Here is a 55,773-nt window from a genome sequence, read left to right on the forward strand (position 1 = left end):
CCCCGAGGTAGCGGCGGACCTGCCGGACGGCGGCGCGCCCGGCGCGGTTCGCGCCCACGGTGCTCGCGCTGGGCCCGTACCCCACGAGCTGCACCCGCGGGTCCGCGACCACGCGGGTGCCGTCCATGACGATCCCGCCGCCCGAGCCGCGCAGCCCGAGGGGCCGCAGGTGGTCGAGCGCCGCGCGGAACCCGGTCGCCCACAGCACGGCGTCGGCCTCGACGTGCGCGGGCCCGGCGACCCAGCCGTCGGCGAGCGGGCCGCGGGCGGCGGCCTCCTCCCACTCCGCGCCGTCCGGCACCAGCCGGGCGAACACCGGCCGCGCCACCAGCACGCCGCGCGCGATGCCGTCGCGGTACGCGTCGGTCAGCGGCAGCCCCGTGGCGGCGACGATGCTCTGCGGCGGCAGGCCCGCCCGCGTGCGTGCGTCGACCCGGGCCACCGCCTCGCGACCGAGCTCGGGGTTGAACTCCGCGTCACGCCAGTCCGGCGGCCGCCGGGTCACCCAGGTCGTCGTCGCCGCGACCGGGTGGATCGCGAGCAGGTGCTGCACGGCGGAGATCCCACCGCCGACCACCAGCACGCGCCGGCCCGCGAACTCCTCCGGCGACCGGTAGTCGTGGGTGTGCCGCTGCAGTCCGGCGAACGACGCCGCGCCCGGGTACGCGGGCCAGAACGGCCGGGTCCAGGTGCCCGTCGCGTTCACCAGCGCGCGGGCGTGCCACGTGCGGGTCACGCGACGCCGCCCGGACGCGGCCTCCGCGCGGCACGCGCCCGCGCCCCCGCCCAGCCCGTCGTCCGGGTCGGGCGCCGGGACCGGCACGGCCTCCGTCTCCTCGGTCTCGACGGCGAGCAGGCCGCGGCGTCCGCTCGCGTCCCGCACCCGCCGGACCTCCACGGGCCGGCGCACGGCGAGGCCGAGGTCCCGCTCGTAGGCGCCGAAGTACCGGGTCAGGGCGCGGCTGGCGGGCTCGTCGGCGTCGAAGGTCGGCAGCGGCCGGCCGGGCAGCTCGTAGACGCCGTTGACGGTGCGCATCGTCAGGCCGGGCCAGCGCTCGCGCCAGGCGCCGCCGGGGCCGGCCGCGGCGTCGAGGACCACGTACGTCGGGCTCCCGCCGGCGGCGCGGCGCCCGCGCGCTGCCGAGGCCGGCACGAACCCGGACCGGGCCAGGTGCGCCGCCACGGCGAGACCGGCCTGCCCGGCACCCACGACCACGACGTCCGCGGAGGCGGCGGCGGGGGGCGGGGTCACGTCGGGCACTCCACGTCCAACGCGGCGCCCCCGCGGGACGTTCCCCGGACCGGGCGGCGCGCGGGGTCGCCTGCGCGCGAGGTCGCCTGCGCGCGAGGTCGTCGGTTGCGCGCGAGGTCGCCGGTTGCGCACGGGGCCCCGGCGCGGAACCGACGACCTCGGCCGCGCGCGGCGTGGTGGGATGGGACCGTGCCCGACCTGACGACCCCGGACCCGACCCCCCGGACCGTGACCGGACCGCTGCCCGCGGCCACCGCCGCCGCGGTCCGCGACCTCGCCACCGCCGCGGCCGCCCACGACGGCGTCCCGCCGCTGTCCGAGCAGCCGCTGCTCTGGCTCACCGGCGGCGGCCCGGACGTCGTGCACCTCCTGGTCTCCGACCCCGGCGCCGGGGCGCTCGCCGGCTACGCGCAGGTCGACCTCCGCGACCCGGCGCGCGCGACCGCCGAGGTGGTCGTGGCCCCCGCCGCGCGTCGCCGCGGCACCGGCACCGCCCTGCTCGCCGCGGCGCTCGGGGCGGCCCGCGACCGGGGCGGCGACGCCGTGGACGTGTGGGCGCACGGGGACGTGGCGCCGGCCCGCGCCCTCGCGGCGGCCCGCGGGCTGCCCGTCGTGCGGGAGCTCTGGCAGATGGCGCTCGACCCGCTGACGGCCCCGGACCCCGGAGCCGCCCCGCTGCCCGACGGCGTGACGGTGCGCGCCTTCGAGCCGGGCCGGGACGAGGACGCGTGGGTCGCGGTCAACGCGCGGGCGTTCGCGCAGCACCCCGAGCAGGGCCGGCTGACCCGTGCGGACCTGGAGGCCCGCAAGGCGGAGCCGTGGTTCGACCCGGCGGGCTTCCTGCTCGCCGAGGAGGCCGGCGCGCTGCTCGGCTTCGGCTGGACCAAGGTCGCCGAGCCGGGCGAGGGAGAGATCTACGCGCTCGGCGTCGACCCCGCGGCGCAGGGCCGACGGCTCGGCCCGGCGCTCACGGCGCGCATGCTGGCGCACCTGGCCGCGCGCGGCGTCCCGCGCGTCGTCCTCTACACCGAGGGCGACAACGCCCCGGCGGTCCGCGTCTACCGGGCCGCGGGCTTCGACCGCTCGGCGCTGGACATGGTCTACCGGCTGTCCTGACCCGCGGGGGTGCACGAGACACCCCACCGGTGCCCGCAGTGCGGGCACCCTCGGCGTGTCCCGTGCACCCTCGCGGCGGCCCGCGTCGGCCTTCGGTCACCCGCCGGACACCTCCTGGTGCCACCATGTGGGGATGACCGACGCCACCCCCTCCGACGGCACGCCCCGGAAGCCGCGCCGCGGCCCGTCCGCCGCGACCTCGGCCTCCGGCCGCACGAGCACCGCCCGCGCGCCGCGGTCCACGAGCGGCCGGTCGACCGGCAGGAGCACCGGGTCCCGGTCCCGCGCCGCGGCGCCCGCCGCCCCGGACGCCGGCACCCCCGCCACCACCGACGACGGCCAGCCCACCACCGCGCCGACTCCCGTCACCACCGCGGCGGCGCCCCGTCCCCGGCCGCTCGCGCCCGAGCTCGCGGCGCACATCGCCGAGCACATCGAGATGCCGGCCGACCGCCGCACGCCGCCGGTGGAGCGGCCGGTCGAGGCCGCCGCCCCGGCGCTGCCGGCCGACCGGTTCCTCGACCGGGAGGTCAGCTGGCTCGCGTTCAACGAGCGGGTGCTGCAGCTCGCCGAGGACGAGACCCAGCCGCTGCTCGAGCGGGTCCGGTACCTGGCGATCTTCGCGTCCAACCTGGACGAGTTCTTCATGGTCCGCGTCGCCGGCCTCAAGCGGCGCATCGCGACCGGCCTCGCCGTGACCGCCGCGTCGGGCCTGAGCCCGCGCCAGGTGCTGGAGGCGATCGGGGTCCGCGCCCACGAGCTCGCCGCCCGGCACGCGCAGGTGTTCGCCGAGCAGGTGCAGCCCGAGCTCGCGGCGCAGGGCATCACGCTCGTGCGCTGGGAGCAGCTGGGCGAGGCCGAGCAGGACCGGCTCCGCAAGTACTTCCGCAAGCAGATCTTCCCGGTGCTGACCCCGCTGGCGGTCGACCCCGCGCACCCGTTCCCGTACATCTCGGGCCTGTCGCTCAACCTCGCCGTCGTCGTCGTGAACCCGTCGACCGGCAAGGAGCACTTCGCCCGGGTCAAGGTGCCGCCGCTGCTCCCCCGGTACATCGCGGTGGACTGGCGGGGCCGGCCCACCGACGCGTCCGGCCCGGCCTCGGACCGCGGCCCGATGTCGTTCGTGCCCGTCGAGGACGTCATCGCCCAGCACCTCGACCAGCTGTTCCCCGGCATGGAGGTCAGCGAGCACCACACGTTCCGCGTCACCCGCAACGAGGACGTGGAGGTCGAGGAGGACGACGCCGAGAACCTCCTGCAGGCGATGGAGAAGGAGCTGCTGCGCCGGAAGTTCGGCCCGCCGGTCCGGCTCGAGATCGCCGACTCGATCAGCCCGCGCATCCGGTCGCTGCTCGTCCGGGAGCTCGGCGTCGCCGAGGATGAGGTGTACGAGCTGCCCGCGCCGCTGGACCACACCGGCCTCAACCTCATCGCCGACCTGGACCGCGCGGACCTGCAGTACCCGCGGTTCGTGCCGACGACGCACCGGTTCCTGGCCGAGGTGGAGAGCGCCAACCCGACCGACGTGTTCGCCGCGATCCGCGCGCGGGACATCCTGCTGCACCACCCGTACGACTCGTTCTCGACGTCGGTGCAGACGTTCCTGGAGCAGGCGGCCGCGGACCCGAAGGTCCTGGCGATCAAGCAGACCCTGTACCGGACGTCCGGGGACTCCCCGATCGTCGACGCGCTCATCGACGCGGCCGAGGCGGGCAAGCAGGTGCTCGCGCTGGTCGAGATCAAGGCGCGGTTCGACGAGCAGGCGAACATCGAGTGGGCCCGCAAGCTCGAGCAGGCCGGCGTGCACGTCGTCTACGGCATCGTCGGCCTCAAGACGCACGCGAAGCTGTCGCTGGTCGTCCGCCAGGAGTCGGACGGCCTGCGCCGGTACTGCCACGTCGGCACCGGCAACTACAACCCGAAGACCGCCCGGATCTACACCGACCTGGGCCTGCTGACCTGCGACCCGGACGTCGGCCAGGACCTCACCCGGCTGTTCAACCAGCTGTCCGGCTACGCGCCGAAGTCGCGGTTCCACCGGCTGCTGGTCGCGCCCCGCTCGGTGCGCTCGGGGCTGATCGAGCGGATCGACCGCGAGGCGCAGGCCGCCCGCGACGGCCGCCCGGCGTGGATCAAGATCAAGGTCAACTCGATGGTCGACGAGGAGACGATCGACGCCCTGTACCGCGCGTCGCAGGCGGGCGTGCCCGTCGACCTGTGCGTGCGGGGCATCTGCGCGATGCGCCCCGGCGTGCCGGGGCTGTCCGAGACGGTCCGCGTCCGGTCCATCCTCGGCCGGTTCCTCGAGCACGCGCGGGTGTTCGCGTTCGCCGCGGACGCGGGCGTGACCCCGGAGGTCGCGGACGTCGGCCGCGAGGGCGGCGAGCGGCTCCCCGGTCCCGAGGTGTACATCGGGTCGGCCGACCTGATGCACCGCAACCTCGACCGCCGCGTCGAGGCCCTGGTCCGGCTGTCCGACCCGGACCAGGTGGCCGAGCTGGTGAACCTGATGGACGAGTCGATGGCCGACACCACGTCGTCCTGGCACCTCGGCGCCGACGGCGTGTGGACCCGGCACGCGCAGGGCGACGACGGGCCGCTGCGCGACCTGCAGTCGACGCTGATCTACCGCCAGCGCCGCCGCCTGGGCTCCGGCCGGTGAGCGCCGGCCCCTCCGCGCTCGTCCGGGCGGCGGGTGCCCTGGTCTGGCGCGTCCGCCAGGGGCGGCTGCAGGTCGTCCTGGTGCACCGCCCGCGGTACAAGGACTGGTCCTGGCCGAAGGGCAAGCTCGAGCCCGGCGAGCACCCGGCGACGGCCGCGGTCCGCGAGGTCGAGGAGGAGACCGGCCTCGACGTCGTGCTGGGCCGGCCGCTGCCCGGGCTGGAGTACGACCTGGCGGACGGACGGCGCAAGCGCGTGCACTACTGGGCCGCGCAGGTCGCCGGGCGCCCGGACCGCCCCGCCGTGCACGCCCGGCCGCCCGCGCAGCACGCGTCGAAGGACGAGATCGACGCGGTGCGCTGGGCCGACGCGGACGTCGCGCGCAAGCGGCTCACCCGCGCGGACGACCGCACCCCCCTGGACGCCCTGGTCGAGGCGTACGAGAAGGGCCGGCTGGACACCCGCGCCGTGCTGGTCGTGCGGCACGGGCGCGCCAAGAGCCGGTCGTCGTGGGGCCGCGAGGAGGGCACCCGCCCGCTCACGGAGGTCGGGCGACGCCAGGCGGCCGCGCTCGTGCCGGTGCTGTCGGCCTACGGCGTCGCGGAGGTCGTGACGAGCCCGTGGCTGCGCTGCGGCGCCACGGTCGAGCCCTACGCCTCCGCCGCCGGCCTGCCGCTCGACCGGCGGGAGCCGCTCACGGAGGCGCAGCACGAGGAGTCGCCCGAGAAGACCGCCGACGTCGTCGCCGGCGTGCTGCGGGCCGGCGCGGACGTCGCCCTGTGCACGCACCGGCCGGTGCTGCCGACGGTGCTGGCGGCGGTCGGCGCGCACGCCCGCGCCGCCGTGCGCGACCGGCTGCCCGCCGAGAACCCGTACCTGCGGCCGGGGCAGGTGCTGGTCTGCCACGTCGCGCGCACCGGCGCCGTCCCGGACGAGGTGCGGGTCGAGGACGTCGAGGTGCACACGCCGCTCGGCAGCTGAGCCGGCCCCGACGCGACGACGGCCGCGGCGCCCGGGAGGGTGCCGTGGCCGTCGTGCGGCGCGTCCGGGTGCCGGGTCAGCCGAGGAACGGGCTCAGCACCAGGTACACCAGCGCGGCGACGCCGGCCGCGGCCGGGATGGTGAGCACCCACGCGATGCCGATGTTCTTGGCGACGCCCCAGCGGACCGCCGACAGCCGCTTGGTCGCGCCGACGCCCATGATCGCCGAGGTGATCGTGTGCGTGGTCGACACCGGCGCGTGCAGCGCGAACGCGTTGACGTACAGCACGACGGCGGACACCGACTCGGCGACGAACCCGCGGGCGGGGTCCAGCTCGATGATCTTGCGGCCCAGCGTGCGCATGATGCGCCAGCCGCCCGAGTACGTGCCGAGCGAGATCGCGGCCGCGGCCGACAGCTTGACCCACAGCGGGATGCCGGCGTCGGGGTCGGCCCAGCCGACCGTCAGCAGCGCCATGAAGATCACGCCCATGGTCTTCTGCGCGTCCTGCAGGCCGTGGCCCAGCGCCATCGCGGCCGCCGAGACGGTCTGCGCGAGCCGGAACCGGCGGGTGGTCCGCGACGGCGACGCGTTCCGGACGAGCCACAGCAGGCCGACCATGACGAAGAACGCCAGGAAGAACCCGACCAGCGGGGAGAAGATCATCGGCAGGACGACCTTGTCGACGATCGCGGAGCCGTAGATCGCGAGGCCGCCCGCGAGGCCGGCGCCCACCAGGCCGCCGATCAGCGCGTGCGTCGAGGAGGACGGCAGGCCGAACCACCACGTGATGAGGTTCCACACGATCGCGCCGACCAGCGCGCACAGCACGACGACCAGCGCCTGGTGCGGCGACGCGTCGCCGAGGTCGACGATCGAGGTCGCGATGGTCTCCGCGACCTCCGTGCCCAGCAGCGCGCCGGTGAAGTTCATGACCGCGGCCATGAGCAGTGCGGCCCGCGGCGTCAGCGCGCGCGTCGACACCGAGGTGGCGATGGCGTTGGCCGCGTCGTGGAAGCCGTTGGTGTAGTCGAAGCCGAGCGCCAGGGCGACGACGACCACGACGAGCGCGAGTTCCACCGGGGCTCAGGACTCCTTGAGCGCGATGGTCTCGACCATGTTCGCGACCTTCTCGAACGCGTCGGCGGCGTCCTCGAGCTTCTCGACGACCTCCTTGAGCTTCATGAGGAGGATCGGGTCGGTGATCTCGTCGAACATCTGCGCGAGCAGCTTGCGGTGCGACTTGTCGGCCTGGTTCTCGAGCCGGTTCACCTCGACCCAGTACTCCGCGAGGTTCTCCATCGAGCGCAGCCGCGGCATCGCCTCGGCGGTCAGCTCGGCCGAGCGCTGCAGGACCTGCACCTGGTCGGCGACCCGCGCGGGCAGCTCGTCGATCTTGTACAGGACGATGAGGTCGGCGGCCTCCTCCATGAAGTCCATGCAGTCGTCCAGCGCGGACGCCAGGCCGTAGATGTCGTCCCGGTCGAACGGGGTCACGAACGTCTGGTTCAGCCGCCGCATGATCTGGTGGGTCGCCTCGTCGGCGAGGTGCTCGGCGTCGCTCATCTGCTTCGCGAGCGCCTTGCGGGTCGGCCGGTCGGCGCCCAGCAGCTCCGCGAGGAGGTTGGCTCCGGTGACCAGGTGCGCCGCCGACGCGGCCAGGAGGTCGAAGAACGAGGTGTCGCGCGGGGTGAGGCGCAGGCGCACGAGAGGCTCCGCAGGAGAGGGGCGTGGTCGAGCACAGGCTAGGGCAGCCGCGGGGTGAACTCACAACCCCGCCGGTGAACCGGGGGTGAACCGCAGGTGTCCCCGGCCTGACGCACGGCCGCCCGGCGCGGGCGTGGGACCGAGGTCACACGCCTGCGGCCGGGCGGAGGAGGTTCGAGGACGCCGGACCGGGAAGCGCCTCTCGGCGCGAGGCCGCTCGGAGCGGCTTGAGATGGAGCCCGGGGCTACCGCGGCCCGGCGTCGGGTTCGAGTTTACGCGCCTGCGCGCGCCACGTCCTGGGCGCGGACGCGTGAGCATGTTCACGGCCCCGGCGGGAACACGGCCCCGCCGGCTACTCCAGGGAGCCGGACCGCCACAGGTGCGCCGCCTGCTCCAGCTCCTCGGCGGTCCGGACCAGCGAGCCCGCGCTGCGCGTGAGCCGCAGCGACGCGTCGTCGCCGGTCAGGTCGAGGTGGTCGGCGTCGAAGGCGGCGCCGGTGGCGAGGACCCGGCAGAACGCCGCGCCGCGCTCCAGCGTCACGGCGAGGTCGCCGGTCCACACGCCCGACAGCACCGCGTCCAGCAGCTCGCGCAGCTCCTCCGGCCCGGGCGGGCTGACCACGCCGACGACGACGTGGTGCACCGGCGCGGCGTCGAGGCCGAGGCGGTACCGGTCGGCGAGCGTCCGCGGGTCCCGACGCACCCACTCGCGCAGCACGTACAGCCGCCACAGGGTGCCCGGCAGCGTCGTCGCCGGGCTGTCCGACCACAGCGCGGCCACCACGTCGAGGCCCTCGGTCTCCACCAGCCGGACCAGCCGCTCGACCAGCGCCGGGTCCTCCTCGCCCTCGGACCGGCCGCGGTGCACGATCGCGGCCGCGGTGGTGTGCGCCACCTGCGAGCGGAGGGCGGGGTCCATGTCGCCGGGCAGCTGGTCGGCGTCGCGGGGGTCCAGCATCGCGGGGCGGCGGAACCGGGGGCGGGAGGGTCCGGAGTCGGTCACCCGACGATTCTGCGCCGGATCGTGACGTGCGTCGCGTGCGCCCGCCTCGGTGCGCGCCGGGCCCGCGGCCGGGGTTAGGCTCCCCGCCGCACCTTCGTGACCCGGTCCTCCGGGTGCGCGAAGTGCCGCGCGGGTGAAAGGTGAGTACGCCTCGACCGGCGCCCGACGACGTGCTCCGGCCCTGGTGTCCCCGCAGGACGAGCGGAACGAGGGAGAGACGTCATGGCCGAGAGCAGTGCCCGACCCGCGACGGGGAAGCACCCGTCGCACAACAAGGCGATCGGGCTGGCCGTCGCCGCCGCGGTCGGCGGCTTCCTGTTCGGGTTCGACTCGTCCGTGATCAACGGCGCCGTCGACGCGATCGAGGGCCAGTTCTCCCTCGCGCCCACGGTGACCGGCCTCGTGGTGGCCGTCGCCCTGCTCGGCTGCGCCGTCGGCGCCTGGGCGGGCGGCAAGCTCGCGGACCGCTGGGGCCGCACCCGGGTCATGGTGCTCGGGTCGGTGCTGTTCTTCGTGTCGTCGATCCTGTCGGCGATCGCGTTCAGCGCGTGGGACCTGGTCATCTGGCGCGTGATGGCCGGCGTCGGCATCGGCATCGCCTCGGTGATCGCCCCGGCGTACATCGCCGAGATCGCCCCCGCCGCCCTGCGCGGCCGCCTCGGCTCGCTGCAGCAGCTCGCCATCACCCTCGGCATCTTCGCCGCCCTGCTCTCCGACCAGCTGCTGGCGGAGGCCGCGGGCGGCGCCGCCGAGGAGCTGTGGCTCGGCTGGGAGGCCTGGCGCTGGATGTTCCTGGTCGCCGTGGTGCCCGCCGCGGTCTACGGCGTCCTCGCCCTGCGGATCCCCGAGTCGCCGCGCTACCTGGTCGCCCAGGGTCGCCGCGACGAGGCCGTCACGGTCCTGCAGGGCGTGCTCGGCGCGGACGAGGACCCGCGCGAGCGCGTCGCCCAGATCGAGAAGACGATCGAGAAGGACAAGGCGCTCGAGGCGCAGGCCACCCTCCGCGGCCCGCGGTTCGGCCTGCTGCCAGTCGTCTGGGTCGGCATCCTGCTGTCCGTCTTCCAGCAGTTCGTCGGCATCAACGTGATCTTCTACTACTCGACGACGCTCTGGCAGGCCGTCGGCTTCGACGAGAGCCAGTCGTTCCTGGTCTCGACCATCACCGCGGTCACCAACGTGGCGGTCACGTTCATCGCCATCGCCCTCATCGACAAGGTCGGCCGCCGCCCGATCCTGCTCACCGGCTCCGCGGGCATGACGATCTCGCTCGCGATCATGGCGATCGCGTTCACGCAGGCGTCCGGCTCGGGCGAGGACGTGTCGCTGCCGTCGCCGTGGGGCCCGGTCGCCCTCGTCGCCGCCAACGCGTTCGTCGTGTTCTTCGGCGCCTCGTGGGGCCCGCTGGTGTGGGTGCTGCTCGGCGAGATGTTCCCGAACCGGATCCGCGCCGCCGCGCTCGGCGTCGCCGCGGCGGCGCAGTGGATCGCGAACTTCGTCATCACCGTGTCGTTCCCGCCGATGCTCGACCAGTTCGGCGCGACCGGCCCGTACCTCATGTACGCGGTGTTCGCGGGCCTGTCGTTCTTCTTCGTCCTCACGAAGGTGCCCGAGACCAAGGGCGTCGAGCTCGAGGACATGGAGGACCTGCCCCCGGCGCGCCGCCGCGAGGCCCGCGCCTGACCCGCGCGTTTGCCACCGGCCGAGCCCCTCGCGGAAACTTCGCGGGGGGCTCGGCCGTTCTCCCGGTCGAGGTCATCGCTCGAAGGGACACGCTGTGGGTACGCCGCACGACCACGCCGACCGGACCGACGCCCGGGAGGTGACCCGGTGAGCGCGCTCGCGGCGCACGACGTCTGGGCCGGCTACGGCGGCGCGGCGGTGCTCCAGGGCGCGAGCCTGTCCGTCGGCCCCGGCGAGCGGGTCGGCGTGATCGGGCGCTCGGGCGCCGGGAAGTCGACGCTGGTGCAGGTCCTGCTCGGCCGGCACAAGCCGACCCAGGGGCGCGCCACCTACGGCGCCCGCCCGGTCACCAAGATGTCCCGCAAGGAGACCAAGGCGTTCCGCTCGGTCGTCCGCGCCGTGCACCAGGAGGGCCTGGTCGGCGTCGACAGCCGCACCTCGGTCGCCAAGGTCCTCGAGTCCACGCTGAACGACTCCCGCAAGGCGGGGCGCGCGACCGGCCTGCAGCCCGAGGACGTGCTGGCCCGCGTCGGCCTGGAGCCCCGGTTCCTCGGCCGGACGCTGCACTCGCTGTCCGGCGGCGAGAAGCAGCGCCTCGCGCTCGCCGACGCCCTGGCGACCCGGCCGGAGGTCCTCGTCCTCGACGAGCCCGCCACCGCCCTCGACCCGGCGCTCCGCGAGGCGGTCGCCGACCAGGTGGCCGAGCTCGCCGCGACCGGCGTGGGCCTGCTGGTGGTGTCGCACGACCTGCGGCTCGTCGACCGGCTCGCGGACACCGTGCACGTCCTCGGAGAGGGCCGCGTCGTGGAGACGGGGACGATGCGCACGCTGCTCACCGACCCGCAGCACGACGAGACCCGCGAGCTCGCGGAGGCGTACCCGGAGGCCGTCGGCGCCTTCCGCTGACGCCGCGGGCCCCGCGCCCGGGCGTACCGCGCGCCGAGTGTCCAGAACCCGGGGGACGAACCAGCTCAGAACGGGCAGGTTCCTGGACACTCGGCGCGGCGTCAGCGGCCGGGAGGCCCCGGGGTCGAGGCGCCCAGGACGACCTCGCCGGCCAGCGGGACCAGCTCCGGCTCGGCGGCGGCCGGCCGCAGCGCCAGCCGGGTCGCCTCCGCGCCGATCCGCGCCAGGGGCAGCCGCACGGTGGTCAGCCCGGGGACGACGTCCTGGAGCGCCTCGATGCCGTCGAACCCGGCGACCCCGAGGTCCTCGCCGACCCGCACGCCCGCGGCCCGCGCGGCGGCGAGCGCGCCCGCGGCCATGACGTCCGTGACCGCGAACACGGCCTCGACCTCGCCGGCGGCGCCCGTCTCGAGCAGCCGGGACATCGCCGCGTGCCCGCCGTCCCGGGTGGGCGCCGCGTCGAGCAGCAGGTCGTCCGGCACGGCGCAGCCCAGCCCGGCCAGGGCGTCCACGAACCCGCCCCGTCGGTCGGCGAGCGCCGTGTGCCCGCCGGCCCCGCCGAGCACCGCGAACCGCCGGTAGCCCAGGCCGCGCAGCGCCCGGGCCAGGTCGGCCGCGCCCTCGCGGTTCGCGAGCACGACGCTGTTCGAGCCCAGCCCGTCCTCCCCCACGACGGACACGGCGCCGCCGACCCCGCGGAACGAGTCGAGCGCCGCGCGCACGGCACCGTCCGACTCGGTGTCACCGGACGCCCCGCCGGCCAGGATCACGGCGCGCGCCCGCTGGCGCTCCAGCTGGGTGACGATCTCGACCTCGCGCCCCGGCCGGCGCCCGGTCGACGCCAGGGTGAGCATGAGGCCGGCCTCGTCGGCGGCCGCGGCGACGCCGGCGGCGATCGCGGCGAAGTACGGGTCGGCGATGTCGTGCACGACCAGGCCGAGCGACGTGGTCCGGCCGCGGGCCATCGCCTGGGCGATGCCGTCCGGCGAGTAGCGGAGCCGCGCGGCCGCGGCGTGCACGCGTCGGCGCAGGTCCTCGCCGACCGTCCGGTTCGCGGAGCCGTTGAGCGCGCGGGACGCCGTGGCGAGGGAGACGCCGGCCTCGCGGGCCACGTCGCTGAGCGTCACCTGTCCGGGCATGCGTTCCACGGTAGGCGCATTCCCCGCGGTCGCCCCGGGGGCCCTGGGTGCAACCACCCAGGTCAGAGGCCTGCGAGCGGGTGAACGCGAGGGCCACCCCCGCAGCCCCGGTCACCCGCTCCAGGCCCCCGCGTGCCGGGTCCACGGCTGGACGCACGAAGGGCCGGGTCGCGCCCCGTGGGGGTGCGACCCGGCCCTGCCGTGGGTCGGTGCGTCAGGCGGGCAGGAGGCCCGTGCCGCCGTCACCGGACGACGCGATCGGCGGCGCCGGCGGGACGTCCGTTCCGGAGCCCGGGGTCCCGGCGGTGCGGGCACCCGCGCCGACCGGCTCCTTCGAGCGCGGCCCCCGGTCCTCGCCGCGGAACACGAACTCGCCGAGCAGGCCCTCGCCGTGGGCGTCCACGACGATCTGCTGGCCGGCGTGCAGCTCCCCGAACAGGATCTTCTCGGACAGCGCGTCCTCGATCTCCCGCTGGATCGCGCGGCGCAGCGGCCGGGCGCCCAGGACCGGGTCGTAGCCCTTCTCCGAGAGCAGCTTCTTGGCCGCCTCGGTGAGCTCGATGCCCATGTCCTTGTCGCGCAGGCGGGCGTCGAGCTTGGCGATCATCAGGTCGACGATCGCGAAGATCTCCGGCTGCGAGAGCTGCGGGAACACGACCACGTCGTCGACGCGGTTGAGGAACTCCGGACGGAAGTGCGTCTTGAGCTCGTCGTTGACCTTGGACTTCATGCGCTCGTACGACGTCGACAGGTCGCCGCCGGCCTGGAAGCCGGTCTGGACGCCCTTCGCGATGTCCCGGGTGCCGAGGTTCGTGGTCATGATGATCACGGTGTTCTTGAAGTCGACCACCCGGCCCTGCGAGTCGGTCAGGCGACCGTCCTCGAGGATCTGCAGCAGCGAGTTGAAGATGTCCGCGTGCGCCTTCTCGACCTCGTCGAACAGGACGACCGAGAACGGCTTCCGGCGCACCTTCTCGGTGAGCTGGCCGCCCTCGTCGTACCCGACGTAGCCGGGGGGCGAGCCGAACAGCCGCGAGACGGTGTGCTTCTCCGAGAACTCGGACATGTCGAGCTGGATCAGCGCGTCCTCGTCCCCGAACAGGAACTCGGCGAGCGCCTTGGCCAGCTCGGTCTTCCCGACGCCCGTGGGGCCGGCGAAGATGAACGAGCCACCCGGGCGCTTCGGGTCCTTGAGCCCGGCGCGCGTGCGGCGGATCGCCTGCGAGAGGGCCTTGATCGCCGACTCCTGGCCGACGACCCGCTTGTGCAGCTCGTCCTCCATGTGGAGCAGGCGGCTCGACTCCTCCTCGGTGAGCTTGAACACCGGGATCCCGGTGGCCAGCGCCAGCACCTCGGCGATGAGCTCCTCGTCGACCTCGGCGACCGCGTCCAGGTCGCCCGACTTCCAGGCCTTCTCCTTCTCCTGGCGCTTGAGGCCGAGCTGCTTCTCGGCGTCGCGCAGGCGCGCGGCCTTCTCGAAGTCCTGCTCGTCGATCGCCGACTCCTTGTCGCGGCGCGTCTCGGCGATCTGCTCGTCGAGCTCGCGCAGCTCCGGCGGGGCCGTCATGCGACGGATCCGCAGGCGGGCGCCGGCCTCGTCGACCAGGTCGATCGCCTTGTCCGGCAGGAACCGGTCGTTGACGTACCGGTCGGCCAGCGTCGCGGCGGCCACGAGGGCGCCGTCGGTGATCGACACGCGGTGGTGCGCCTCGTACCGGTCGCGCAGGCCCTTGAGGATCTCGATGGCGTGCGTGAGGTTCGGCTCCGAGACCTGGATGGGCTGGAAGCGGCGCTCGAGCGCCGGGTCCTTCTCCACGTACTTGCGGTACTCGTCCAGGGTCGTCGCGCCGACCGTCTGCAGCTCGCCGCGGGCCAGCATCGGCTTGAGGATGCTGGCGGCGTCGATCGCGCCCTCGGCGGCACCCGCACCCACCAGGGTGTGGATCTCGTCGATGAACAGGATGATGTCGCCGCGGGTGCGGATCTCCTTGAGGACCTTCTTCAGGCGCTCCTCGAAGTCACCGCGGTAGCGGGAGCCGGCGACCAGGGCACCGAGGTCCAGCGTGTAGAGCTGCTTGTCCTTCAGCGTCTCCGGCACGTCGCCCCGGACGATGTCCTGGGCCAGGCCCTCGACGACGGCGGTCTTGCCGACGCCGGGCTCGCCGATCAGCACCGGGTTGTTCTTGGTGCGGCGGGACAGCACCTGCATGACCCGCTCGATCTCCTTCTCGCGCCCGATGACCGGGTCGAGCTTGCCCTCGCGCGCGGCCTGCGTCAGGTTGCGGCCGAACTGGTCGAGGACGGCGGAGCCCGAGGGCTGGCCCTCCTGCGGGCCGCCGGCGGCCACGGGCTCCTTGCCCTGGTAGCCGGACAGCAGCTGGATGACCTGCTGGCGCACGCGGTTCAGGTCGGCGCCGAGCTTGCCGAGCACCTGGGCCGCGACGCCCTCGCCCTCGCGGATGAGGCCGAGCAGGATGTGCTCGGTCCCGATGTAGTTGTGGCCGAGCTGCAGCGCCTCGCGCAGCGACAGCTCCAGCACCTTCTTCGCACGCGGCGTGAACGGGATGTGCCCGCTCGGGGCCTGCTGGCCCTCGCCGATGATCTCCTGGACCTGGGCGCGCACCGCGTCGAGCGAGATGTTGAGCGACTCGAGCGCCTTGGCCGCGACACCCTCCCCCTCGTGGATGAGACCCAGGAGGATGTGCTCGGTGCCGATGTAGTTGTGGTTGAGCATCCGCGCCTCTTCCTGGGCGAGGACGACCACGCGACGGGCTCGGTCCGTGAATCTCTCGAACATGTGCACTCCTCACGAGCGGCGTGCTCGCCGGCGCGGTCGGGCTCTGCGGCCCGGTCTCCCACGCACGGCGAGGCGGCGTTGTTCGATGCTAACGGCGGGGGGTGGCTGGGGCGTCCCGTGTTCGCCCCTGGCGTGACGGGGCCGCTCCGGCGCCGGGGACGACGACGGGCCGGGCACGCCGCGGTGGCGTGCCCGGCCCGTGGTGGAGCGGGTCGGGCCTACAGGCCGAGGCTGCTCAGGTCGGTGATCTCCTCCGGCGCCGGCGCGACGATCTCGACGGGCTCGCCCCAGCCGCTGAACGTGATGTCCGTGCTGATGCCCAGCGACTCGCTGGTCACGCGGCGGATCAGGTCGTCCGCGTCGATCCAGTAGGTGTAGCTCAGCTCGGCGGGCAGCGACGCCCCGGCGCCGGCCAGCTCCTCCGGCAGGTTCTCGGCGGCGGCCGAGGAGTCGACCACGACGGTGTACGGCTGCGCGAGGACGCCGCCCACCTCCTCGGGCTCGCCGGCCTTCTCGAACTGCAGGACCGCCTCGGGCGACAGGCCCTGGGTCGGGTCGAACTGGCCCTCGAGCTCCGCGACCGACCCCGCCATCGGGTTGCTGGGGTCGTTCGGGTCGATCTCGAGGAACTTGCCCTGGGTCAGCTCGCCCATGGTCATGTAGACGACGCCGTCGACCATGCGCATCTCGACCGTGCCGGCCTCCGGCACCTCGAGCGTCATGCTCATCTCCTGGGCGCCCTCGGCGTAGCTGACCACGCCGCTGGCGGTCTGGCTCATGCCGGAGCCGGACTGGGTCATGTCCATCGTCAGCGTGCCGGCGGCCTGCGTGGCGTCCGTGACGCGCTGGATGAAGTCGTCCTTGGTCAGGTCGAACTCGGAGCTCTCGGCCGCCTCCTCGGCCGGCGCGGACGCCCCGGCCTCGGCGGCGGGCCGGTCCTTCGCCTCGCCGTCCGACGAGCAGGCGGACAGGCCGAGGACGGCGACCACCGTCAGGGACAGGGTGGCGATTCCGCGCGTGACGCGCATGGGGTGTCTCCTCGCTGGCTGGGGGCCGCCCGGCGACCGCGCGGGCAGGGCACCGCCCGACGTCGAGCCCCCCTGCGCGCGCCGGCCGCGCGGCGGCTCGGTGCCCCCCGACCGTATCGCCGGACGGCGGTTCCCGGGCATCCGCTGTGCGCCCTCCGAGCGGGGGGCGTCACCCGGACGGACCACCGCGCGGCGGCTGCGAGACTGGGTCGGTGACCGCGACGACCGCCACCGAGCCCGTGCTCGACCCGCCCGCCCTGCCCGACGTCGCCGACCTCCGCCTGGTCGTGTCGGACATGGACGGGTCGCTGCTGGACGAGCGCGGCCGCGTCCCGGGCACGTTCTGGCCGGTGCTCGACGAGCTGGAGCGGCGCGGCATCGCGTTCGCCCCGGCCAGCGGCCGGCAGTACGCGAACCTGCGCGAGCTGTTCGGCGCCCGCGGGGACGACCTCGTGTTCATCGCCGAGAACGGCTCCTACGTCGCGCAGCACGACGTGACCCTGTCGACCGACCCGCTGCCCGCCGGGGCGGTGCCGGACGTCGTCGCGCGGGTGCGCGAGCTGGCCGCGGCGGGCGCCGACGTCGGCCTGGTGCTGTGCGGGCAGCGCGCGGCGTACATCGAGCGGGTGGGCGACGCGTTCGCCGAGCACGCGGGCCGGCACTACGCGCGGCTCGAGGAGGTCGCGGACGTGACGGCGGTGGACGACGTGGTGCTCAAGGTCGCGGTCTTCGACTTCGGCTCCGTCGAGGAGGCCACGGCCCCGGCGTTCGCGGACCTCGCGGACCGGCTGCGCGTGGTCGTGTCCGGCCAGCACTGGATCGACGTGATGAGCCCCGACGCCGACAAGGGGCACGCGCTGCGCCGGGTGCAGGAGCGCCTCGGCGTCACGCCGGAGCAGACGATGGCGTTCGGCGACTACCTGAACGACGCCGGGCTGCTCGACGCCGCGCGGTGGTCGTGCGCGATGGACAACGCGCACCCGGACGTCCGCGCCCGGGCGCGGTACGTGGTGCCGGCGAACAGCCGGAACGGCGTGACGCGCACGCTCGCGGCGGCGCTCGGGATGACGCTGCCCGCGTGACCTCCGCGCGGCCGGGGCGTCACCAGCCGTGCAGGACCGGCGCCTCGCCCGGGTAGGTCTCGAACACCGCGCGCTCCTCGGGCGTGAACGGCCGCGGCTGGTGCGACCCGCGGTCGAGCTGCACCATCCGCGACCGGGCGCGCAGGTAGACCACCGGCTCGGCCCCACCCGCGCCCGCGACGTCGAGCACCTCGTAGCCGAAGTCGACCGACGACCGCCCGGTGCGCGGCACCCACACGTCGACGGCGATCGGCTCGGACCGGAAGGGCAGCGGCGCCAGGTACTCGATCTCGTGCTTGACGACGACGAGCAGCGAGTCTGTCGGCCGGCCCGCCGCGTCGACACCCATCGACGGGAACAGCGCGAACCGGGCGTCGTCGAGGAAGCGCAGGTAGGCGGCGTTGTTCACGTGCGCGAACAGGTCGACGTCCGACCACCGCACCTGCATCGTCACGCGACCGCGTCGGGCCGGGGCGGGGGTCTCGGTCACGCCCCCAGGGTAGGACGCGCGGCGGCCTCAGCCGTCCGCGGCGGCGCGGAGCCCCGCGACGTCGAGCTTCTGCATGCCGAGCATCGCCTGCATCGCGCGCTGCGCCCGGGCGGGGTCCGGGTCGCCGAGCAGCTCGTCGAGCACCCGCGGCACGATCTGCCACGACAGGCCGTACGGGTCCTTGAGCCAGCCGCACTGCGACGGCGCGCCCCCGCCCGCGATCAGGCCGTCCCACAGCCGGTCGACCTCGTCCTGGGTGTCGACCGAGACGTAGAACGAGAACGCCTCGGTGAACCGGAACTGCGGGCCGGCGTTCAGCGCCTCGACCGGCAGGCCGTCCAGCTCGAACGACACCGACATGACCTTCCCGGCCATGCCGCCGGGCGCGCCCTCGGGGTACGTGCGGGTCGCCGTCACGCGGGAGTTCGGGATCAGCGACGTGTACAGGGCGGCGGCCTGCTCGGCCTCGGAGTCGAACCACAGGAACGGGTGCACGCTGCTCAGCACGGGAGGCCTCCTCGTCTCGGGTGGCCCCAGTCTGCCGACCGGCCTCTCACCCGGTCCAGGGGCGGGCAGCTACGCCGGTTCGGCGAGCGCCGCGAGCGCCCGCGCCGCGAACCGCGCCGTCTCCCGCGCGGCCGCGGTGTCCCGGTCAGCCAGCCAGACGGTCGTCAGGCCCTCGGTCGTCATGACCAGGGCGCGCGCCACCTCGTCGAGCGGCACGGTCCACCGGCTGCGGGCCGCGAGGGCCGCGGTCGCCAGCGTCGCGCGCGCGGACTCCTGGTAGACGGCGTACTGCGCCACGAGCGCCGCGCGGTGCCCCGGGGTGCGCATCGCGTACACGGCGAGCTCGAACAGCACCTGCTCGCGCTCGGGCCGCGCGGCGAGCAGCTCGACGTACCGCTGCAGCCCCTCGCGGATGACGTCCTCGAGCCGCGGCGGCTCGGCGGCGCCGTCCACGGGCGCCGCGGCGACCGGGAGCAGCCCCGCCTCCGCGGCCCGGCGCTCCTGCGCGGTGACCTCGACGATGACGGCCTCGAGCAGGTGCTCCCGGGACGGGAACGCGTAGTGCAGGCTCGCGAGCGACATCCCCGCCTCCGCGACGACCGCGCGCGTGGTGGCCGCCGCGACCCCGTCCCGGGCGATCACCCGGACCGCCGCGTCGACGAGCTCGGCCCGCCTCCGCCCGACCGCCATCCGGGGCACGTCAGGCGACCCCGGTCACGACGGGGACCTGGCGGGCTGGCGCGCTGATGGTGGTGCTCCTCGGGCCGGAAGCGGGTGGGTCGGTCGACCCGGTCGTACTGTCGCAGGCCGCCGGCGCGGACGCCACGGAGCCGCGCGGGAGTTCACCCGACCGCAACACGGGCGGGGTCCTGCGCGACCCGCGCCTCCGGCGCGACGTGCCCCATGTGCTCCTCCACCCAGTCGCGCAGGTGCGCCAGCGGCGCCCCCGCGCTGACGCCGAGCGGGGTCAGCGCGTACTCGACCCTCGGCGGGACCTCGGCGAACACGGTCCGGGTCAGCAGCCCGTGCTCCTCCAGCCGCCGCAGGGTGGCCGTCAGCACCTTGGGGCTGATGCCCTCGAGCCGCGTCCGGAGCTCGCCGAACCGCAGCGGCCCGGCGTCGAGCGCGCCGATCGCGAGGGCGGACCACTTGTTCGCGAGCAGGTCGAGCATCTCGCGGCACGGGCAGGCCGCCGCGTAGACGTCGTTCCGGTCGCACGTCGCGGCGTGCGACCGGCTCGGGACAGGTGCGGGAAGGGTGGGCACGACGCCGACAGTACCCCCGGGGTACCAGGGGCCCTTGACGGTAACCACGCGGCCGGGCGCACAGTGCGGGGCATGACCACGACGCGCACCACCCCCGCCATCGCCTCGCTCCGCCCGCTGCCCGTCGACGACCCGGACGCCTTCGTCGCCGTCGACGCCGCGCTGCCGGAGCTGCGGCCGCACGACCTGCTGGTCGAGGTCGCCGCCGTCTCGGTGAACCCGGTCGACGTCAAGCGCCGCGGCTCGTTCCGCCCGGACGGCGCCCCGCTCGTGCTCGGCTTCGACGCCGTCGGCACCGTCCGCGCGGTCGGCCCCGCGGTCACGCTGTTCGCGCCCGGCGACCGCGTGTTCCACGCGGGCACCATCGACCGGCCCGGGACCAACGCCGCCCTGCACGTCGTCGACGAGCGGATCGTCGGGCACGCGCCCGCGTCGCTGACCGACGCCGACGCCGCCGCGCTCCCGCTGACCTCGATCACGGCGTGGGAGATGCTCCACGACCGGCTCCGCCTGAGCGGCGGGTCGACCGGGACGCTCCTCGTGGTCGGCGCCACCGGGGGTGTCGGGTCGATGGTGCTGCAGCTGGCCGAGGCCCTCCTGCCGGGCATCCGCACGATCGCCACCGCGTCCCGTCCGGAAGGCGTCGACTGGGTCACGGCGCTCGGCGCGGACGCGGTCGTGGACCACCACGGCGACCTGCGCGCCCAGGTCCGCGCAGCGGCGCCGGACGGCCTCGACGCGGTGATCACCGCGCACTCCGCGGGGCAGGTGCCGCTCTACGCCGACCTGCTGCGCCCGTTCGGCTCGGTCGTGGCGATCGACGACCCCGGGACGCTCGACGTCGTCCCGCTCAAGGCCAAGTCGATCGCCTGGCACTGGGAGCTCATGTTCACCCGGCCGGTCCAGCAGACCCCGGACCTGGTGGAGCAGCACCACCTGCTCGACCGGGTGGCGGCGCTGGTGGACGAGGGCCGGCTGCGCACGACCGCGACGACCCGGCTGCACGGCCTCACCCCGGAGACGCTGCGGGAGGCGCACCGGCTCGTCGAGTCGGGCCGGACGATCGGCAAGGTCGTGGTCGAGGCCTGACCGGCAGAGCCGGGACCGGGGGCCCGGGACGACCGGCCGGCGTGCGTCAGCGGCCGGCGCAGCCCACGCAGGTCCGGGCGGTGGGCACCGCGCGCAGCCGGTCGACCGGGATGGGCCGGTGGCACCGCGTGCACGTGCCGTAGGTGCCGCTCTCGACCCGGCGGAGCGCCTCGTCGATCTCGCGGAGCCGGTCCCGCTGGTCGTGGGTGAGGGCGTCGAGGAGGCGGCGCTCGTACGCGATCGTCGACCCCTCGGGGTCGTGCTCGTCGTCGGCGACCGACTCGCGGGACGCGGCGACGACCGCGTCCCGCTCGGCGTCCGTGCCGGCGAGCCGCGCGAGCGCCTCGCGCCGCCGCTCGTGCAGCAGCGCCGTCACCTCCGTCGGGTCCAGCGCCTGTGCCATGAGCCCAGTATCCGCCCGCCGGCGGCGGACGCGAGAGGGCTCCGGTCAGGCGCCGAGCACGCGGGCCTTCGCCGCGGCGTACTCCTGCTCGTCGAGGGCCCCGGCGGCGCGCAGGGCGTGCAGGCGCTCGAGCTCGTCGACGACCGACCGCGGACGGGCCGCCGGCGGTCGAGCCCCCGACCGCTCCCCCGACGGCGCGGCGCGCCCGGCCGCCCGGGGACCGGACCCGCCGGGCAGGTCGTCGTCGGGCAGCGGCAGCAGCACCCGGACCGCCTGCTCCCGGGCGGCGCGCGCCGCGGCCGTGAGCGGGGGCGCCGGCACGACCACGACGAGCCGCTCCGGGTCGTCCGGACGCTCGGGGTCGTAGTACGCCCGGGGCACGTGCTTGAACGCCGACCGCGGCACCGTCGTCCGCACCGCGTGCCGCACGCCCCGGGCGTCGTCGAAGTGCACCGTCGCCCGGCACACCGGCCCGCCGACGTCCTCGTAGTCCCGCACCCTCGCCCACGTCCCCGTGCGCCCGCGCAGCCGCGCCGTCCAGCCGGCGTCCCGCACGGTCCGCCACCCGCCCCACAGCGCGGCGACCAGCCCCAGGACCAGCACGGCCGACGCGAGCAGCATCCACCGGCGCAGCGCGTCCTCCGTGTTCAGCCGCTCCGCGACGGCACCGGACCACCCGCTGAGCAGGGCGCCCGCGCCGAGCGCGACGACCAGCCCGGGCGTCGCCCGGTGCGCGAGCGGCCGCACCGCCGCGGCGGTCGCGACGAGGGCGAGCACGCCGAGCACCGGGGCGGCGCCCGCGAAGTCGTCCGTGGCGCAGGTGCCCGCGAAGCACTCCCACCGCACCAGCGTCGCGTCGTGCGCGCCGAGCCGCAGCAGCCACCACGCCAGCGCGCCGAGCCCGACGGCGAGGAGGACCGCGGCGGCGCGCCGGGAGACGGACGCGGACAGGACGGAGGTGGGGTCGGGCGGGGTGATCACGACGCCCATCCTGCCAACGCCGCAGGTCGGGCGGCCGGGACGTCGCTCCGGCACGGGCCGGGGCTACCCTGCACCCCGTGCCCCGGATCGCCCCCCACGCCCGCGCCGTCCCCGCCTCCGGCATCCGCCGGATCACCGAGCTCGCGTGGTCGCTGCCGGGGGCCGTGGTGCTGAGCGTCGGCGAGCCGGACCTGCCCACGGCGCCGCACGTGCTCCACGCCGCGCGCGAGGCGCTGGACCGCGACGACACGCGGTACACCCCGAACGGCGGCATCGCCCCGCTGCGCGACGCCGTGGCCGCGTGGCTCGACCCGGAGCACGGGCTCCCGGTGCGCCGCGACAACGTCTGGGTCACCGCGGGCGGCGCCCAGGCGCTGCACCTCGCGCTGAGCCTGACGGTCGGGGCGGGCGACGGCGTGCTCGTGCCCGACCCGGGGTACCCGCCGTTCGCCATGGCGACCCGCCTGCTGCAGGCCGAGGCGCAGCCGTACCCGCTGCGCGCCGAGGACGGGTTCCTGCCCGACCCGGCCGCCGTCGAGGCGGCGATCACCGACCGCACCCGGGTGCTGCTGCTCAACTCGCCGTCCAACCCGCTGGGCACGAGCCTGCCCGCCGAGCTGGTCGCGGAGCTGGTGGAGGTGGCCCGGCGGCACGACCTGTGGGTGCTGTCCGACGAGTGCTACGCCGCCTTCACCTACGACGTGCCGCACGTGCCCGCCGCCCGGTTCGACACGGACGGGCGGGTGCTGACGCTGCACACGTTCTCCAAGACGCACGCGATGACCGGGTTCCGCGTCGGCGTGCTCGTGGTGCCGGACCAGATGGCCCCGCTGATGCCGACGCTGCAGGAGTCGATCGTGTCCTGCGTCAACACGCCCGCGCAGTACGCGGCGCTCGCCGCGCTGACCGGGCCGCAGGACGCCGTCGACCACGCCCGGCGCACCTACCGGGAGCACCGGGACCTCGCCACGGTGTTCCTCGACGAGCGCGGCATCCCGTGGCTGCCCGCGAGCGGCGGGATCTACCTGTGGGCGGACGTCTCGCACGCCGCCGGCGGCGACGTCGCGGCCTGGGCGGAGGAGCTCGCGCGCACGGAGGGCGTCGCGGTCGCGCCCGGGTCGGCGTTCGGGGAGCGCGGCGAGGGCTGGATCCGGATCTCGCTGACCGCGAGCGCCGAGGACCTGCGCGCGGGGCTGTCCCGGCTCCCGGCGCGGGCGGACGTCGCGGCGGGCTGACGCCGGCCGCCCCGCGGGCGCTCAGTGCTCCGCGAGCGCGTCCTCGAACGCCGCCAGCACCGCGGGCGAGAACAGCACGAACCGCACCAGGTCGAGCGCGTCGGGGTGCTCGCCGGCCCAGCCGCGCACCGCGCCGACGGCGACGGCGACGGCGGCCACGGTCGCCGCGTCCCAGCCGTAGACCCCGGCGCTCACGGCGGGGACCGCCACCGTCCGCGCGCCCACCTCCGCGGCGACGTCGAGCGACCGCGTGAACGCCGAGCGCAGCAGCGCGGGGTCGGTCTCCCCCACGCGGGCGTTCGGCCCGACCGTGTGCACGACCCAGCGGGCCCGCAGCCGGCCGCCGCCCGTGGCGACCGCGTCGCCGACCGGGAGGCCGTCGGGCAGGGTCGTCCGGCGCAGGTCCCGGCACGCCGCCAGCAGCTCGGGCCCCGCGGCGGCGTGGATCGCGCCGTCGACGCCCCCGCCGCCGAGCAGCGAGGAGTTCGCCGCGTTCACGACGGCGTCGACGTCCTGGTCGGTGATGTCCCCGGGCACGGCCTCGATGCGCACGGCCCCATCGTGGCGCGGACCAGCGCCGTCGTCCTGCGCGCACGACCCGGCCGTCCTACGGTGGCCCCACCTGCGAGCCCCGGGAGGACACCGTGACCGAGCCCATCCCCACCGAGCCGACCCCCGCCGGCCCCGACGGCACCGAGCCCGTCCCGGTCGGCCACGACGGCCGCGAGGACGTGCCGCAGCTCGAGGCCGACGAGACCGTCCCGCCGCGCCCCGAGGAGGACGTGGCGGACGTCGCGCGCGCCGTCCCGGACCCCGCGGGCCACGGCGAGCCCGAGCTCGGCGGCCAGGACGACGCCCGCCTGCACCCCTGAGGTTCACCCCGGGACGCGCCGGGCGCCCCGGGCGACGCACCGCGGACCGTTTGGCATGCTGTCGGACGTGCAGATCAGGCGCGTGCAGGAGGACGACTGGCGGACGGTCCGCGACGTGCGGCTCCGCGCCCTGCGGGAGGACCCCGACGTGTTCGGGTCCTCGCTCGCGCGCGAGGAGCTGTTCGCCGAGCCGCACTGGCGCATGCGGCTGCGCAGCGCCGCCACGTGGGTGGTCGACGAGGACGGCACGGCACGCGGCCTGGTCGGGATGATCCAGGAGCCCGGGTCGCCCACCTCGGACCGGCACGTGGTCCAGCTCTGGGTCGCGCCCGAGGCGCGCCGCCGGGGCATGGCCTGGGCGCTGCTCGACGCGGTGCGGGACGCCGCGCAGGCGGAGGGCGCCGCGACCGTGTCGCTCTGGGTGGTCGACGGGAACCACGCGGCGGGCGACCTGTTCGTGCGCGCAGGGTTCGTCCGCACGGGCGAGCGGCACGCGCAGACCCGGGACGCCTCGCGGGTCGAGGAGCGCCTGGTCCTCCGCCTGACCTGACGCGCGACCGGGCGTCCACGCGCCGACCGTGCACGCGACGCGTCGACGAAGGGCCCGGCGGATGCTCGCTCGACGTGTCGCTTGCACGGTCGGCGGGGCGCGACGCGACGGCGCGGGGACGCGCGCGGGCGTCAGGCGTCCGGGGCCGACTCCAGGAGGAGCGTCACCGGGCCGTCGTTCACCAGCTCGACCGCCATGTCCGCGCCGAACACGCCCGTGGCGACCGTGAGCCCGCGGGCGCGCAGGTCCGCGACCACCGCGTCGACCAGCGGCTCGGCGACGGGGCCGGGAGCCGCGGCGTTCCAGGTGGGCCGCCGGCCCTTGCGCGCGTCGCCGTAGAGCGTGAACTGGCTGACGACCAGCACCGGCGCCCCGGCCTCGGCCGCGGACCGCTCGCCGCGCAGGACCCGCAGGTCGGCGATCTTCCGGGCCAGGTACTCCACCTGCGCGGGGCCGTCGCCGGGCGTCACGCCGACCAGGACCACGAGTCCCTCGCCGTCGAACGCGCCGACGACGGCGCCGTCCACCGTCACCGACGCCCGCGTGGCGCGCTGGACGACCGCCCTCACGCGGACGCCCCGTCGCCGCCCTCGGCCGCCTCGTCGCCGTCGGAGGCGCCCGCCGGCTCCGCCACGAACGCCGGCACCACCGCGCCGACCGGCTCGCCGTGCCCGAGCACCGGCACGTCGCCGAGCGCGTCCAGCGCCTCGAGGTCCACGTCCGGCACGGACGCCGCGCCGGCCACCCGGAGCGCCGCCGCGAGCACCGCGGGCCGCGGCCGGCCGCCGCCGTCGGTCACCTTGAACGCGACCGCCGACCCGTCCGGCAGCGCGGCGGCGTACACGCCGTCGGCGCCGTCCTTCGCGACCAGCCCCGGCACCGCGCGCATCGCGCGGGTGACGTCGCGCTGCGCGCCGCCGACCAGCTCCGGGTGCTCGGCCATCGCGAGGCCGACCCGCGCGAGCGGCGTGCCCGGCTCGGTCGCCGGGGCGGTCGCGATCCGCGCGAACGCCCGCGCGAGCCCGACCAGCGTCGTCGAGAACAGGGGCGCGCCGCAGCCGTCGACGGTGACGTGCCAGGCCTGCTCGCCGGTCAGCTCCTCGACGGCGGCGCGGCAGGCGACCTGCACGGGGTGCTCCGCCTCGCGGTACCGCTCCGGCTCCCAGCCGGGCTCGCCCGCGTGCGCGACGCAGGTCGCGAGCATCGCCGCGTGCTTGCCGGAGCAGTTCTGCGCGACCGGCTCGGGGCCGTGGCCGTCGGTCCGCCAGGCGAACGCCGCCTCGGGGTCGAGCGGCAGGTCCGGGGTGTTGTCGAGCGCCGACTCGTCCAGGCCCGCGCCGAGCAGCGTCTCGCGGACGACGCGCAGGTGCTCGGCGGTGCCGTCGTGGCTGGCGCACGCGAGCGCGAGGTGCGGCCCGTCCAGGTCCAGCCCCGCGCGCAGCATGCCGACCGCCTGCAGCGGCTTGAGCGAGGAGCGGGCGAGCACCGTGACCTCCGGGTCGCCCACCGCGAGGCGGACCGACCCGTCCGGGCCGAGCACGACCAGGTGACCGAGGTGCACCGACTCGACGAGGTCGCCGCGCACGACCCGGGCGAGCGGCTCGGCGGCGGACGCGACGTCGCCGGTCCCCGCCGCGTGCCGCGCGACGACGGCCGCACCGGAGCCGTGCAGGCGCTCGGCGAGCTGGGGGCCGCCCTGGCGGACGCCGGGCACGCTCACCACCCGCCGCGGGTCGGGCCCTGGCCGCCGCCACCGCCGCGGCGACGCGAGTGCGGCGCGACCGCGGGGCGCACGTCGACCAGGTAGACGATCGCGGCGACGGCGCTGAGCAGCGCGAGGAACGTCGGGAACGCCCCGAGCCCGAGCGGCGGCGGCACCGAGAAGAACGCCACCGCGGTCGCGATCCCCAGGATGATCGACCAGATCTGCTTGGTCTGCTTGCCGGCCGCGACGAACGCGGACGCGGGCCGCCGGAGCGCGTCGACGAGCGCCCAGACCGCCAGCACGAGGATGACGAGCGTGAACAGGAGGAACAGCAGCACCTGCACGTTGGCGAAGATCACGGGGCGAGCCTACGGGGCCGCGCCCCGTGGCGACGCGGTCAGATCTCCGGCAGGGCCTCGCGGGCCGCGCGCGCGTCCACGCCCGCGGCCTCGAGCAGGTCCACGACCAGCGACCGCACGAGCAGCAGCAGGCTCTGCGCCTGGAGGTCGTCCGGCGTGAGCGTGAACGGGTCGAGCTCGCCGGCGAGGCGCAGCAGGTCCTCCCGCGCGCGCAGCGGCTCGGCGCCCGACCCCAGCGCGCCCGCGAGCGCGTCGGCGGCCAGCGCCACCCGGTCGACGGCGTCCGCGACGGCCCCGAGGTCGTGCGGGCGGCCCTCGGCCTGGACCGACGCCAGCGCGCGTCGCGCCAGCACGCGGGAGTTCCGCACCGCCCGGTCGACCCGGACCGCGGACTGGCCGACCCAGGCGAGCTCGGTGCGGTGCCGGCGCGCGGCGGGCGACACCCGCGCGAGGTCGCGCGCGGACGACGCGGCGTCCTGCCACTCGTCGAGCGCCGGCTGGGACGCGCGCCCGCGGATGAGCGCGTCCTCGACGTCGGGCGCCGCCCCGCTCCGCATGCCGCGGGCCAGCAGCCGGAGCATCCCGGCCAGCTCCTCGACCGCGGCCCGCCCCTGGGCACGCGGCCGCCGGCGGGGGTCGCTCGGCGTCAGCGCGGCCACGGCCAGCGCGACGAGGCCGCCGACCAGCGCGTCCGTCCACCGCCCCACCGGGCCGCCGGACGCGCTCACCGCGGGCAGCCCGACGATGACGATGGCCTGCACCCCCGCCTGGGTCGTGAGCATCGGCCCGCGGTCGAGGAACCGCGCGATCAACGCGGAGACGAGCAGCACGAGCGCGACCTGCCAGGCGCCGGTGCCGATGACGTGCACGACCAGGTCGCCGAGCCCGACGCCGATCGCGACCCCGACGGCCAGCTCGGCCACCCGGCGCAGGTCGCGGTCGGCCGTGAAGCCCAGCGCGATCCACGCCGACACCGGGGCGAAGAACGGGGCGCTGTGCCCGAGCAGCTCGTGCCCGATCCAGTAGGCGACGCCCGCGGCCACGACGGCCTGCAGGATCGGCACGAAGGCGGTGCGGACGCGGGACCGGCCCTGCCGGACGCGCGCCGCGAGCTGGACCCGGACGGACGAGGGCCCGTCCGCGGGCCGCCCGCCGCGCGTCACGACCGCGTCACAGCATCGGGTGGCCGCCGAGGCCGCGGGTCAGCGGTCCGCGCGGCGCGGGCCGGTCGACGGACACCCCGTCGCCCGGCACCACGGTCTCCTGCCCGGCGGTCACGACGCCGCCGTCCGCCTCGACCGCGAGCTCGACGTCCGCCGGCACCGAGCGCTTCACCACCGCGAGCGCCACCGGCCCCAGCTCGTGGTGCCGTGCCACGGTCGTCACCTGCCCCACCTCACGGCCCGGTTCGCCCGTCGTCAGCAGGTCGCCGAGGTCGCGGACGACCGCGCCGGCCTCGGGCAGCACGTGCCCCGAGCCGTCCAGGTGCAGCATCACCAGGCGGCGCGGCGGCCGGCCCATGTTGTGCACCCGGGCGATCGTCTCCTGGCCGCGGTAGCAGCCCTTGTGCAGGTGGACCGCGGTGCGCAGCCAGTCGAGCTCGTGCGGGATGGTGCGGTGGTCGACCTCGCGCCCCGCCAGGGGCCGCCAGGCCTCGACGCGGACGGCCTCGCTCGCCCAGGTGCCGACCAGCGGCCAGCCGGACGCCTCGCGGGCACGGACGGCGTCCGCGAGCCCCGCGCGCGGGACCAGCACCAGCCGCCACGCGCGGTCGGCGCCGGGGTGCTCGTCGTCGGGCGGGCCGTACCGGGTGCCGCCGGGCAGCGTGCGCGGCCACGGGTCGCGCCAGGTCACCGGCTCCCCCTCGGCGCCCTCGGCGTCGACGGGCTCGCCGATCGCGGCCCAGTCGTCGGTGACGTCGGCGACCTCGACGCGCAGCATGAACCGCATCCGGTCCAGCCACGCCGCGAGCTCCCGCGCCGTCTCGCTGATCAGCCAGGTCGCCTCGCCGTCGTCGACCACCGCGGCGACGTGCTCGACGTGACCCTGCGGGCTGAGCACGAGCGTCTCGGTGGAGGTCCGCGGCGCGAGGTCCGTGAGCTGCTGGGACGTGATCGAGTGCAGCCAGGACAGCCGGTCGGGGCCGGTGACCCGGACGACGCCGAGGTGCGACTGGTCGACGACGGCGCCGCCGCGGGTCAGCGCGCGCTGCTCCGCGGTCGGGTCGCCGTAGTGCCAGGCCACGCCCGCGTCCGGCCCGGTCGCGGCGACGGCGCCGCGCCGGTCGAGCAGGGGGCTGCGGTGGCGGGGCTCGGCCGGAGGGGCGGCCTCCGGGACGTCGGCGGTCACGTCAGTCCGTCACGCGGCTGAGCCGCGCCGAGGCGTACGACTGCAGCTCGTGGCCGAACGCGGCCAGGTCGTGCGCCCACATGAGCTCGCCGTTCACCAGGCCGTACAGGCGCTTGCCCGCCGAGATCTCGGCACCCGTGGCCGTCCGCGCGATGACGTCGCTGACCAGGTCGATCCGTCCGTTGCCCGTCGCGCCGACGTACACGGCGACGTGCCCGGACGGGTCGGCCAGCAGGAGCTCGACCGGCGACAGCGCCGACCCCATCCCCTCGGGCCGCTCCGGCGGGATCCGCCAGAACCCCTGCTCGGTGGTCCAGACGGCGCCCTCGCCGTCGGCCTCGGCCGGGGTGGAGCCCTCGGTCGGCGTGCCGTCCGCGTCCGCGATCGCGGAGGCGTCGTCCGGCACGACGACGAGCCGGATCGTGGACGTGTAGGACAGGTACGGCCCGCCGTCGTGGTCGATCACCACGTCCTGGGTGAACGCCGTCTCCTCGATCCCCGGGTACCCGACGACCCCCTCGCCGTGCCACCGGCCCACGAGCCAGGCCAGCGGGTACATCTCGGGTGCGAGGCCCTCGGGCAGGGTGAACGCCATGGAAGCCCTTCTTGTCAGCGCTGTCCCTTGAACAGCCGGTAGACGACGAAGCCGGAGAACCACCCGATGGTGAGGGTCGCGGCGACGAGCAGACCGATGAACACGATCTCGAGTGCGTGCATCTGCCGATCCTAACGACGACGCGGCCCCGTGCCTTCCCGGATCAGGCGCGGGCGTGCCTCAGCCGGGCGCCGAGCAGGTACAGCTCGCAGCCGAGGCACAGCCCGAACGCCGCGTCGAGGACCGCCGCCACCAGCGCGAGGGCCGCGGCGACCGGTACGGCGCCCGGCACGCCGAGCACGGCGAGCAGCAGGCCCTGGACCGAGCCCCGGGGGCCAGCACGCCGATCACGAGCAGGACGCGCGGCCCGATGCCCACCCCGGGTCGCGGCGCGGGCGCGCCCGGCGGGCGACCCGGTCGTCAGCCGACGAGGACGCGGCCGACCACGTAGACGAGGATGCCGGTGACGGCGACGGGCAGGACCGCGACCGCCCACCCCGCGAGACGATGCTCCAGCGCCGGGAGGCGGTCGAACAGCGCGTCGCCGGCCGCGATCAGCACGCCGACGGCCGCGCCGAGCAGCAGCCCCGACAGCAGGCCGACGGTCGGCAGCGCGGCGCCCGCCACGACCCCGCCCGCGGCCGCGGCGCCGAGCGTGGCGCCCGCGCCCGCCCAGCCGCGCAGCGGCAGCGCGGTCACCGCGGACCCGACCGCGAGCGCCACCGCGCCCGCCACGACGACGGCGTCCCCGGCCGCGGTGCGCTCCGCGGCGAGCCAGCCGGCCGCGCACACCGGGACGAGCGCCCCCGCGACGGTCCCGGCCACCGACTCCACGAGGCGCTCCCGCCCGTCCCGCCGGACGAGCTCGGCCACGAACGCCGCGAGCACGGCGCCCGCGAACACCGCGGGCACGGCGCCCAGCAGGGGCTCGGTGGTCGTGAGGTGCACGACCACCACGGAGGCGACCCCGGCGAGCCCGATGACGACGCCGCTGCCGACCCGGGCGGGCAGCCCGGCGACCACCGGCCAGCCGAGGGCGAGGACGACGGAGAGCACCACGAGCAGCGCGGCCAGGACGACGCCGTCCCGGCCGGCCAGCGAGACGCCCCCGAGGACACCGGCGACGGCGACGAGCGTCGCCAGGACGGCCGTGGTCACGGCGCGGTTCGAGGCGGGCACGGGCGCCATCCTCGCATCCCGGCGGCCGGCGCCCGGCATCGGACGGGGTGCCGCGACCGCGCGCGAGGGCCGCCCGATGCACAGTCGTGTCACGGGAATGTGTCCGATCTGCGACGTCTGACGTGACATCGGCGGGGTACCGTGTCCCCCAATTCGGACGGGAGGAGGGTCGCTGCGTGGCCGACCTGCTGCTGCTCACGCCGGCGTCCGGGGGTTCCTCCCAGGTGCTGCCGGCCCTCGGTCTGCTGTCCCACCGGGTCCGGGTGCTGCCCGTCGAGCCCTCCGCGCTCGTGGACGCCCCGGACGCGGACATCGTCGTGCTGGACGCGCGCCGGGACCTCGTCACCGCGCGCACCACCTGCCGCCTGCTCCGCGCGACCGGCCTCACGGTGCCGCTCGTGCTCGTCCTCACCGAGGGCGGCCTGACGGTCGTCACCGCCGAGTGGGGCGCCGACGACATCGTGCTGGAGAACGCCACGCCCGCCGAGGTCGAGACCCGCTTCCGCCTCGTCATGGAGCGCGCGGCCAGCGCGTCGTACGACGACCAGCCGCAGGAGATCTCGTCCGGCGAGCTGATGATCGACGCCGGCGGGTACACCGCCCGGCTCCGCGGCCGCCCGCTCGACCTCACCTACAAGGAGTTCGAGCTCCTCAAGTACCTCGTGCAGCACCCGGGCCGCGTGTTCACGCGCGCGCAGCTGCTGCAGGAGGTCTGGGGCTACGACTACTACGGGGGCACCCGGACGGTCGACGTCCACGTCCGGCGGCTGCGCGCCAAGCTCGGCCCCGAGCACGAGCAGCTCATCGGCACGGTCCGGAACGTCGGGTACCGGTTCGACCCGCCGAAGGACCGCCGCTCCGCCGACGCCTCCCCCGCCGCGTCGCCGGCCGAGGTGCGCGCGGACGCCTGACCGGCGCCGCGGACGCCTGCTGCGTCCCAGCCGGGCCGCCCCCGCCGCCCGCCGGTACGATCGCCCGGGGTGTGCCGGGAAGTCTGGTCGGCGTGCCGTCGTCGACCCTCGGAAGAGCCCCACCGTGCCGCAGCCCTCCTCGCCCGCCCCCGAGACGCCGTCGAGCCTGTTCGGGGGCCTGACGCCCGGCGGGCTGGCCAACTTCCTCGACACCCTCCGCGCCGAGCGCACCGGCGGGATCCTGCTCCTGGCCGGCGCCGTGGTCGCGCTGGTCTGGGCGAACTCGCCGTGGGCGGCGTCGTACACCGCCCTGTCGGACACCGTCGTCGGTCCGGCGGCGCTGCACCTCGACCTGAGCCTGGCGTCCTGGGCGACCGACGGCCTGCTCGCGATCTTCTTCTTCGTGGTCGGCGTCGAGCTCAAGCGCGAGATCGTCGCCGGCGAGCTGCGCCGGTTCCGCACGGCGGTCGTGCCCGTGGTCGCGGCGGTGGGCGGCATGACGGCGCCCGCGCTGCTGTACGTCCTGGTCAACGCCACCGCCGAGGGCGGCGCCCTGCGCGGCTGGGCCGTCCCGACGGCGACCGACATCGCGTTCGCGGTCGCGGTGCTGTCCGTCGTCGGCCGCAGCCTGCCCGCCTCCCTGCGGGCCTTCCTGCTCACGCTCGCCGTGGTGGACGACCTGCTCGGCATCGTGATCATCGCCGTGGTCTACACCGACGGGCTGCACCTGGTGTGGCTGGCCGCGTCGCTGGTCGCGGTGGGGCTGTTCGCGGCGCTGGTCCGGGTGCGGCGCCCGGGCGTCGCCGGGCACGCCGCCCTCGTCGTGATCGCGGTGGCGGCGTGGGCGCTCATGCACGCCTCCGGCGTGCACGCGACGATCGCCGGGGTCCTCCTCGGCCTCACCGCGCCGGCGGTCGCGCGGGCCGGCGAGGAGCACAGCGTGGCCGAGCGGCTCGAGCACCGCTGGCGCCCGGTGTCCGCCGGGTTCGCCGTGCCGGTGTTCGCGCTGTTCGCCGCCGGTGTCCCGCTCTCCGGCGGCGCGCTCGCCGCGGCGGTGTCGGACCCGGTCGCGCAGGGCGTCGCGCTCGGCCTGGTCGTCGGCAAGCCCGTCGGCATCCTGGCCGCCACCTGGCTGGTCGCCCGGTTCACGCGCGCGACCCTCGCGCCCGAGCTGCACTGGCGGGACGTCGGCGCCGTCGGCCTGCTCGCCGGCATCGGGTTCACGGTGTCGCTGCTCATCGGCGAGCTGGCGTTCGGGGCCGGCAGCCCGCACGACGAGCACCTCAAGGTCGCCATCCTGCTCGCGTCCACCACGGCCGCCGTGCTCGGCGGCGTCGCCCTCGCGGCGCGGGACCGGCAGCACCGATCCCGCCAGGAGGCCGCCGGGACGCGGTAGGTTCGGCGTCGATGACCGTCGACTCCGCCGCCCTCCTGCTCGAGGGCCCGTGGCGGCACCACTTCGTCCCCGCGAACGGCTCCCGGTTCCACGTGGCCGTCGCCGGGCCGGACGACCGGGACGCCCCCCTCGTGGTGCTGCTGCACGGGCTGCCCGAGCTGTGGTGGGCCTGGCGCCACCAGCTCCCCGCGCTCGCCGAGGGCGGGCACCGCGTCGTCGCCATGGACCTGCGCGGCACCGGCGGCTCGGACAAGCCGCCGAGCGGGTACGACGTGCCGACGCTGACCCGGGACGTCGCCGGCGTGGTGCGGTCCCTCGGCTGCGACCGCGCGGTCGTCGTCGGGCACGGCGTCGGCGGCGGCGACGTGGCGTGGGCGATGCCCGCCTACCACCCGGAGCTGACCCGCGGCGTGGCCGTGCTGTCCTCGCCGCACCCGCTGACCCGCCGCGCGGACCCCCGCTCCGGCCTGCGCGCCCGGGCGACCCGGCGGATGGCCGAGATCCAGGTGCCGTACCTGCCCGAGCGCGCGATGACCCGCGGCGACCTCGTCGCGCGGCTGCTGCGCGAGTGGGGCGGCCCGCGCTGGCCGGACCCCGCCGCGCTCGCCCTGTACCGCCGCGCGGCCCTGGTGCCGTTCGCCGCGCACTCGGCGCTGGAGCAGGTGCGCTGGCTGTACCGGTCGGGCGTGCGCGCGGACGGCCGCCGGCACGCGATCGCGCTGCGCGACGCGCCCGCCGTGCCGACGCTGCAGGTGCACGGCGGGTCGGACGGCTGCTACTCGGTGTCCCGCGCGATGGCGGACGGCTCGGTCGCCCGCCGCCTCGGCGCGCACTACCGGTTCGAGATGCTGTCGGGGGCCGGGCACTACCTGCCCGAGGAGGAGCCGGACCGGATCACGGCGCTGCTGCGGGATTGGCTGCGCGAGCTGGGCTGACGCCCGCCGCGCGCTCGCGCCGCCCTCCCCCTCCGCCCTCTCCTCCTCCCCCTCCCCCCTCGCCCGCGCCCCCGCTCACTCGTCGAACTTGCAGTAGATGCGGGGTTCGACCCGCTCGAACCCCGCAAGTACTGCAAGCTCGGCGGTGCGCCGTAGGCGCAGGCGCGGCGCGAGCGCGCGGCGCGAGCGGGGTCAGGGGCGGACGGGGTCAGCGTCGGAGGGCGCGACGGACCCACGCGACCGCCCGGTCAGGGTGGCGGAGGACGTCGTCGGCGGTGCACGTGACGACGCGCCAGCCGAGGGACTCCAGCGCCTGGCGGCGGGCGATGTCGCGTCGCCAGGTGGCGCGGTCGGTGCGGTGGACGTCGCCGTCGTACTCGATCGCGACGCGCTCGCGGACGTACGCGAGGTCGGGCATCGCGACGACCCAGCCGCTGCTGTCCCGGACGAGGACGTTGACCTCCGGGCACGGGAGACCCGCCTGCACGAGGAGCCAGCGCAGCCGCGTCTCCATCGGGGAGTCGGTGCCCGGGCGCACGTGCCGGAGCGCCTCGCGCAGCCGCCGGACGCCTCGCGTGCCCGGGGGCAGCGCCGCGACCGTCGCGACGAGGTCGTCGAGCCGGCAGACCGGCCGGCGCCGGCGCACGAGGGCATCGCCGAGCACGACCAGCTCGCGGGGTGGCAGAGCGGCGGCCAGCTGGACGACGACGCCCTCCGGCGCGAGCACGTCGACACCCGCGACCCGGCGCGACGGCACGTCCGCGCGCGACCGGACGTGCCCACGGACGCCCACGCGCCGCGGGAGCGTGCAGCCGGGGCCGACCTGGACGTGCAGCGGACCGTCCGGGTCGAGGCCGAGCGGCGCGTCGACGCCGAGCAGGGCCAGCGCCGTCATGTGGCAGAACAGGGCGCCGGGAGGCAGAGCGGGTGCGACCTCTCGGCACCGGCGAGCCACGTCGTCCGGCTCAGGCTCCGGTGCCCCGATGCGCAGCCCGCGGGTCGGTGCCCGGAGCGACGCGCGGCGGAGCTGCGCCGGCGTGAGCCCGGCGTCCCGGCCCTCGGCGACGGTGAAGGAGCGGGCGGCGAGCGGTGGGGGCAGCGGTGCGCGGTGGGCGGGCATCCCCCGACCGTGCCGCCCTCGGGGGTCCCGTCGGGCGCCGGACCGACGACATCTGTGGACGACGACGCCGCTCGCGGCCTGTGGACTGGTGAGGTCGCCCGCTCCTCCCGGCCGCGCCCGCCGTCGAGCTTGCACTCGTTGTGGGGTTCCGCGCCCTCGAACCCCGCATCTGCTGCAAGCTCGGCGAAGGAGGCGCTCGGCGAGGAGAGGCGCTCGGCGAGGAGAGGCGCTCGGCGAGGAGACGGGAGGGCGCGGCGCGGCGAGGCGAGATCAGGGCGCGGCGGGCGGCGGCGGGGCGCCGACGCGCACCAGCGCGGACGGGCAGTCCCGGGTGATCGGGCACGTCGCGCAGTCGGGCTTCCGCGCGTGGCAGGTGCGCCGCCCGTGGAAGATCAGCCGGTGGCTGAGCAGCGTCCACTCCGGGCGCGGGATCAGCGCGGCGATGTCCCGCTCGACCTTGACCGGGTCCTCCTCGGTCGTCCAGCCGAGCCGCCGCGCGAGGCGGCCGACGTGCGTGTCCACGGTGATCCCGGGGACGCCGAACGCGTCGCCGAGCACGACGTTCGCCGTCTTGCGCCCCACGCCGGGCAGCGTCACCAGGTCCTCGAGCCGGGGCGGCACCTCGCCGTCGAACCGCTCGACCAGCGCGCGCCCGAGCCCCTGCAGCGAGCGGGCCTTCGCCCGGAAGAACCCGGTCGGCCGGATGAGGTCCTCCAGCTCGACGGGGTCGGCACCCGCGTACGCGGCGGCGTCCGGGTAGCGGGCGAACAGCGCCGGCGTCACCTGGTTGACCCGGACGTCGGTGGTCTGCGCGGACAGCACCGTCGCGACGAGCAGCTCGAGCGGCGACCGGAAGTCCAGCTCGCACCGCGCGTCCGGCCAGCGCACCGCCAGCGCCCGGTTGACGCGCCGCGCGCGCCGCACCAGCGCGACCGGCGGGCGGTCGGGCCCCGGTGCCGTCGGCTGCGCGGTGCTCATGCGGCCAGCGTAAGTCCCCCGTGGGACAGCGGTTGCGCTGCGCGGGTGACCGCGGAGTTGATCACATGACCAACATCTCAAGTCGGGTGCCCGGGGCACCGAAACATCGGATGACACGACCTGTGGCCTTGCGGGTCGTCCGAAGAGAGCAGGCGGACCCGCATGACCCTGGCCGGCACGGCTGACCAGCTCGTCGAGCTGCGCCGGCAGCGCGGTGCGCTGCGCCTCGAGCACCAGCACGTCGTCCGCTGGCGACGCCTGGTCCGCGACCGCCTCGAGCTCGCGGTCGCCGCGGCCGCCCCGCCGGAGGCGCCCGGCGAGTGCCCCGACGTGCGCAGCGTCCTGGGCGCGGGCGCCGCCGACGTGCCGCCCGCCGCCGAGCTCGCCGCGGCCGTGCGGGGCGCGCTGCCGATCGCCGAGGTGCACGAGCTGCCGCGCCTGCGGGACCTGGACATGCGGCTCGCGCGCTACGAGATGCGCCTCGAGGACGCCCTGCGCGGCCTCACCGACCGGTACATCGACCGGCTCGCCCGGGACGTCACCGAGGGAGGCGTCGACGCGCTCCGCCGTCCTGCCGGCGCGTGATGAGGCACACTGAGGGGCGTCACATCCCGGCAAGAAGGTGAGGTTCCTCCCGTGGAGGACGACGTCGTGCTCACGGCGCCCCTGTTCCAGAACATGGACCCCGAGGCGTCCCGGACGCTGCTCGCGTCGATGGCGCCCGTGCACGTCGCCCGCGGCGAGGTGCTGTTCCACGAGGGCGAGCCGGGCGACCGGCTCTACGTGATCCGCTCCGGCAAGATCAAGCTCGGCCGCCGCTCCTCCGACGGCCGCGAGAACCTGCTCGCCGTGCTCGGCCCGGGCGAGATGTTCGGCGAGCTCTCGCTGTTCGACCCGGGCCCGCGCACCGCCACGGCGACCGGCCTGGCCGACGCCGTCGTGCTCGAGCTCGGCCACCACGACCTCATCCCGTGGCTGGAGCAGAACCCGACCGTCGCCAAGCACCTGCTCGGCGCGCTCGGCCGCCGGCTGCGCCGCACCAACGACGCGCTGGCCGACCTGGTGTTCTCGGACGTGCCCGGCCGCGTCGCCAAGGCGCTGCTCGACCTGTCGCACCGGTTCGGGCAGCAGACCGACGAGGGCGTCCGCGTCGCGCACGACCTCACGCAGGAGGAGCTGGCGCAGCTCGTCGGCGCCAGCCGGGAGACCGTGAACAAGGCGCTCGCCGACTTCGCCGCCCGCGGCTGGGTCCGCCGCGAGGGCCGCGCGATCGTGCTGCTCGACGTCGACCGCCTGGAGCGCCGCGCGCGCTGACGCCCGCCGGACCGACGACGACGGCCCGGCCGCAGCCCCTGGAGGGCGCGGCCGGGCCGTTCGCGTCGGGCCGGGGTTCAGGCCTCGGGCGCGAGCTCCACGACGATCTCGACCTCGACCGGCGAGTCCAGCGGCAGCACCGCCACGCCGACGGCCGAGCGCGCGTGCACGCCGGCCTCGCCGAACACCTCGTGCAGCAGCGTGCTCGCGCCGTTGATGACGCCGGGCTGGCCGGTGAACGCCGGGTCGCTCGACACGAAGCCGACGACCTTGACGACCCGGACCACGCGGTCCAGGTCGCCGACGAGGGAGGCGACGGCCGCGACCGCGTTCAGCGCGGCGGTGCGGGCGAGGCCCTGCGCCGTCTCCGGGGACACCTGGCCGGGGCCGGTGCCGACCTTGCCGGTGACCGGGAGCTCGCCCGCGACGAACGGCAGCTGGCCGGACGTGTGCACGTACGCGCCGGTCTGCACCGCCGGGACGTAGGCGGCGACGGGCGCGGCGACCTGGGGCAGCTCGATGCCGAGCTCCGCGAGGCGCGCGAGGACCGCGCCGCTCACCGCTCGCCCGTCGGGCGCTTGAGGTAGGCGACGAGCCCGGTCTCGGACTGCAGCACCTGGACGAGCTCCCAGCCGTCCTGACCCCACTGGTCGAGGATCGCCTTGGTCGCGTGGACGATGAGGGGGACGGTCGCGTACTCCCACGTGGTGGTGGCCATGGCGCCACCCTAGCCGGGCGCCCTCAGGTCGCGACGGCGGCGGCCGGCGGCACGGCCTGCGCGCCGAGCAGCTCGTCGTACCAGGACTCCACGTCGGGGCGCCGTCGCCGCAGGGCGCGCCGCTCCCGCTCGGTCATGCCGCCCCACACGCCGAAGTCCGCACGCGAGTCCAGCGCGTCGGCCAGGCACAGCAGGCGCACGGCGCAGCCGCCGCACACGGCGCGGGCGTCCCGCTGCGCGGCGCCCTCCACGAACAGCGCATCGGGCGCCACCTTGCCGGCGCCGCACTTCGCGTCGGCGGTCCAGTGCCCGTCGGGCCCTGCCATCGTCATCGAGACTTCCCCTGTCCCCGAGGTACGGGACAGGCCGTCCGCGCCGTCGTGCGAGCACGACGGCGGACGGTGCGGCAGTCCCCCTGCACGGCGACCGTAGCGGTCCGGTTCGTCCCGCTGCATCCTCCGTTCGGGTTGTTCCGCCTGGTCCGGCCGCGTCCCGGGGCGTGTGCAGGTACGGTGCAGGTCCCCGCGGGCCCTGTGGACGACCGGCGGCGGGACGGACCGCTCCCGTACCCTGGCGGGCATGGCTCCCACCCCCTCGCCGCGCGGGCGGCAGGTCACCGTCGTGCAGGCGCTCGCGCTGCTGCTCGCCTTCGTGCTGACCGCCGGCGTCGGCGGCCTGCTGACCGCCGGGCTCGTGCTGCCGACCGTCGCCGTCGCCAACACCGCGACCGACCTGAGCGTCGAGGCGTTCGAGGACCTGCCGTCCGAGCTCGAGACCAAGCCGCTGTCGGAGAAGTCGGTCATGCTCGCCGCGGACGGCACCGTGCTGGCCGAGTTCTTCGCCGAGAACCGCGTCGTGGTGCCGCTGGACCAGGTGTCCGTGCAGATGCAGAACGCCGTGGTCGCGACCGAGGACCGCCGGTTCTACCAGCACGGCGGCATCGACCCCGCCGGCATGGTCCGGGCGATGGTGCAGAACCAGTTCAACGACTCCACGCAGGGCGCGTCGACGCTGACGCAGCAGTACGTGAAGAACGTGCTCATCGAGACCGCCGTCCGCGACGGGGACCTCGCCGCGGCCGAGGCGGCGCGCGAGGCCGACGGCCCCGAGGGCTACGCGCGCAAGCTGCGCGAGGCCAAGCTGGCCATCGCCCTCGAGAAGACGATGACCAAGGACCAGATCCTCGAGAACTACCTGAACATCGCGCAGTTCGGCGTGGCGACGTACGGCGTAGAGTCCGCCGCGCTGCGCTACTTCAGCAAGCACGCGGTCGAGCTCACCTACCTCGAGGCCGCGACCATCGCCGGCATCACGCAGAGCCCGACGGCGTTCGACCCGGTGAAGAACCCCGAGGACTCGCAGGGCCGCCGCAACATCGTGCTGCGCCTCATGCACGAGCAGGGCTTCATCTCCCAGGAGGAGTACGACGCCGGGACCGCGACGCCGATCGCCGACACCCTGCGCGTCAGCGAGGCGCAGAACGGCTGCATGGCCGCGGGGAACGTCGTCCAGGGCTCCGGGTTCTTCTGCGACTACGTCACGCACGTGATCCGCAACGACCCCGCGTTCGGCGAGACCCCCGAGGAGCGCGAGGAGACGCTGCTCCGCGGCGGCCTCACCATCACGACCACCCTGGACCCGCGGCTGCAGACCGTCGCCGACAACCAGGTCAAGGCCACCGTCCCGGTCGACGACCCGACCGGCGTCGGCTCGGCGATGTCCGTGGTGGAGCCCGGCACCGGCCAGATCAAGGCGATGGCCGAGAACCGGAACTTCAACAACGCCGCCGACGCGGCCGGCCGGGACTCGTCGGTCAACTACAACACGTCGTACTCGTACGGCGGGTCGAACGGGTTCATGCCCGGCTCGACGTTCAAGCCGTTCACGCTGCTCGAGTGGCTCAAGACCGGCCACAACCTGAACCAGCGGGTCAACGGCTCGGAGCGCACCCTGAACACCAACCAGTTCACGGCGTGCGGCTCGCGGTACCCCAGCCAGACCTGGAAGGTCGGCAACGCCGAGGGCGGCGCCGGCATGATGACCGTGATGCAGGCGACCCAGCAGTCGGTGAACCTCGCCTACCTGTCGATGGCGATGGAGCTCGACCTCTGCACCATCATGGAGGGCGCCAAGCAGCTGGGCGTCACCAGCGCGAACAGCGGCTCGGAGGGCGAGGCCATCTCGGCCGTCCCGTCCAACGTGCTCGGCTCGGGCTCGACCAGCCCGCTCCAGCTCGCGGGCGCCTACGCGACGTTCGCCTCGGGCGGCATCTACTGCTCGCCGATCGCCATCACGAACGTCAAGAACGCCGACGGCGAGGACCAGCCGATCCCGGACGCCGGCTGCCACCAGGCCATCGACCCGAACGTCGCCGCGGGCATGAACGAGGCGATGAGCAACGTCTGGAACGGCACCGGCCGGTCGCTGGGCGCGCCGTCCTTCTACACCGCGTCGGGCAAGACCGGTACCACCACCCGCAACGAGCACACCTGGTTCGCCGGCTACACGCCGCGCCTCGCCTCGGTCGTGTGGGTCGGCTACCCGGACCGCAACCAGCCGATGCAGGGCATCACCATCAACGGCCGGTACGCGAGGTACGCCTACGGCTCGTCGTTCGCGGGCGTGACGTGGAAGAACTTCATGGACGAGGCCCTCAACGACGGCCAGCCCAACCCGGGGTTCACCGCCCCGACGACCGACCTGCGGTTCGGCCAGCAGGTCGGCGTCCCGTCGGTCGTCGGCCAGGACCAGGCGAGCGCGACCGCCACCCTGCAGGGCGCCGGGTTCGGCGTGACGGTCGGCGGCAGCACCCCCTCCGACATCACGCCCGGCTCGGTCGTCAGCCAGAGCCCCTCGGGCAGCGCGACGCCGGGGTCGACGATCACCCTCACGCTGTCCAGCGGCCCGGCCGCGCCCCCGGCCGGCGAGCAGAACCCGGGGCAGGGCGGCGGCAACGGGAACAACGGCGGATGACCCACCCGGTCGCGAAGGCCCTCGGGGCGACCGCCCTCGCGGGCGCCGCGGCGGTCGCCTGGGGCGCCCTCGTCGAGGTGCGCTGGTACGCGCTCCGCGAGGTCACCGTCCCGGTGCTCCCGCACGGCCAGGACCCGCTGCGCGTCCTGCACCTGTCCGACCTGCACCTGACGCCCGGCCAGCACCGCAAGGTCGACTGGGTCCGGGACCTGGCGTCGCTGCAGCCGGACCTGGTCGTCGACACCGGCGACAACTGGGCGCACGTCGACGCGATGCCGTCGCTGCTCCGCGCGCTGGAGCCGCACCTCGGCACGCCCGGCGCCTTCGTGTGGGGCTCCAACGACTTCTTCGCGCCGTCGCCCAAGAACCCCGCCCGGTACCTGCTGCCGGACGCCCGCGTCGCGCCGCCCCGGCCGCCGGTCGAGCTGCCCTGGCGCGCGCTGGGCGACCGGTTCCGCGACGCGGGCTGGGTCGACCTCACCAACCGCCGCGACGAGGTGAAGGTCGCCGGTCGGCGGATCTCGCTGGTCGGCACGGACGACGCCCACCTGGACCGCGACCGGTTCCCCGCGGCCGGCGGCCCGGACGACGTCCGCCCGGCGGCGGTGGTCGACGACGCCGGGGTGGCGCGGGCGGCGCGTGGCGACGTGGACCTGCACCTCGGCGTCACGCACGCCCCCTACCGGCGCGTGCTCGACGCCATGCACGACGACGCGGTCGACCTCGTGCTGGCCGGGCACACGCACGGCGGCCAGCTCGCGGTGCCGGGCTACGGGGCGCTCGTGACCAACTGCGACCTGCCCCGCGACCGCGCCAAGGGTCTGCACGGCTGGCCGGGCCCGCGCCCGGACGCGCGCGGCGGCGCGGACTCGTCCTGGCTGCACGTGTGCGGCGGGCTGGGCACGTCGCCGTACGCCCCGGTGCGGTTCGCGTGCCGGCCCGAGGCGACGCTGCTGACGCTCGTCGCCGCCTGAGACGCGACGCTGCTCACACTTCGGCCGGACCGGTGGTCTCGATGCACGCCCACCGTCCGACGTCGGCTATGCTGGGCGGGCTTCACCGGGGTGTGGCGCAGCTTGGTAGCGCGCCTCGTTCGGGACGAGGAGGTCGTGGGTTCGAATCCCGCCACCCCGACCGGTGAGAGAGCGAAGGCCCGGACCGTCAGGTCCGGGCCTTCGTCGTCCCCGGTCAGGCCCCGCCGGCCCGGCCGCCGGGCACACCCCGCACGCCGACGACGCGCACCGCCCGAGCGACGCGCACCGCCCGAGCCCCGCTCACCGCCCGAGCGACGCGCACCGCCCGAGCCCCGCCCACCGCCCGAGCGACGCGCACCGCCCGAGCCCCGCTCACCGCCCCGCCGGCAGCTCCCACGGGTCCGCCGCGGCCGGGCGGTCGCTCGAGCGGTCGCGCACCCCGGCCGCCGGGCCGCCGGGCCGGCGCGCGCCGATCCCCTCGGTCGCGATCCGGAACCGGTCCCGCCCCGCCTGCTTCGCCCGGTAGAGGGCGACGTCCGCGGCGGCCAGCGCCGACCCGGGCGGGGTCCCGGGGGCGACGAGCGCGATCCCGGCCGAGAACGTCACCCCGGTGCCCTCCTCGGCCCACTCCGCGCGCAGCGCGCGGAGCATGTTCATGGCCTGCACCGGCTCGGTCCGGGGCAGGATCAGCACGAACTCCTCGCCGCCGTACCGCGCCGCGTAGTCGCGCCGGCGCAGGTGCTGGTCGAGAGCATGGCCGAACCGCTCCAGCACGGCGTCGCCCGCCGCGTGGCCCCGGGTGTCGTTGACCCTCTTGAAGTGGTCGAGGTCCGCGATCACGACGCAGTCGCCTGCCGACGCCGCGGCCAGGCGCTCGTCCAGGTCGCGGCGGTTGCGCAGGGAGGTGAGCGCGTCGGTGCGGGCGTCCGTGCGCAGCCGGCGCCGCAGGTCCCGCTGGAGCTCGGTGGCCAGCGCCAGGATCCCGGCGATCGCCCACCAGGTGATGCCGTTGATCGCGAGGCGCACCAGCGCGCGCTCGTCGAGGACGGGGAACAGCGCGAGGTAGGACGCCCAGGCCGCGGGGAGCAGGGCGAGCGCCGCCCGGCCGGGGTGGAACAGCCCGGTGTGGACGAAGGCGAGCGGGACCAGGCCGACGAACGCGGTCGCGACGCCGTCCGTGGCGACCGCGACGACCGCGATGGCCGCGAGCAGCGCCAGCGGGAACGCGAGCGTGCCCCAGCCGTCCCGGCGCCAGCGGACCAGGAGGCTCAGGCCGACCAGGGCGAGCAGGACGCCCGCGGTGCCGGCCAGCACGGCGAGCTCTCGGCCGCTCGTGCCGAGGGTGAGCCCGCCGAGGACCAGGACCGCCCCGCCGAACAGCAGCAGCACCCGGCCGCCGGCCGCCGCCGGCCCGCCGGTCCGCGCCCACGCCGGGGCGTGCGCGAGCAGCCGCACGACGACCGGCGCCTCGTGCGGCGCCCGGTCGCGCGCGCGGCGGGCGGGCGGGACGGGGGGCATACCGAGATCATCGGCGGGCAGGCCCGGCCGCTGGAGCGACGGGCCGCGATCTGCACGGTTTCGCGACGAGACTCACAGCGCGCGCCCAGCCGCCGGGGAGGAGCCGGGGCCGGGCGCGCGCCCTGCGGAGACGTGGGCGTCAGCGCCAGCGGAACAGCCGCCCCGACAGCGGCACCAGGACGACCGTCCAGCCGGCCATCACCAGCAGCTCGCGGGTCGGGAACCCGGCACCCACCCAGCCGTCGAGCAGCGCCTGCGACCCCGCACCGAGCGGCGTCCACACGGCGATGTCCTGCACGACGTCCGGCATGATCGGCAGCGGCAGCCACACGCCGGCGAAGAACAGCGACACGAAGTAGACGGTCATCCCGAACCCGGTCGCCGCGCCGGCGGTCGGGGCGCGCGCCGCGATGAGCGAGCCGACCCCGAACGTCGACGTCGCGGTGAGCAGGAACGCGAGCAGCACCACCGCCGGGTCCTCCGGGGCGCTGACGTCCACCACCAGCAGCCCGACGGCGAGCGTCAGGACCGCCGCCACGAGCAGCGCGCCGACGTTGACCAGGATCTGCGCGACGAGCAGCCGGGACGGCGGGAGCGGCGTCGTGGACAGCCGGCGCAGCACGCCCTGCCCGCGGTACGTGGCGATGTTGATGGGGTAGACCGACAGCGCCACGGTCGCGATCGCCAGCGTGAGCACGACCGGCGTGTAGCCCGTGATGCCGTTGATCTGCGACAGCAGGGGGTCGTCCTCGCTGTACGGCGTCGAGCCCCACGGCATCGCGAGGCCGAGCACCGCCAGCAGCAGCGGCGGGAAGAAGACCGCGAAGAAGAAGTTGCCGGGGTCGCGCAGGGCGAGCCGGCCCTCGACGGCGGTGACCCGGGCGAGCACCCGGGGGCTGGTCGCGGACATGTCAGGCCTCCACTCGGGCGTCGGACGGGGCGGGCGCGGCCTCGTCGGCCGCCGGCGCGCCGGTCAGCGTGACGAACGCGTCCTCGAGGGTGCTGCGGTGCACGCGCAGGTCGTCCGGCCGGACCCCCGCCGCGGCGAGGGCGACCATGACCTCCTGCACCACGTTGCCGGTGCCGCGCAGCGTCACGACGCCGTCCGGCGCGACCTCCACGCTCCCGACGCCGTCGAGCGCCCGCAGCGCCGCCGGGTCGACCGGCGCCGACGGGTGGAACGCGAGCGTCTGCTCGGCGCCGACCCGGGCCGCCACCTCGGCGGGGGTCCCCTCGGCGACGACCCGGCCCGCGTCCACCAGGACCACCCGGTCGCAGAGGCGCTCGGCCTCCTCCATGAAGTGGGTGACGAGCACGATGGTGACGCCGCGGCGCCGCACCCGCTCGACCACGTCCCAGGTGTCCCGGCGCGCCTGCGGGTCGAGCCCGGTCGTGAGCTCGTCGAGGACCGCGAGCTCCGGGTTGCCGACCAGCGCCAGCGCGATGGACAGCCGCTGCTTCTGGCCGCCGGACAGGGCGCGGCACTGGGTGCCGGCCTTGTCGGCCAGGCCGAGGTCGCGGAGCAGCTCGTCCGGGTCCGCCGGGTCGTCGTAGAAGCACGCGTACTCCACGACGGCCTCCCGCACGGTGATCCGGGCGGGCAGCGCGGACTCCTGGAGCTGCAGCCCCACCCGCTCGCGCAGGGCCGCGCGGTCGTGCGCGGACCCACCCGGGTCCAGGCCGAGCACGCGGACGGTGCCGCCGTCGCGCTCGCGGAGGCCGCCGATCATCTCGACGGTGGTGGTCTTGCCGGCGCCGTTGCGGCCGAGGACGCCGACGATCTCCCCCCGGCGGACGGTCAGGCTGACGTCGGCGACGGCGACGGTGCGGCCGTAGCTCTTGCGGAGGTGCTCCGCGTGGATCACGGGTGCTTCCTGCATGACGGACTCTCCTGTCTGGCGGTGCGGTGGCAGAGCAGGGCGGGTGGTGCAGGGCGCGGTCGGCTGCGCCGGGGGTGGTCAGCCGCGCCGCGGCGCGATCGACCGGCGGGTGGCGAGCAGCCAGAAGGCGGCGGCCATGGTGAGCGTGAGGACGGCGGCGACGGTCAGCACCAGGGCGAGCGGCGTGCCCTCGCCGGTGCTGCCGAACAGCTCCGAGAACGGGACCCAGTCGTTCGAGTTGCCGACCAGGACCGTCATCAGCAGGGACGGCCCGGCCGTCAGCGGGAGCGTCAGCGTCCCCCACCAGCCGCCGGCGGCGGCGTACACGGTGCCGACGAGCAGGCCGCTCACGTAGGCGACCACGAACGTCGCCAGGTACGCGACCAGCAGGCTGCCGAACGTCACGTCGGGGTCGAACCAGCCCTGGTCCTGCGGCGACCAGTCCCAGCCCATCGCGCCGTACCAGGCGCGCTCGGCCATCAGCCCGCCGGCCATGAGGAGGGCGAACGCGGCCGCGATCGCGACGACCGCGAGCAGGGTGCCCCGCACGTAGCTGCGCCGGGTCATCCCGCTCGCGACGTGCACCGGCGGGTACGTGGTCGCGACGCCGATCAGCACGGAGAAGGGGAACCACACCCCGCTCTGCCGGGCGAACCAGATGGTCGAGGTGCCGACCTCGCCGAAGGCGTCGACGAGGAGCGGCAGCGCGACGACGACGACCAGGACGATGCCCCAGTACCAGAGCGCGACCTGCCCGAACCAGGCGAGCACGGACACGGCCGTGCGGAGCACCGGGCCCTGCCGTGTGACGGGCCGCGCGGGGAACAGCGGACGGGTGGTGGCGCTCATCGGGCCCTCCCGAGCTCGCGGGCCGCGTCCGCGGCGCCGTCGGCGGTCAGGTGCACGAACAGGTCCTGCAGCGGGACGGGGCCCAGGTCCAGGCCGGCGGCGCGCGCCGCGGCCGCCTCGCCGTCCGCGAGCGCGGCGAGCACCGTGGCCTGCGCGGTGCCGCCCAGCTGCTGCCGGCCGAGGACGGTGCGCCCGACGACGAACCGCTCGACCTCCCGCGCCGGGCCGGTGACGGACACGCCCGTGACCCGCAACGCGTCTGCGTCCTGCGCGAGCAGCACCCGCCCGTGGTCCAGGACGACGACGTGCTCGACCAGGCGCTCGATCTCGCCGATCAGGTGGCTGGACAGCACGATCGTGCGGGGGTGCTCGACGTAGTCCTCGAGCAGCGCGTCGTAGAACGCGTACCGGGAGGGGGCGTCGAGCCCCAGGTGCACCTCGTCCAGGATCGTCAGGTCCGCCCGGGACGCGATCCCGAGGACGATGCCGAACGCCGACTTCTGGCCCCGGGACAGCTTCTGGGGCTTGGCGTCCGGGTCGAGCTCGAACCGGTCCATCAGCCGCTCGGCCACCTCGCGGGAGAACGCCGGCCGGCAGTCCTCGACGAACCGGAGGTTGGTCCGCAGCGTCTCGACGTCGAGCACGTCGCCCGACTCGCGGACCAGCAGCACGCGCGGCAGCAGGTCCTCGTTCTCCCACGGGTCCTCGCCGCCGACCAGCACCGCGCCGGAGGTGGGGCGGCGGAAGGCGGCGGCCACCGACGCCAGCGTCGTCTTGCCGGACCCGTTGCGACCCAGCAGGCCGGTGATCGAGCCCGCGGGGATCGCGACGTCCACGCCGCCGAGCGCGACCTTCCGGCCGTACCGGACGCCGAGCCCGCGGGCCTCGACGCCGAGCGGGGCGCTCACGACGCCGCCCCGTCCTGCTCGGCGCCGGCGGTGCGGGCGGCGTGCGCGCGCAGCCGGGCGATGACGTCCTCGAGCGGGATGCCGAGCGCGCGGGCGTGGTCCGCCACCGGGTCAACGGACTCGGCGAAGAAGGTCTCCCGGCCCTCGGCGCGGAGCCGGTCCGGGGCGCCCGGCGCGACGAACATCCCGACGCCGCGGCGCTTGTAGAGGATGCCGTCGTCGACGAGCTGCGCGAACGCCTTCGCGGCGGTGGCCGGGTTGATGCGGAAGGTGGTGGCGTACTGCGTCGTGCTCATCACCTGCTCCTCGGGCTGGAGGTCGCCGCGCAGGACGTCCTGGCGGATCTGGTCGGCGATCTGCACGTAGATGGGGTCGCGGCCGTCGAACACGGGGCGCCTCCTCTCTCGTGCGGCTGGTCCTCGCCGGTTCTGTGGTTCGTTGCTCCACTAATGAACCATGGAGGCGGGCATCTACGCAAGACGTTCCCGGACGTTCGAAGTCGAAGGGGTTGCTTTGTCTTCGAAGCATGTGTAGCGTCATCGACATCGCTTCGAACCCGAAGCACCTACCCGAGGAGTCACCATGAAGGCAGTGCGGTTCCACCAGACCGGCGACGCGGACGTCCTGCGCTACGAGGACGTCGCGGTGCCGGAGCCGGGCGCCGGCGAGGTGCGGGTCCGGGTCGCCGGCTCCGCGTACAACCCCGCCGACGGCGGCATGCGGGGCGGCTTCCTGCCGATCCCGATCACGCTCCCCCACACCCCCGGCTACGACGTCTCCGGCACGGTCGACGCCGTGGGCGACGGCGTCACCGGGCTCGCGGTCGGCGACGCGGTGGTCGGGTTCCTGCCGATGACGGCGGACGGCTCGGCCGCGGAGCTCGTCGTCGCCCCGGCCGACGCCCTGGTGCCGGCGCCGACCCGGATCCCGCTCGCCGACGCGGCCGGGCTGCCGTCGGTCGGGCTCACCGCCTGGCAGGCGCTGTTCGAGGCGGGCGGCCTCGAGGCCGGGCAGCGCGTGCTCATCAACGGCGCGGGCGGCCCCGTGGGCGGGTACGCGGTGCAGCTGGCGCACCGCGCCGGCGCGCACGTCGTCGCGACGGCGAGCCCGCGCAGCGCCGACCTGGTCCGGGCGGCCGGGGCGGACGAGGTCGTCGACCACACCGCGACCTCGCTGCTGGACGCCGTGACCGAGCCCGTCGACGTCCTGCTCAACCTGGCGCCCATCACCGAGGAGGAGTTCGTCGCCCTCGCCACCCGCGTCCGCGACGGTGGCGTGGTCGTCTCGACGACCCCGCGGGTCCCGACGCCGGACGACGCGGAGCGCGGCGTGCGCGCGGAGACGATCTACGTGCACCCCGACGCGGACGTGCTGCGGCGGCTGGTCGCGCTGGTCGACGCGGGCGAGCTGCGCGTCGAGATCGCCCGGCGGGTGCCGCTGGCCGAGCTGCCGGCGCTGCACGCCGAGGCCGACGCCGGGCGGGTGCACGGCAAGGTCGTGGTGGTCCCGCCGGCCGCGTGACCCGGCGCGTGACGGCGACGGACCCGCCACCCGCTCGCGAGGAGCAGGCGGCGGGTCCGTCGACGTGCGGTCAGGAGGCCGTCGCGCCCAGGCGCGCGGCCAGCAGCTCGGCGACCTGCACCGCGTTGAGCGCGGCGCCCTTGCGCAGGTTGTCGTTCGAGATGAACAGCGCCAGCCCGCGGCCGTCGGGCGCACCCGGGTCCTGCCGGATGCGGCCCACCAGCGACGGGTCGGCACCGGCGGCCTGCTGCGGGGTCGGCACGTCGGCCAGCTGCACGCCCGGCGCGTCGGCCAGCAGCTCGTACGCGCGCTGCGGCGTGATCGGCCGGTCGAACTCGGCGTTGATGGACAGCGAGTGGCCCGTGTACACCGGCACCCGCACGCAGGTGCCGGACACCAGCAGGTCCGGGATGCCGAGGATCTTGCGGGACTCGTTGCGGAGCTTCTGCTCCTCGTCGGTCTCGAGGCTGCCGTCGTCGACGAGGTTGCCGGCCAGCGGGATCACGTTGAACGCGATCGGCGCGACGTACTTCTGCGGCTCGGGGAACGTCACCGCCGTGCCGTCGTGCACCAGGGCGAGGGTGTCCTGCTCCACCGCCCCGCGCACCTGCTCGTCGAGCTCGCGCGCGCCGGCCAGCCCCGAGCCCGAGACCGCCTGGTAGGTCGACACGACCAGCCGGCGCAGGCCGGCCTCCTCGTGCAGCACCCGCAGCACCGGCATCGCGGCCATCGTGGTGCAGTTCGGGTTCGCGACGATGCCCTTGCGCACCTCGTCCAGCGCGCCCGGGTTCACCTCGGACACCACCAGCGGCACGTCCGGGTCCATCCGCCAGGCCGACGAGTTGTCGACCACGGTGACGCCCGCCGCGGCGAACCGCGGGGCCTGCGCCTTCGACGTGGTGCCGCCCGCGGAGAACAGCGCGATGTCCAGGCCGGTCGGGTCGGCCGTCGCCGCGTCCTCGACGGTGATCTCCTCGCCGCGCCACGGCAGCGTCGTGCCGGCCGACCGCGCGGAGGCGAAGTAGCGCATCTCGGCGACGGGGAGGTCGCGCTCCTCCAGCAGCCGGCGCATGACCGCGCCGACCTGTCCGGTCGCGCCGACGACGCCGACCCGCAGGCCCCCGGTGGTGCTCGCGCTCATCGTCCCGTCCCCCCGTAGACCACGGCCTGCTCGTCGGCGCTGTCCAGGTCGAACGCCGTGTGCACCGCGCGCACCGCGTCGTCGAGCTGGTCGGCGCGGGTGACCACGGAGATCCGGATCTCCGAGGTCGAGATCATCTCGATGTTGATGCCGGCGTCCGACAGCGCGGCGAACAGCCGGGCGGACACGCCGGGGTGCGACTTCATGCCGGCGCCGATCAGCGACAGCTTGCCGATCGTGTCGTCGTACTGCAGCGACGTGAAGCCGATGTCGGGCTGGTGCCGGGTCAGCGCGGCGGTCGCGGCGGCGCCGTCCGTGGCGGGCAGCGTGAACGAGATGTCCGTCCGGCCGGTCGACGCGACGGACACGTTCTGCACGATCATGTCGAGGTTGACCCCCGAGCCGGCGACGACCTCGAAGATGCGTGCGGCCTTGCCGGGCACGTCCGGGACGTCGACGATCGTGATCTTGGCCTCGCTGCGGTCGTGCGCGACGCCGGCGATGATCGGCTGCTCCATCGGTGCTCCTTCTTCCGTCGCGGCATCCGTGACCAGGGTGCCCGGGTGGGTCGAGAACGACGAGCGCACGTGCACCGGGACGCCGTACCGGCGCGCGTACTCCACGCAGCGCAGCACGAGCACCTTGGCGCCGCTCGCCGCCATCTCGAGCATCTCGTCGTAGGTGATGCGGTCGATCTTGCGGGCCGACGGCACGATGCGCGGGTCCGCGGTGAACACGCCGTCGACGTCGGTGTAGATCTCGCAGACGTCGGCCTGCAGCGCCGCCGCGAGCGCCACGGCGGTGGTGTCCGACCCGCCGCGGCCGAGCGTCGTCACGTCGTTGGTGTGCTGGGTGACGCCCTGGAACCCGGCGACGATCGCCACGGCGCCGGCGTCGACGGCCTGCTGGATGCGGCTCGGCGTCACGTCGATGATCCGGGCCTTGCCGTGCACGGAGTCGGTGATGACGCCGGCCTGCTGGCCCGTGAACGACTGCGCCTCGACGCCGAGGTTGCTGATCGCCATCGCCAGCAGCGACATCGAGATGCGCTCGCCGGCCGTCAGCAGGATGTCCATCTCCCGCTGCGGCGGCAGCGGGGTGATCTGCTGCGCGAGGTCGATCAGCTCGTCGGTCGTGTCGCCCATCGCCGACACGACGACGACCACGTCGTCCCCCGCGCGCTTGGCCTCCGCGATCCGCTTCGCGACGCGCTTGATGCTGTCGGCGTCGGCGACCGAGGAACCGCCGTACTTCTGCACGATGAGGGCCACGGGAGGGAGCTTCCTGCTGCGGGGTGCGGCCGCCGGGCGGCGACCGCCGGGGTCGGCCGAATTCTAGGCCGCGGCACACCACCCGCCGGCGGGGCGCCCGCATCGCGGGACCGTCAGAGCAGCTCGGCCCCGAGCCGCACGATCAGCACGCTCACCACCACCAGGAACACCACCCGGACGAACCCGCTGCCCCGGGCGACCGCGGTGCGCGCGCCGAGGTACGACCCGATCACGTTGGCGGCGCCCACCATCAGCCCGAGCCGCCACAGCGGCGCGCCCTGCGCGGCGAACACCGCGAGCGCGCCGAGGTTGGTCGCGGCGTTGACGATCTTCGCCTGCGCGGACGCCTCGAGGAACGCGTAGCCGAGCACCCCGACCAGCGCGATGACGAGGAACGACCCCGTGCCGGGGCCGAGCAGCCCGTCGTAGAACCCGATGCCCGCGCCGAGCGCCAGGGCGACCAGCAGGTGCGTGCGGCCCTGCCAGCGCAGCGCGGTGGCCCGCCCGACCCGGGGCCGCGCCACCGTGTAGACCGCGACGGCGACGAGCGCGATCAGGATCACCGGCACGAACACGTCCTCGGGCAGCAGCGACGCCAGCGCCGCTCCCCCACCCGCGCCGACCAGCGCCGCGAGCGCCATCGGCCCGGCGGTCCCGAGGTCCGGCTGCACCCGCCGGTAGTACGTCACCGCACTCACCGACGTCCCCATGATCCCGGCGAGCTTGTTGGTGGCGAGCGCCTGCACCGGGGTGATCCCGGGGACCAGCAGGAGCGCGGGCAGCTGCACCAGGCCGCCCCCGCCCACGACGGCGTCGACCCACCCCGCGGCGAACCCGGCCAGCACGAGGAGCACCACGGTGCCGACCGTGAGCTCGAGGCCCGAGACCGTCACGCGGGACGGTGGGCGGCGACCACGGCCGCGCCCGCGTGCTGCAGCGCGGCCGCGACGGCGCGCGCCCGCTCCTCGCCCCCGACGTACCCGGCGACCATCGCGCCGTCCCGCAGGATCACCAGCTCCTCGGCGGCGGCGTCCGGGTCGGTCAGGCCCAGCCGGCCGAGCAGCGCCGCGGCCGCGCCGACCATCCACCGGCGGTGCTCGGCGACGACGCCCCGCACCGGGTGCGCCGGGTCCGCGTACTCCGCGGCGGCGTTGATGAACGGGCAGCCGCGGAAGCCCGGCGCGCACGACTCGCGGCCGAGCACGTCGGCGTAGCCGCGCAGCACGGCCCCGGGGTCGTCCGGGTGGGCGGCCTCGGCCGCCGCCAGCGCCGCGCGCTCGGCCGCGGCCACGGCGGTCAGGTAGGCGACGACCAGCGCGTCCTTGGTGGCGAAGTGCCGGTAGAACGTCACCTTGCTGACCTCGGCGGCCGCGATCACCCGGTCCGCGCTCACGGCGCGGATGCCGTCGGCGTAGAACAGGCCGGCGGCGGCGCGGAGGATGCGCGCGGCCACGGGCGAGCCCGGGACGTCGCCGGGGGTCGGGTCGGCCAGGAGCTGCCGGGCGAGGCCGGTGGTCGTCATGGGTCTCCCCTCGGCGGTGTGACGTGGTCGCGGAGCCGCCAGTCTGGCACGCGACCGCGGGGTGTGGTTGTCTGGTAGACGAACTAGTAACTCTACCGGGAGGCCCCGTTCATGAGCGCGCTCTACACCGCCACCGCCACCTCGACCGGAGAGGCCCGCGCCGGAGGCCGGGTCACCAGCGACGACGGCGTCCTCGACCTCACGCTCGCCGTGCCCGCCCCCATGGGCGGCCCCGGCGGCGGCACCAACCCCGAGCAGCTGTTCGCCGCCGGCTGGGCCGCGTGCTTCCACTCCGCGCTCAAGGGCGTCGCCGCCGCGGCGAAGACCCCGATCCGGGACTCCGCGGTGGTCGCCGACATCGGCATCCTCCCGAACGGCACCGGCGGCTACACGCTGAGCGCGGCGCTGCACGTCGAGATCGGCGGAGTCGACCAGGCCACGGCCGAGAAGCTGGTCGAGCAGGCGCACCAGGTGTGCCCGTACTCGAACGCCACCCGCGGCAACATCGACGTCCAGCTGGAAACCACGGTCGCCTGACCCGGGCCCCGGGTCCACCGGGCACCGGACGCGGCGACGCGGGCATCCCCCGGGTGCCCGCTCGACGTGTCCAGCGCCCCGTCGACGCCGCCGGGACCCACGGACGGCCGGCCCCTGTTCCCAGGGCTCGGCCCCGCTCTAGGCTGGATCCCGCGGTCAGGGGCGGGCGCACCGGCGCGTCGCGCACCGCGAGGGGGTGCGCCAGGTGCCGACGACGGGCAGCGGCGGCCGGGACGACGCCGCCGCGGCGGTGCTGCGCTGGCTCGGCGCCGGCCGCGACGTCGTCCTGCGGGGCGAGCGCGGCAGCGGCCGGACCGCGACCCTCGAGGCCCTGCGCGCCGACCTCTCCGACCGGCGGCTGACCGGCCTGCTGCTCCGCGCGAGCGGCCCGACGCCGTTCGCGGCCGTCCTCGACCACCCGTCCGCTCCGCCGCGCGCGCCGGACGAGACCGCGCTGACCGCCTGGCTCGCCGACGAGCTCGCCGCGCCGCGCAGCGTCCTGCTCGTGGACGACGCGGACCGGGTCGACCCGGGCACCCTCCGGGTCGTCCGGCGGGCGCTGCAGCGCACCGGCTGCCGGCTCGTCGCCGCGGCCACGGCGGACCCCCTCCGCGCGCCGCCGGGCCCGGTGCGCGACCTCGTCGTCGCCCGGTCGCCCGCCGAGGTGCGCCTCGCGCCGCTCGGGCTCGGGGCGCTCAGCGCGCTCGCGGCCGACTCGCTCGGGGGCACGGCGGGCGCGGCGCTGACGGCCACCCTGCACGCGCAGACGGGCGGCAACCCGGGTGCGGCCGTCGCGCTGCTCGCGGCCGCGCGGGCCACCGGAGCGCTCCGGCGCGACGACGGCCGCCACGTGGACGACGGCCGGTTGGCGTCCGTCCCGGCCGAGGTGGTCGCGTCGCTGCTCCTCGGGGCGCTCGACGAGGAGCGGGTGGACGCGCTCGAGCGCCTCGCGGTCGCCGGTCCCGTGCCGCCCGGCGTCGCGGCGCGGCTGGTCGACCCGGCTCTGCTGGACGACCTCGCCGAGCACGGGCGGGTCGCCGAGCACGACGGCGCCGGCGGGCTGCTCGTCGTCACCCCGCCGGCGCTCGCCCGCGCGCTGCGGGACCGGGTCGGCGCCGCCCGCCGGCGGCGGCTGCTGGCGGCGGCACGCGAGGTGGCCGGGGACGGGCCGGCGGGGATCGAGCCCGCCCGGGCCGACCTCGGCACGCTGCTGGCCCGGGACGCGGCGGGCAGCGCCGACTTCCTGCGCTGGAGCACCCAGGTAGCCGGTGTGGTGCACGAGCGGGCCGCCGCTGCCGAGTCCGCCGCCTGCGCCGCGTGGGTCGCGGAGCCGCGCCTCGGCACCGCGAACGCGTACCTGGCGCTACTGATGCGCCGCCCCGCCCGCGACCGGATCGCGGGCGTGCTCCGCGACACCGCCCGCGCGGCGGCGGACACGGCCGAGGACGACGTGGTGTTCCGGTACCACCGCGCCCGGTGGACGGCGTGGCCCGGGGCCCGCGCGGGCGGGCGGCCGGGGGCCGAGGCGTGGCCGGCCGCGGGGGCCGACCTCGCCGGTCCCGGCGACCCGGGTCCACCGCCGTCGGACGACGACGACGCCGTCGGGCCGCTCCGCGAGCTCGACGACCTCAAGCAGCGCCTGGTCGAGGCCATCCGGGACGGCGCGCCCGCGGAGGCCGTCGCCGCCGCGGACCCCGTCGCCGTCCCCGTCGCCGCGTTCCGCGGGGCGTCCGGGGTGCTGCGCGCGGCGGCGCTCCTGGAGGCCGGCCGGCCGGACCTGGCGCTGGCGGTGCCCGCACGGTCCGCCGACGGAGACGTGGCACCGGGCGCGCCCGGTGACGAGCTCCGGCACTACCGGGCCGCGCTGCACGGTGAGAGCCTGGCTCTGCTCGGCCGGCTGGCCGACGCCGAGCGGCACGAGCACACCCTGCTGAGCGCCGCGTACGACGCCTACGACGCCGTCGGCATCCGGGTGCACGGGGCGGTGCTCGCGGAGGTGCTGCTCTTCGCGGGCGAGGAGGACGCCGCCTGGCGCGTGCTCAGCACCGCGCTGCGCCTCGGTCCCCCGGGCCCCGTCGGGACCACCTTCCACCGGCGGGCCCTCGCGCTGGGCGCCGTGCTCCAGGTCGGTGCGGGGCGCGTCGACCTGGCCCGGGCGCTGCTGCGCGAGCTGGAGGAGGCGCCGCGGGACTACCGGCCCCTGCTGCGCTCGCTGCGCGTCATGGGCGCGGTCGCGCTCGCGGCGGCCACCGGCGACCGCCCCACCGCCACGGAGATCGCCTGGCGCGCCGGTCTGTCGTACGCGGGGGCCGGGCTCCGCCAGCCCGCCCTGCTCACCTGGGCGTTCGCCCCGCCGCCGCTCACCCCGGAACGG

At 75.9% G+C, this 55,773-nt stretch carries 56 protein-coding genes, 1 tRNA gene and 1 pseudogene (1 of these 58 only partly in view); 21 read left to right on the forward strand and 37 right to left on the reverse strand.

Going from position 1 to position 55,773, the window contains the following annotated elements; all coding sequences use genetic code 11:
* Positions 1-1,252 (reverse strand): NAD(P)-binding domain-containing protein (locus tag Cpa01nite_RS13380; protein ID WP_239068772.1); only part of this gene is annotated, 1,252 nt, incomplete at its 3' end.
* Between the two features lie 189 nt (positions 1,253-1,441).
* Here Cpa01nite_RS13380 and mshD point away from each other — a divergent pair.
* From mshD to Cpa01nite_RS13395, 3 genes are all read left to right on the forward strand, one after another.
* Entirely contained in the window at positions 1,442-2,368 is a 927-nt protein-coding gene (gene mshD, locus Cpa01nite_RS13385; RefSeq protein ID WP_203669257.1) for a mycothiol synthase, read from the forward strand.
* Positions 2,369-2,807: 439 nt separating this feature from the next.
* Positions 2,808-5,030, forward strand: coding sequence for an RNA degradosome polyphosphate kinase (locus Cpa01nite_RS13390; protein WP_203669322.1), 2,223 nt, complete (start codon positions 2,808-2,810; stop codon positions 5,028-5,030).
* Positions 5,027-6,010, forward strand: a complete 984-nt coding sequence (locus Cpa01nite_RS13395; RefSeq protein WP_203669258.1) for an NUDIX hydrolase — start codon at positions 5,027-5,029, stop codon at positions 6,008-6,010. Before Cpa01nite_RS13390 ends, Cpa01nite_RS13395 begins: the two co-directional genes overlap by 4 nt.
* Positions 6,011-6,086: 76 nt before the next feature.
* On the opposite strand, the gene Cpa01nite_RS13400 is transcribed toward Cpa01nite_RS13395, so the two are convergent.
* From Cpa01nite_RS13400 to Cpa01nite_RS13410, 3 genes are all read right to left on the reverse strand, one after another.
* The gene (locus Cpa01nite_RS13400; RefSeq protein WP_203669259.1) at positions 6,087-7,091 is read right to left on the reverse strand and encodes an inorganic phosphate transporter; all 1,005 of its coding nucleotides are present in this window, start codon (positions 7,089-7,091) and stop codon (positions 6,087-6,089) included.
* A gap of 6 nt (positions 7,092-7,097) precedes the next feature.
* A complete protein-coding gene (locus Cpa01nite_RS13405) occupies positions 7,098-7,718 on the reverse strand; it encodes a DUF47 domain-containing protein (RefSeq protein ID WP_203669260.1) in 621 nt (206 codons plus the stop codon).
* Positions 7,719-8,071: 353 nt separating this feature from the next.
* The gene (locus tag Cpa01nite_RS13410) at positions 8,072-8,677 is read right to left on the reverse strand and encodes a hypothetical protein (RefSeq protein WP_203669323.1); all 606 of its coding nucleotides are present in this window, start codon (positions 8,675-8,677) and stop codon (positions 8,072-8,074) included.
* A 267-nt stretch (positions 8,678-8,944) separates the two neighbouring features.
* On the opposite strand from Cpa01nite_RS13410, the gene Cpa01nite_RS13415 reads away from it, so the two are divergent.
* Both Cpa01nite_RS13415 and Cpa01nite_RS13420 read left to right on the forward strand, forming a co-directional pair.
* Positions 8,945-10,402 (forward strand): sugar porter family MFS transporter, encoded by a 1,458-nt coding sequence (locus Cpa01nite_RS13415; RefSeq protein ID WP_203669261.1) that lies wholly within the window; start codon positions 8,945-8,947, stop codon positions 10,400-10,402.
* Positions 10,403-10,549: 147 nt separating this feature from the next.
* Positions 10,550-11,308 carry an ABC transporter ATP-binding protein gene (locus Cpa01nite_RS13420; protein WP_203669262.1) on the forward strand — a complete coding sequence of 253 codons (759 nt, stop codon included), beginning with the start codon at positions 10,550-10,552 and terminating at the stop codon, positions 11,306-11,308.
* Positions 11,309-11,409: 101 nt separating this feature from the next.
* Here Cpa01nite_RS13420 and Cpa01nite_RS13425 read toward each other — a convergent pair whose 3' ends face one another.
* From Cpa01nite_RS13425 to Cpa01nite_RS13435, 3 genes are all read right to left on the reverse strand, one after another.
* A complete protein-coding gene (locus Cpa01nite_RS13425; protein ID WP_203669263.1) occupies positions 11,410-12,447 on the reverse strand; it encodes a LacI family DNA-binding transcriptional regulator in 1,038 nt (345 codons plus the stop codon).
* A gap of 214 nt (positions 12,448-12,661) precedes the next feature.
* Positions 12,662-15,244 (reverse strand): ATP-dependent Clp protease ATP-binding subunit, encoded by a 2,583-nt coding sequence (locus Cpa01nite_RS13430; protein ID WP_203669264.1) that lies wholly within the window; start codon positions 15,242-15,244, stop codon positions 12,662-12,664.
* 218 nt (positions 15,245-15,462) lie between these two features.
* Positions 15,463-16,272: an SCO4651 family lipoprotein gene (locus Cpa01nite_RS13435; protein ID WP_203669265.1), complete on the reverse strand. Its 810-nt coding sequence runs from the start codon at positions 16,270-16,272 to the stop codon at positions 15,463-15,465.
* Positions 16,273-16,484: 212 nt separating this feature from the next.
* Between Cpa01nite_RS13435 and Cpa01nite_RS13440 the strand changes: the two genes are divergently transcribed.
* Entirely contained in the window at positions 16,485-17,354 is an 870-nt protein-coding gene (locus Cpa01nite_RS13440; protein ID WP_239068773.1) for a Cof-type HAD-IIB family hydrolase, read from the forward strand.
* Positions 17,355-17,373: 19 nt separating this feature from the next.
* On the opposite strand, the gene Cpa01nite_RS13445 is transcribed toward Cpa01nite_RS13440, so the two are convergent.
* From Cpa01nite_RS13445 to Cpa01nite_RS13460, 4 genes are all read right to left on the reverse strand, one after another.
* Entirely contained in the window at positions 17,374-17,844 is a 471-nt protein-coding gene (locus Cpa01nite_RS13445; protein WP_239068774.1) for an acyl-CoA thioesterase, read from the reverse strand.
* Positions 17,845-17,871: 27 nt separating this feature from the next.
* A complete protein-coding gene (locus Cpa01nite_RS13450; RefSeq protein ID WP_308439385.1) occupies positions 17,872-18,351 on the reverse strand; it encodes a VOC family protein in 480 nt (159 codons plus the stop codon).
* A gap of 69 nt (positions 18,352-18,420) precedes the next feature.
* Positions 18,421-19,041, reverse strand: a complete 621-nt coding sequence (locus Cpa01nite_RS13455; RefSeq protein WP_203669266.1) for a TetR/AcrR family transcriptional regulator — start codon at positions 19,039-19,041, stop codon at positions 18,421-18,423.
* 152 nt (positions 19,042-19,193) lie between these two features.
* Positions 19,194-19,616, reverse strand: coding sequence for a winged helix-turn-helix transcriptional regulator (locus Cpa01nite_RS13460; RefSeq protein ID WP_239068775.1), 423 nt, complete (start codon positions 19,614-19,616; stop codon positions 19,194-19,196).
* Between the two features lie 72 nt (positions 19,617-19,688).
* Here Cpa01nite_RS13460 and Cpa01nite_RS13465 point away from each other — a divergent pair, with 72 nt between their 5' ends.
* On the forward strand, positions 19,689-20,705 hold the full coding sequence (locus Cpa01nite_RS13465; RefSeq protein ID WP_203669267.1) for a zinc-binding alcohol dehydrogenase family protein: 1,017 nt from the start codon (positions 19,689-19,691) through the stop codon (positions 20,703-20,705).
* 46 nt (positions 20,706-20,751) lie between these two features.
* On the opposite strand, the gene Cpa01nite_RS13470 is transcribed toward Cpa01nite_RS13465, so the two are convergent.
* On the reverse strand, positions 20,752-21,108 hold the full coding sequence (locus Cpa01nite_RS13470) for a TraR/DksA family transcriptional regulator (protein WP_203669268.1): 357 nt from the start codon (positions 21,106-21,108) through the stop codon (positions 20,752-20,754).
* Between the two features lie 45 nt (positions 21,109-21,153).
* Positions 21,154-22,089: an SHOCT domain-containing protein gene (locus Cpa01nite_RS13475; protein ID WP_203669269.1), complete on the reverse strand. Its 936-nt coding sequence runs from the start codon at positions 22,087-22,089 to the stop codon at positions 21,154-21,156.
* A 77-nt stretch (positions 22,090-22,166) separates the two neighbouring features.
* On the opposite strand from Cpa01nite_RS13475, the gene Cpa01nite_RS13480 reads away from it, so the two are divergent.
* Positions 22,167-23,324, forward strand: coding sequence for a pyridoxal phosphate-dependent aminotransferase (locus Cpa01nite_RS13480; protein WP_203669270.1), 1,158 nt, complete (start codon positions 22,167-22,169; stop codon positions 23,322-23,324).
* A 21-nt stretch (positions 23,325-23,345) separates the two neighbouring features.
* Here Cpa01nite_RS13480 and Cpa01nite_RS13485 read toward each other — a convergent pair whose 3' ends face one another.
* Complete coding sequence (locus Cpa01nite_RS13485; RefSeq protein WP_203669271.1) at positions 23,346-23,876, reverse strand: O-acetyl-ADP-ribose deacetylase; 531 nt, start codon at positions 23,874-23,876, stop codon at positions 23,346-23,348.
* Between the two features lie 92 nt (positions 23,877-23,968).
* Here Cpa01nite_RS13485 and Cpa01nite_RS13490 point away from each other — a divergent pair, with 92 nt between their 5' ends.
* On the forward strand, positions 23,969-24,196 hold the full coding sequence (locus Cpa01nite_RS13490) for a hypothetical protein (RefSeq protein ID WP_203669272.1): 228 nt from the start codon (positions 23,969-23,971) through the stop codon (positions 24,194-24,196).
* A gap of 67 nt (positions 24,197-24,263) precedes the next feature.
* Positions 24,264-24,746, forward strand: coding sequence for a GNAT family N-acetyltransferase (locus Cpa01nite_RS13495; protein WP_203669273.1), 483 nt, complete (start codon positions 24,264-24,266; stop codon positions 24,744-24,746).
* 131 nt (positions 24,747-24,877) lie between these two features.
* On the opposite strand, the gene dtd is transcribed toward Cpa01nite_RS13495, so the two are convergent.
* From dtd to Cpa01nite_RS13535, 8 genes and pseudogenes are all read right to left on the reverse strand, one after another.
* On the reverse strand, positions 24,878-25,315 hold the full coding sequence (gene dtd / locus Cpa01nite_RS13500; protein ID WP_203669274.1) for a D-aminoacyl-tRNA deacylase: 438 nt from the start codon (positions 25,313-25,315) through the stop codon (positions 24,878-24,880).
* The gene (locus Cpa01nite_RS13505) at positions 25,312-26,418 is read right to left on the reverse strand and encodes an asparaginase (protein WP_203669328.1); all 1,107 of its coding nucleotides are present in this window, start codon (positions 26,416-26,418) and stop codon (positions 25,312-25,314) included. Before Cpa01nite_RS13505 ends, dtd begins: the two co-directional genes overlap by 4 nt.
* Positions 26,419-26,462: 44 nt before the next feature.
* Complete coding sequence (locus Cpa01nite_RS13510) at positions 26,463-26,810, reverse strand: DUF2516 family protein (protein WP_308439386.1); 348 nt, start codon at positions 26,808-26,810, stop codon at positions 26,463-26,465.
* Between the two features lie 38 nt (positions 26,811-26,848).
* Positions 26,849-27,973: an FUSC family protein gene (locus Cpa01nite_RS13515; protein WP_203669275.1), complete on the reverse strand. Its 1,125-nt coding sequence runs from the start codon at positions 27,971-27,973 to the stop codon at positions 26,849-26,851.
* 7 nt (positions 27,974-27,980) lie between these two features.
* Positions 27,981-29,159, reverse strand: a complete 1,179-nt coding sequence (gene ygfZ, locus Cpa01nite_RS13520) for a CAF17-like 4Fe-4S cluster assembly/insertion protein YgfZ (protein WP_203669276.1) — start codon at positions 29,157-29,159, stop codon at positions 27,981-27,983.
* Position 29,160: 1 nt separating this feature from the next.
* Positions 29,161-29,754, reverse strand: coding sequence for a heme-binding beta-barrel domain-containing protein (locus Cpa01nite_RS13525; RefSeq protein ID WP_203669277.1), 594 nt, complete (start codon positions 29,752-29,754; stop codon positions 29,161-29,163).
* 163 nt (positions 29,755-29,917) lie between these two features.
* Positions 29,918-30,070, reverse strand: a pseudogene (locus Cpa01nite_RS18995) (DUF4395 family protein); the annotation flags it as partial.
* A gap of 104 nt (positions 30,071-30,174) precedes the next feature.
* Entirely contained in the window at positions 30,175-30,933 is a 759-nt protein-coding gene (locus Cpa01nite_RS13535) for a hypothetical protein (protein WP_203669278.1), read from the reverse strand.
* Positions 30,934-31,109: 176 nt separating this feature from the next.
* On the opposite strand from Cpa01nite_RS13535, the gene Cpa01nite_RS13540 reads away from it, so the two are divergent.
* The 3 genes from Cpa01nite_RS13540 (at position 31,110) to Cpa01nite_RS13550 (ending at position 34,175) form a co-directional block, all read left to right on the forward strand.
* Positions 31,110-31,844 carry a winged helix-turn-helix transcriptional regulator gene (locus Cpa01nite_RS13540; protein WP_203669279.1) on the forward strand — a complete coding sequence of 245 codons (735 nt, stop codon included), beginning with the start codon at positions 31,110-31,112 and terminating at the stop codon, positions 31,842-31,844.
* A gap of 124 nt (positions 31,845-31,968) precedes the next feature.
* Positions 31,969-33,240 (forward strand): Na+/H+ antiporter NhaA, encoded by a 1,272-nt coding sequence (gene nhaA / locus Cpa01nite_RS13545; RefSeq protein ID WP_203669280.1) that lies wholly within the window; start codon positions 31,969-31,971, stop codon positions 33,238-33,240.
* A gap of 11 nt (positions 33,241-33,251) precedes the next feature.
* On the forward strand, positions 33,252-34,175 hold the full coding sequence (locus Cpa01nite_RS13550; protein WP_203669281.1) for an alpha/beta fold hydrolase: 924 nt from the start codon (positions 33,252-33,254) through the stop codon (positions 34,173-34,175).
* A gap of 208 nt (positions 34,176-34,383) precedes the next feature.
* Here Cpa01nite_RS13550 and Cpa01nite_RS13555 read toward each other — a convergent pair whose 3' ends face one another.
* On the reverse strand, positions 34,384-35,295 hold the full coding sequence (locus Cpa01nite_RS13555; protein WP_203669282.1) for a PDDEXK-like endonuclease domain-containing protein: 912 nt from the start codon (positions 35,293-35,295) through the stop codon (positions 34,384-34,386).
* A gap of 270 nt (positions 35,296-35,565) precedes the next feature.
* Entirely contained in the window at positions 35,566-36,273 is a 708-nt protein-coding gene (gene nth, locus Cpa01nite_RS13560; RefSeq protein ID WP_203669283.1) for an endonuclease III, read from the reverse strand.
* A gap of 162 nt (positions 36,274-36,435) precedes the next feature.
* Between nth and Cpa01nite_RS13565 the strand changes: the two genes are divergently transcribed.
* Positions 36,436-36,858, forward strand: coding sequence for a hypothetical protein (locus tag Cpa01nite_RS13565; RefSeq protein WP_203669284.1), 423 nt, complete (start codon positions 36,436-36,438; stop codon positions 36,856-36,858).
* A gap of 51 nt (positions 36,859-36,909) precedes the next feature.
* Positions 36,910-37,587 carry a Crp/Fnr family transcriptional regulator gene (locus tag Cpa01nite_RS13570; RefSeq protein WP_147794897.1) on the forward strand — a complete coding sequence of 226 codons (678 nt, stop codon included), beginning with the start codon at positions 36,910-36,912 and terminating at the stop codon, positions 37,585-37,587.
* Positions 37,588-37,664: 77 nt separating this feature from the next.
* On the opposite strand, the gene Cpa01nite_RS13575 is transcribed toward Cpa01nite_RS13570, so the two are convergent.
* Genes Cpa01nite_RS13575 through Cpa01nite_RS13585 form a run of 3 tightly spaced genes read right to left on the reverse strand, consistent with a single transcriptional unit; the run spans position 37,665 to position 38,631 of the window.
* Complete coding sequence (locus Cpa01nite_RS13575; RefSeq protein ID WP_203669285.1) at positions 37,665-38,147, reverse strand: RidA family protein; 483 nt, start codon at positions 38,145-38,147, stop codon at positions 37,665-37,667.
* Entirely contained in the window at positions 38,144-38,305 is a 162-nt protein-coding gene (gene sp36, locus Cpa01nite_RS13580) for a Sp36 family protein (protein WP_203669286.1), read from the reverse strand. The genes Cpa01nite_RS13575 and sp36 overlap by 4 nt, the downstream gene beginning before the upstream one ends.
* A 23-nt stretch (positions 38,306-38,328) precedes the next feature.
* Positions 38,329-38,631, reverse strand: coding sequence for a WhiB family transcriptional regulator (locus tag Cpa01nite_RS13585; RefSeq protein ID WP_203669332.1), 303 nt, complete (start codon positions 38,629-38,631; stop codon positions 38,329-38,331).
* A gap of 253 nt (positions 38,632-38,884) precedes the next feature.
* On the opposite strand from Cpa01nite_RS13585, the gene Cpa01nite_RS13590 reads away from it, so the two are divergent.
* The 3 genes from Cpa01nite_RS13590 to Cpa01nite_RS13600 all read left to right on the forward strand — a co-directional run bounded on the left by Cpa01nite_RS13590 (position 38,885) and on the right by Cpa01nite_RS13600 (position 42,412).
* On the forward strand, positions 38,885-41,278 hold the full coding sequence (locus tag Cpa01nite_RS13590; protein WP_203669287.1) for a transglycosylase domain-containing protein: 2,394 nt from the start codon (positions 38,885-38,887) through the stop codon (positions 41,276-41,278).
* Positions 41,275-42,252, forward strand: coding sequence for a metallophosphoesterase (locus Cpa01nite_RS13595; RefSeq protein WP_203669288.1), 978 nt, complete (start codon positions 41,275-41,277; stop codon positions 42,250-42,252). The genes Cpa01nite_RS13590 and Cpa01nite_RS13595 overlap by 4 nt, the downstream gene beginning before the upstream one ends.
* Positions 42,253-42,338: 86 nt before the next feature.
* Positions 42,339-42,412 (forward strand) — tRNA-Pro (locus tag Cpa01nite_RS13600).
* Positions 42,413-42,624: 212 nt separating this feature from the next.
* Here the strand turns inward: Cpa01nite_RS13600 and Cpa01nite_RS13605 are convergent.
* From Cpa01nite_RS13605 to Cpa01nite_RS13630, 6 genes are all read right to left on the reverse strand, one after another.
* Complete coding sequence (locus Cpa01nite_RS13605) at positions 42,625-43,770, reverse strand: GGDEF domain-containing protein (RefSeq protein WP_203669289.1); 1,146 nt, start codon at positions 43,768-43,770, stop codon at positions 42,625-42,627.
* A 139-nt stretch (positions 43,771-43,909) separates the two neighbouring features.
* Entirely contained in the window at positions 43,910-44,680 is a 771-nt protein-coding gene (locus tag Cpa01nite_RS13610; protein ID WP_203669290.1) for an ABC transporter permease, read from the reverse strand.
* Between the two features lies 1 nt (position 44,681).
* Positions 44,682-45,650 (reverse strand): ABC transporter ATP-binding protein, encoded by a 969-nt coding sequence (locus Cpa01nite_RS13615; RefSeq protein ID WP_203669291.1) that lies wholly within the window; start codon positions 45,648-45,650, stop codon positions 44,682-44,684.
* A gap of 78 nt (positions 45,651-45,728) precedes the next feature.
* On the reverse strand, positions 45,729-46,499 hold the full coding sequence (locus tag Cpa01nite_RS13620) for a hypothetical protein (protein ID WP_203669292.1): 771 nt from the start codon (positions 46,497-46,499) through the stop codon (positions 45,729-45,731).
* On the reverse strand, positions 46,496-47,407 hold the full coding sequence (locus Cpa01nite_RS13625) for an ATP-binding cassette domain-containing protein (RefSeq protein ID WP_203669293.1): 912 nt from the start codon (positions 47,405-47,407) through the stop codon (positions 46,496-46,498). Before Cpa01nite_RS13625 ends, Cpa01nite_RS13620 begins: the two co-directional genes overlap by 4 nt.
* Entirely contained in the window at positions 47,404-47,796 is a 393-nt protein-coding gene (locus tag Cpa01nite_RS13630) for a GntR family transcriptional regulator (protein ID WP_203669294.1), read from the reverse strand. Before Cpa01nite_RS13630 ends, Cpa01nite_RS13625 begins: the two co-directional genes overlap by 4 nt.
* A 193-nt stretch (positions 47,797-47,989) precedes the next feature.
* Between Cpa01nite_RS13630 and Cpa01nite_RS13635 the strand changes: the two genes are divergently transcribed.
* Positions 47,990-48,928, forward strand: coding sequence for an NADP-dependent oxidoreductase (locus Cpa01nite_RS13635; protein ID WP_203669295.1), 939 nt, complete (start codon positions 47,990-47,992; stop codon positions 48,926-48,928).
* A gap of 70 nt (positions 48,929-48,998) precedes the next feature.
* Here the strand turns inward: Cpa01nite_RS13635 and Cpa01nite_RS13640 are convergent, their stop codons facing one another.
* The 4 genes from Cpa01nite_RS13640 to Cpa01nite_RS13655 form a co-directional block, all read right to left on the reverse strand.
* The gene (locus tag Cpa01nite_RS13640; RefSeq protein WP_203669296.1) at positions 48,999-50,069 is read right to left on the reverse strand and encodes an aspartate-semialdehyde dehydrogenase; all 1,071 of its coding nucleotides are present in this window, start codon (positions 50,067-50,069) and stop codon (positions 48,999-49,001) included.
* Positions 50,066-51,340 (reverse strand): aspartate kinase, encoded by a 1,275-nt coding sequence (locus Cpa01nite_RS13645; protein WP_203669297.1) that lies wholly within the window; start codon positions 51,338-51,340, stop codon positions 50,066-50,068. The genes Cpa01nite_RS13640 and Cpa01nite_RS13645 overlap by 4 nt, the downstream gene beginning before the upstream one ends.
* 113 nt (positions 51,341-51,453) lie before the next feature.
* Positions 51,454-52,233 (reverse strand): TSUP family transporter, encoded by a 780-nt coding sequence (locus Cpa01nite_RS13650; protein WP_203669298.1) that lies wholly within the window; start codon positions 52,231-52,233, stop codon positions 51,454-51,456.
* A complete protein-coding gene (locus Cpa01nite_RS13655; RefSeq protein ID WP_203669299.1) occupies positions 52,230-52,862 on the reverse strand; it encodes a TetR/AcrR family transcriptional regulator in 633 nt (210 codons plus the stop codon). Before Cpa01nite_RS13655 ends, Cpa01nite_RS13650 begins: the two co-directional genes overlap by 4 nt.
* A gap of 111 nt (positions 52,863-52,973) precedes the next feature.
* Here Cpa01nite_RS13655 and Cpa01nite_RS13660 point away from each other — a divergent pair, with 111 nt between their 5' ends.
* A complete protein-coding gene (locus Cpa01nite_RS13660; RefSeq protein WP_203669300.1) occupies positions 52,974-53,399 on the forward strand; it encodes an organic hydroperoxide resistance protein in 426 nt (141 codons plus the stop codon).
* Positions 53,400-53,604: 205 nt separating this feature from the next.
* Positions 53,605-55,773: the 5' portion of a helix-turn-helix transcriptional regulator gene (locus tag Cpa01nite_RS18900; RefSeq protein WP_275406253.1), read on the forward strand. It continues 405 nt past the right edge of the window; the window shows 2,169 of its 2,574 coding nt (coding positions 1-2,169); the start codon lies at positions 53,605-53,607; its stop codon lies beyond the right edge, outside the window.

The sequence above is a fragment of the Cellulomonas pakistanensis genome (genome assembly GCF_016862755.1).
Classification (GTDB): Bacteria; Actinomycetota; Actinomycetes; order Actinomycetales; family Cellulomonadaceae; genus Cellulomonas; species Cellulomonas pakistanensis.

Bases quoted from the DNA above. Each gene is read 5' to 3' on its own strand.
- Cpa01nite_RS13640 (WP_203669296.1), bottom strand. From the start codon at position 50,069: ATGAGCGCGAGCACCACCGGGGGCCTGCGGGTCGGCGTCGTCGGCGCG.
- Cpa01nite_RS13390 (WP_203669322.1), top strand. From the start codon at position 2,808: ATGCCGGCCGACCGCCGCACGCCGCCGGTGGAGCGGCCGGTCGAGGCC.
- Cpa01nite_RS13550 (WP_203669281.1), top strand. From the start codon at position 33,252: ATGACCGTCGACTCCGCCGCCCTCCTGCTCGAGGGCCCGTGGCGGCAC.
- Cpa01nite_RS13410 (WP_203669323.1), bottom strand. From the start codon at position 8,677: ATGCTGGACCCCCGCGACGCCGACCAGCTGCCCGGCGACATGGACCCC.
- Cpa01nite_RS13595 (WP_203669288.1), top strand. From the start codon at position 41,275: ATGACCCACCCGGTCGCGAAGGCCCTCGGGGCGACCGCCCTCGCGGGC.
- Cpa01nite_RS13415 (WP_203669261.1), top strand. From the start codon at position 8,945: ATGGCCGAGAGCAGTGCCCGACCCGCGACGGGGAAGCACCCGTCGCAC.
- Cpa01nite_RS13635 (WP_203669295.1), top strand. From the start codon at position 47,990: ATGAAGGCAGTGCGGTTCCACCAGACCGGCGACGCGGACGTCCTGCGC.
- sp36 (WP_203669286.1), bottom strand. From the start codon at position 38,305: ATGGCCACCACCACGTGGGAGTACGCGACCGTCCCCCTCATCGTCCAC.
- Cpa01nite_RS13605 (WP_203669289.1), bottom strand. From the start codon at position 43,770: ATGCCCCCCGTCCCGCCCGCCCGCCGCGCGCGCGACCGGGCGCCGCAC.
- Cpa01nite_RS13430 (WP_203669264.1), bottom strand. From the start codon at position 15,244: ATGTTCGAGAGATTCACGGACCGAGCCCGTCGCGTGGTCGTCCTCGCC.
- Cpa01nite_RS13615 (WP_203669291.1), bottom strand. From the start codon at position 45,650: ATGCAGGAAGCACCCGTGATCCACGCGGAGCACCTCCGCAAGAGCTAC.
- nth (WP_203669283.1), bottom strand. From the start codon at position 36,273: ATGAGCACCGCGCAGCCGACGGCACCGGGGCCCGACCGCCCGCCGGTC.
- Cpa01nite_RS13425 (WP_203669263.1), bottom strand. From the start codon at position 12,447: ATGCCCGGACAGGTGACGCTCAGCGACGTGGCCCGCGAGGCCGGCGTC.
- Cpa01nite_RS13585 (WP_203669332.1), bottom strand. From the start codon at position 38,631: ATGGCAGGGCCCGACGGGCACTGGACCGCCGACGCGAAGTGCGGCGCC.
- Cpa01nite_RS13555 (WP_203669282.1), bottom strand. From the start codon at position 35,295: ATGCCCGCCCACCGCGCACCGCTGCCCCCACCGCTCGCCGCCCGCTCC.
- Cpa01nite_RS13660 (WP_203669300.1), top strand. From the start codon at position 52,974: ATGAGCGCGCTCTACACCGCCACCGCCACCTCGACCGGAGAGGCCCGC.
- Cpa01nite_RS13610 (WP_203669290.1), bottom strand. From the start codon at position 44,680: ATGTCCGCGACCAGCCCCCGGGTGCTCGCCCGGGTCACCGCCGTCGAG.
- Cpa01nite_RS13455 (WP_203669266.1), bottom strand. From the start codon at position 19,041: ATGGCGGTCGGGCGGAGGCGGGCCGAGCTCGTCGACGCGGCGGTCCGG.
- Cpa01nite_RS13620 (WP_203669292.1), bottom strand. From the start codon at position 46,499: ATGAGCGCCACCACCCGTCCGCTGTTCCCCGCGCGGCCCGTCACACGG.
- Cpa01nite_RS13525 (WP_203669277.1), bottom strand. From the start codon at position 29,754: ATGGCGTTCACCCTGCCCGAGGGCCTCGCACCCGAGATGTACCCGCTG.
- Cpa01nite_RS13435 (WP_203669265.1), bottom strand. From the start codon at position 16,272: ATGCGCGTCACGCGCGGAATCGCCACCCTGTCCCTGACGGTGGTCGCC.
- Cpa01nite_RS13590 (WP_203669287.1), top strand. From the start codon at position 38,885: ATGGCTCCCACCCCCTCGCCGCGCGGGCGGCAGGTCACCGTCGTGCAG.
- Cpa01nite_RS13470 (WP_203669268.1), bottom strand. From the start codon at position 21,108: ATGGCACAGGCGCTGGACCCGACGGAGGTGACGGCGCTGCTGCACGAG.
- Cpa01nite_RS13465 (WP_203669267.1), top strand. From the start codon at position 19,689: ATGACCACGACGCGCACCACCCCCGCCATCGCCTCGCTCCGCCCGCTG.
- Cpa01nite_RS13565 (WP_203669284.1), top strand. From the start codon at position 36,436: ATGACCCTGGCCGGCACGGCTGACCAGCTCGTCGAGCTGCGCCGGCAG.
- Cpa01nite_RS13655 (WP_203669299.1), bottom strand. From the start codon at position 52,862: ATGACGACCACCGGCCTCGCCCGGCAGCTCCTGGCCGACCCGACCCCC.